The organism is Komagataeibacter xylinus, assembly GCF_009834365.1.
Classification (GTDB): Bacteria; Pseudomonadota; Alphaproteobacteria; order Acetobacterales; family Acetobacteraceae; genus Komagataeibacter; species Komagataeibacter xylinus_D.
On the sequence record NZ_CP041348.1, the window covers coordinates 3,077,181 to 3,134,851 of the forward strand.

The 57,671-nt window shown below is 61.5% G+C and carries 49 protein-coding genes and 1 tRNA gene; 31 read left to right on the forward strand and 19 right to left on the reverse strand.

The annotated features are described in order from the left end of the window. Window positions 1-457: 457 nt before the first annotated feature. Window positions 458-580 (reverse strand): hypothetical protein, encoded by a 123-nt coding sequence (locus FMA36_RS19780; protein ID WP_276612586.1) that lies wholly within the window; start codon window positions 578-580, stop codon window positions 458-460. Between the two features lie 198 nt (window positions 581-778). Then, window positions 779-2,101 (reverse strand): ATP-dependent DNA helicase, encoded by a 1,323-nt coding sequence (locus tag FMA36_RS14850; protein WP_159263078.1) that lies wholly within the window; start codon window positions 2,099-2,101, stop codon window positions 779-781. Between the two features lie 378 nt (window positions 2,102-2,479). Here FMA36_RS14850 and FMA36_RS14855 point away from each other — a divergent pair, with 378 nt between their 5' ends. From FMA36_RS14855 to FMA36_RS14865, 3 genes are all read left to right on the forward strand, one after another. Then, on the forward strand, window positions 2,480-2,632 hold the full coding sequence (locus FMA36_RS14855; RefSeq protein WP_159263079.1) for a hypothetical protein: 153 nt from the start codon (window positions 2,480-2,482) through the stop codon (window positions 2,630-2,632). Window positions 2,633-2,638: 6 nt separating this feature from the next. Continuing rightward, the gene (locus FMA36_RS14860; RefSeq protein WP_159263080.1) at window positions 2,639-3,871 is read left to right on the forward strand and encodes an MFS transporter; all 1,233 of its coding nucleotides are present in this window, start codon (window positions 2,639-2,641) and stop codon (window positions 3,869-3,871) included. Between the two features lie 119 nt (window positions 3,872-3,990). Then, complete coding sequence (locus FMA36_RS14865; RefSeq protein ID WP_159263081.1) at window positions 3,991-4,914, forward strand: DMT family transporter; 924 nt, start codon at window positions 3,991-3,993, stop codon at window positions 4,912-4,914. Between the two features lie 4 nt (window positions 4,915-4,918). Here the strand turns inward: FMA36_RS14865 and nagA are convergent, their stop codons facing one another. Both nagA and FMA36_RS14875 read right to left on the reverse strand, forming a co-directional pair. Beyond that, window positions 4,919-6,022 (reverse strand): N-acetylglucosamine-6-phosphate deacetylase, encoded by a 1,104-nt coding sequence (nagA, locus tag FMA36_RS14870; protein WP_159263082.1) that lies wholly within the window; start codon window positions 6,020-6,022, stop codon window positions 4,919-4,921. A 460-nt stretch (window positions 6,023-6,482) separates the two neighbouring features. Beyond that, the gene (locus tag FMA36_RS14875; protein ID WP_159263083.1) at window positions 6,483-9,038 is read right to left on the reverse strand and encodes an EAL domain-containing protein; all 2,556 of its coding nucleotides are present in this window, start codon (window positions 9,036-9,038) and stop codon (window positions 6,483-6,485) included. A 506-nt stretch (window positions 9,039-9,544) separates the two neighbouring features. On the opposite strand from FMA36_RS14875, the gene FMA36_RS14880 reads away from it, so the two are divergent. The 3 genes from FMA36_RS14880 (at window position 9,545) to FMA36_RS14890 (ending at window position 13,936) form a co-directional block, all read left to right on the forward strand. Further along, window positions 9,545-12,058, forward strand: coding sequence for an HWE histidine kinase domain-containing protein (locus FMA36_RS14880; RefSeq protein WP_159263084.1), 2,514 nt, complete (start codon window positions 9,545-9,547; stop codon window positions 12,056-12,058). Window positions 12,059-12,142: 84 nt separating this feature from the next. After that, window positions 12,143-13,240 carry a PQQ-dependent sugar dehydrogenase gene (locus FMA36_RS14885; protein WP_167518063.1) on the forward strand — a complete coding sequence of 366 codons (1,098 nt, stop codon included), beginning with the start codon at window positions 12,143-12,145 and terminating at the stop codon, window positions 13,238-13,240. Between the two features lie 123 nt (window positions 13,241-13,363). Beyond that, window positions 13,364-13,936, forward strand: a complete 573-nt coding sequence (locus FMA36_RS14890) for a cupin domain-containing protein (protein WP_159263086.1) — start codon at window positions 13,364-13,366, stop codon at window positions 13,934-13,936. A gap of 184 nt (window positions 13,937-14,120) precedes the next feature. On the opposite strand, the gene FMA36_RS14895 is transcribed toward FMA36_RS14890, so the two are convergent. Continuing rightward, window positions 14,121-15,470 (reverse strand): amidohydrolase family protein, encoded by a 1,350-nt coding sequence (locus tag FMA36_RS14895; protein WP_159263087.1) that lies wholly within the window; start codon window positions 15,468-15,470, stop codon window positions 14,121-14,123. Between the two features lie 895 nt (window positions 15,471-16,365). Here FMA36_RS14895 and FMA36_RS14900 point away from each other — a divergent pair. From FMA36_RS14900 to FMA36_RS14925, 6 genes are all read left to right on the forward strand, one after another. Next, on the forward strand, window positions 16,366-17,067 hold the full coding sequence (locus tag FMA36_RS14900) for a YoaK family protein (protein WP_159263088.1): 702 nt from the start codon (window positions 16,366-16,368) through the stop codon (window positions 17,065-17,067). Between the two features lie 99 nt (window positions 17,068-17,166). Beyond that, a complete protein-coding gene (locus tag FMA36_RS14905; RefSeq protein ID WP_159263089.1) occupies window positions 17,167-17,664 on the forward strand; it encodes a YbaK/EbsC family protein in 498 nt (165 codons plus the stop codon). A 68-nt stretch (window positions 17,665-17,732) separates the two neighbouring features. After that, window positions 17,733-18,635 (forward strand): DMT family transporter, encoded by a 903-nt coding sequence (locus FMA36_RS14910; RefSeq protein WP_159263090.1) that lies wholly within the window; start codon window positions 17,733-17,735, stop codon window positions 18,633-18,635. Between the two features lie 102 nt (window positions 18,636-18,737). Continuing rightward, window positions 18,738-21,692: a glycosyltransferase gene (locus FMA36_RS14915; protein WP_159263091.1), complete on the forward strand. Its 2,955-nt coding sequence runs from the start codon at window positions 18,738-18,740 to the stop codon at window positions 21,690-21,692. 130 nt (window positions 21,693-21,822) lie between these two features. Further along, window positions 21,823-22,500, forward strand: coding sequence for an NUDIX domain-containing protein (locus tag FMA36_RS14920; protein ID WP_159263092.1), 678 nt, complete (start codon window positions 21,823-21,825; stop codon window positions 22,498-22,500). Between the two features lie 215 nt (window positions 22,501-22,715). Beyond that, complete coding sequence (locus FMA36_RS14925; protein ID WP_159263093.1) at window positions 22,716-23,081, forward strand: YidB family protein; 366 nt, start codon at window positions 22,716-22,718, stop codon at window positions 23,079-23,081. Between the two features lie 363 nt (window positions 23,082-23,444). Here FMA36_RS14925 and FMA36_RS14930 read toward each other — a convergent pair. Next, window positions 23,445-23,519 (reverse strand) — tRNA-Val (locus tag FMA36_RS14930). Between the two features lie 175 nt (window positions 23,520-23,694). Between FMA36_RS14930 and FMA36_RS14935 the strand changes: the two genes are divergently transcribed. The 3 genes from FMA36_RS14935 (at window position 23,695) to FMA36_RS14945 (ending at window position 25,895) form a co-directional block, all read left to right on the forward strand. Beyond that, window positions 23,695-24,555 carry an N-formylglutamate amidohydrolase gene (locus FMA36_RS14935; protein WP_159263094.1) on the forward strand — a complete coding sequence of 287 codons (861 nt, stop codon included), beginning with the start codon at window positions 23,695-23,697 and terminating at the stop codon, window positions 24,553-24,555. A gap of 458 nt (window positions 24,556-25,013) precedes the next feature. Further along, window positions 25,014-25,373, forward strand: a complete 360-nt coding sequence (locus FMA36_RS14940; protein ID WP_159263095.1) for a con-10 family general stress protein — start codon at window positions 25,014-25,016, stop codon at window positions 25,371-25,373. A 144-nt stretch (window positions 25,374-25,517) separates the two neighbouring features. Then, a complete protein-coding gene (locus FMA36_RS14945; protein WP_206065119.1) occupies window positions 25,518-25,895 on the forward strand; it encodes a PRC-barrel domain-containing protein in 378 nt (125 codons plus the stop codon). A gap of 143 nt (window positions 25,896-26,038) precedes the next feature. Here the strand turns inward: FMA36_RS14945 and FMA36_RS14950 are convergent, their stop codons facing one another. The 3 genes from FMA36_RS14950 to FMA36_RS14960 form a co-directional block, all read right to left on the reverse strand. Continuing rightward, window positions 26,039-26,575, reverse strand: a complete 537-nt coding sequence (locus FMA36_RS14950) for a methylated-DNA--[protein]-cysteine S-methyltransferase (protein WP_159263096.1) — start codon at window positions 26,573-26,575, stop codon at window positions 26,039-26,041. 152 nt (window positions 26,576-26,727) lie between these two features. After that, on the reverse strand, window positions 26,728-27,882 hold the full coding sequence (locus tag FMA36_RS14955; RefSeq protein WP_159263097.1) for a YncE family protein: 1,155 nt from the start codon (window positions 27,880-27,882) through the stop codon (window positions 26,728-26,730). Between the two features lie 52 nt (window positions 27,883-27,934). After that, window positions 27,935-28,756, reverse strand: a complete 822-nt coding sequence (locus FMA36_RS14960) for a creatininase family protein (RefSeq protein ID WP_159263098.1) — start codon at window positions 28,754-28,756, stop codon at window positions 27,935-27,937. A gap of 158 nt (window positions 28,757-28,914) precedes the next feature. On the opposite strand from FMA36_RS14960, the gene FMA36_RS14965 reads away from it, so the two are divergent. Beyond that, window positions 28,915-31,017 carry a catalase gene (locus tag FMA36_RS14965; RefSeq protein WP_159263099.1) on the forward strand — a complete coding sequence of 701 codons (2,103 nt, stop codon included), beginning with the start codon at window positions 28,915-28,917 and terminating at the stop codon, window positions 31,015-31,017. Here the strand turns inward: FMA36_RS14965 and FMA36_RS14970 are convergent. Further along, window positions 30,956-31,411 (reverse strand): hypothetical protein, encoded by a 456-nt coding sequence (locus tag FMA36_RS14970; RefSeq protein ID WP_159263100.1) that lies wholly within the window; start codon window positions 31,409-31,411, stop codon window positions 30,956-30,958. The two genes, FMA36_RS14965 and FMA36_RS14970, sit on opposite strands and share 62 nt — an antisense overlap. 153 nt (window positions 31,412-31,564) lie before the next feature. Between FMA36_RS14970 and FMA36_RS14975 the strand changes: the two genes are divergently transcribed. From FMA36_RS14975 to FMA36_RS14985, 3 genes are all read left to right on the forward strand, one after another. Then, complete coding sequence (locus FMA36_RS14975) at window positions 31,565-31,885, forward strand: Rdx family protein (protein ID WP_159263101.1); 321 nt, start codon at window positions 31,565-31,567, stop codon at window positions 31,883-31,885. Between the two features lie 120 nt (window positions 31,886-32,005). Further along, the gene (locus FMA36_RS14980) at window positions 32,006-32,389 is read left to right on the forward strand and encodes a DUF4112 domain-containing protein (RefSeq protein WP_159263102.1); all 384 of its coding nucleotides are present in this window, start codon (window positions 32,006-32,008) and stop codon (window positions 32,387-32,389) included. A gap of 149 nt (window positions 32,390-32,538) precedes the next feature. After that, window positions 32,539-34,155 (forward strand): glycosyltransferase family 9 protein, encoded by a 1,617-nt coding sequence (locus FMA36_RS14985; RefSeq protein ID WP_240906393.1) that lies wholly within the window; start codon window positions 32,539-32,541, stop codon window positions 34,153-34,155. Window positions 34,156-34,287: 132 nt separating this feature from the next. Here FMA36_RS14985 and FMA36_RS14990 read toward each other — a convergent pair whose 3' ends face one another. After that, on the reverse strand, window positions 34,288-34,896 hold the full coding sequence (locus FMA36_RS14990; RefSeq protein WP_159263103.1) for a nitroreductase family protein: 609 nt from the start codon (window positions 34,894-34,896) through the stop codon (window positions 34,288-34,290). Window positions 34,897-34,976: 80 nt separating this feature from the next. Beyond that, window positions 34,977-36,398, reverse strand: coding sequence for an FAD-binding oxidoreductase (locus FMA36_RS14995; protein WP_159263104.1), 1,422 nt, complete (start codon window positions 36,396-36,398; stop codon window positions 34,977-34,979). A 192-nt stretch (window positions 36,399-36,590) separates the two neighbouring features. On the opposite strand from FMA36_RS14995, the gene FMA36_RS15000 reads away from it, so the two are divergent. Beyond that, window positions 36,591-37,526 carry a DMT family transporter gene (locus FMA36_RS15000; RefSeq protein WP_159263105.1) on the forward strand — a complete coding sequence of 312 codons (936 nt, stop codon included), beginning with the start codon at window positions 36,591-36,593 and terminating at the stop codon, window positions 37,524-37,526. 25 nt (window positions 37,527-37,551) lie between these two features. On the opposite strand, the gene FMA36_RS15005 is transcribed toward FMA36_RS15000, so the two are convergent. Beyond that, the gene (locus tag FMA36_RS15005) at window positions 37,552-38,493 is read right to left on the reverse strand and encodes an AEC family transporter (protein ID WP_159263106.1); all 942 of its coding nucleotides are present in this window, start codon (window positions 38,491-38,493) and stop codon (window positions 37,552-37,554) included. A gap of 332 nt (window positions 38,494-38,825) precedes the next feature. Between FMA36_RS15005 and FMA36_RS15010 the strand changes: the two genes are divergently transcribed. Beyond that, complete coding sequence (locus tag FMA36_RS15010; RefSeq protein ID WP_159263107.1) at window positions 38,826-40,409, forward strand: phosphoethanolamine transferase; 1,584 nt, start codon at window positions 38,826-38,828, stop codon at window positions 40,407-40,409. A 340-nt stretch (window positions 40,410-40,749) separates the two neighbouring features. Then, a complete protein-coding gene (locus tag FMA36_RS15015; protein ID WP_159263108.1) occupies window positions 40,750-42,771 on the forward strand; it encodes an acyltransferase family protein in 2,022 nt (673 codons plus the stop codon). A 179-nt stretch (window positions 42,772-42,950) separates the two neighbouring features. Here the strand turns inward: FMA36_RS15015 and FMA36_RS15020 are convergent, their stop codons facing one another. After that, a complete protein-coding gene (locus tag FMA36_RS15020; RefSeq protein WP_159263109.1) occupies window positions 42,951-43,319 on the reverse strand; it encodes a hypothetical protein in 369 nt (122 codons plus the stop codon). Between FMA36_RS15020 and FMA36_RS15025 the strand changes: the two genes are divergently transcribed. Both FMA36_RS15025 and FMA36_RS15030 read left to right on the forward strand, forming a co-directional pair. Beyond that, entirely contained in the window at window positions 43,303-44,814 is a 1,512-nt protein-coding gene (locus FMA36_RS15025; RefSeq protein ID WP_159263110.1) for an aldehyde dehydrogenase family protein, read from the forward strand. The genes FMA36_RS15020 and FMA36_RS15025 overlap by 17 nt on opposite strands. Window positions 44,815-45,019: 205 nt before the next feature. Next, the gene (locus tag FMA36_RS15030; RefSeq protein WP_159263111.1) at window positions 45,020-46,300 is read left to right on the forward strand and encodes an NAD(P)/FAD-dependent oxidoreductase; all 1,281 of its coding nucleotides are present in this window, start codon (window positions 45,020-45,022) and stop codon (window positions 46,298-46,300) included. A 138-nt stretch (window positions 46,301-46,438) separates the two neighbouring features. Here FMA36_RS15030 and FMA36_RS15035 read toward each other — a convergent pair whose 3' ends face one another. Both FMA36_RS15035 and FMA36_RS15040 read right to left on the reverse strand, forming a co-directional pair. Next, on the reverse strand, window positions 46,439-47,074 hold the full coding sequence (locus FMA36_RS15035) for a TetR/AcrR family transcriptional regulator (protein ID WP_159263112.1): 636 nt from the start codon (window positions 47,072-47,074) through the stop codon (window positions 46,439-46,441). A gap of 82 nt (window positions 47,075-47,156) precedes the next feature. Then, complete coding sequence (locus FMA36_RS15040) at window positions 47,157-47,831, reverse strand: DUF1868 domain-containing protein (RefSeq protein WP_159263113.1); 675 nt, start codon at window positions 47,829-47,831, stop codon at window positions 47,157-47,159. Between the two features lie 104 nt (window positions 47,832-47,935). On the opposite strand from FMA36_RS15040, the gene FMA36_RS19785 reads away from it, so the two are divergent. Beyond that, entirely contained in the window at window positions 47,936-48,070 is a 135-nt protein-coding gene (locus tag FMA36_RS19785; RefSeq protein ID WP_276612587.1) for a hypothetical protein, read from the forward strand. Continuing rightward, window positions 48,067-49,248 carry a lipase family protein gene (locus FMA36_RS15045; RefSeq protein WP_159263114.1) on the forward strand — a complete coding sequence of 394 codons (1,182 nt, stop codon included), beginning with the start codon at window positions 48,067-48,069 and terminating at the stop codon, window positions 49,246-49,248. The genes FMA36_RS19785 and FMA36_RS15045 overlap by 4 nt, the downstream gene beginning before the upstream one ends. 8 nt (window positions 49,249-49,256) lie before the next feature. On the opposite strand, the gene FMA36_RS15050 is transcribed toward FMA36_RS15045, so the two are convergent. After that, entirely contained in the window at window positions 49,257-50,045 is a 789-nt protein-coding gene (locus FMA36_RS15050; RefSeq protein ID WP_159264027.1) for an alpha/beta fold hydrolase, read from the reverse strand. Window positions 50,046-50,252: 207 nt separating this feature from the next. Here FMA36_RS15050 and FMA36_RS15055 point away from each other — a divergent pair, with 207 nt between their 5' ends. Continuing rightward, window positions 50,253-50,504, forward strand: a complete 252-nt coding sequence (locus FMA36_RS15055) for a hypothetical protein (protein WP_130732888.1) — start codon at window positions 50,253-50,255, stop codon at window positions 50,502-50,504. 39 nt (window positions 50,505-50,543) lie between these two features. Here the strand turns inward: FMA36_RS15055 and FMA36_RS15060 are convergent, their stop codons facing one another. Next, entirely contained in the window at window positions 50,544-52,235 is a 1,692-nt protein-coding gene (locus FMA36_RS15060) for an alginate export family protein (protein WP_159264028.1), read from the reverse strand. Window positions 52,236-52,733: 498 nt separating this feature from the next. On the opposite strand from FMA36_RS15060, the gene FMA36_RS15065 reads away from it, so the two are divergent. From FMA36_RS15065 to FMA36_RS15075, 3 genes are read left to right on the forward strand one after another with little or no spacing between them, the layout of a single operon-like run. Then, window positions 52,734-53,555 (forward strand): MetQ/NlpA family ABC transporter substrate-binding protein, encoded by an 822-nt coding sequence (locus tag FMA36_RS15065; protein WP_159263115.1) that lies wholly within the window; start codon window positions 52,734-52,736, stop codon window positions 53,553-53,555. Beyond that, window positions 53,546-54,580, forward strand: a complete 1,035-nt coding sequence (locus tag FMA36_RS15070) for a methionine ABC transporter ATP-binding protein (protein WP_159263116.1) — start codon at window positions 53,546-53,548, stop codon at window positions 54,578-54,580. The genes FMA36_RS15065 and FMA36_RS15070 overlap by 10 nt, the downstream gene beginning before the upstream one ends. After that, complete coding sequence (locus FMA36_RS15075) at window positions 54,561-55,214, forward strand: methionine ABC transporter permease (RefSeq protein ID WP_159263117.1); 654 nt, start codon at window positions 54,561-54,563, stop codon at window positions 55,212-55,214. Before FMA36_RS15070 ends, FMA36_RS15075 begins: the two co-directional genes overlap by 20 nt. Before the next feature lie 57 nt (window positions 55,215-55,271). Here the strand turns inward: FMA36_RS15075 and FMA36_RS15080 are convergent, their stop codons facing one another. Next, window positions 55,272-56,558 carry an NAD(P)/FAD-dependent oxidoreductase gene (locus FMA36_RS15080; RefSeq protein ID WP_159263118.1) on the reverse strand — a complete coding sequence of 429 codons (1,287 nt, stop codon included), beginning with the start codon at window positions 56,556-56,558 and terminating at the stop codon, window positions 55,272-55,274. Between the two features lie 337 nt (window positions 56,559-56,895). Here FMA36_RS15080 and FMA36_RS15085 point away from each other — a divergent pair, with 337 nt between their 5' ends. Beyond that, window positions 56,896-57,657 carry an SDR family NAD(P)-dependent oxidoreductase gene (locus FMA36_RS15085; RefSeq protein WP_159263119.1) on the forward strand — a complete coding sequence of 254 codons (762 nt, stop codon included), beginning with the start codon at window positions 56,896-56,898 and terminating at the stop codon, window positions 57,655-57,657. Window positions 57,658-57,671 lie beyond the last annotated feature (14 nt).

A 57,671-nucleotide genomic window follows, 5' to 3' on the forward strand; every position in this document is an offset into this window, starting at 1 on the left:
ACGGTCAACAGGATACCAGACCGTATAATGTAAGTGTCCACAATGGATCGGGACTTCGCTTACCCTGTCGCAATACCCCTTGGGGCATGACACGGCGCCTCCTGCCCAGATCGTGAACAGACACACCTGTCCGTGCCTCTGTCACCCGATCCGTATCGCGCACGCCATGCCATGAGCATGGCTGCGTTATCACTGATTCCGATCATCGCGGTTGGACTGCTACCCTCTGTCAGGAGGATATAGTCTCATCCGCCTGAAGCAACCGGAGGTTGCTTTTGCCTTCTCCTGTCAGGCCCGGGCGGGAAATCACCCGTTATCCGGCACCTGGTGGGTTGCCTCGCCTGTATGCCGCAGGGCGTGTGGGCCCCGTGGCGTTCTGTCGTCCCCTGGCCTGTCTGGCCGGGAGCGTGGCCGTGCACACCCGCGTGGTCAGCGTGCAACGGACCGGACACGCCTGTCAGCGCGCCGTCATGCCCTGCTGGCGGGAAGCAAACAGCCATGATGTCGGGCCACGTGGCCCATGACCGGCAGGCAGTTCATTCCCCTCCATCATGGCGTAACCATGAGCCTTCAATCTCATGGTGATAATTTAAGATTTTATGAAAGTTTTCAGGAATTCCCAAAATATAAAATATAGGACATATAATATGCATCTTATTGAAAAGTCCGGGAATTTTTTATGAAATTCGCGAAAAACCGCCATAATTTTAAAATCGTATCGCAGCGGTCTTTTTTTTAAACAACAGGACGTGAACGGTCTCCTATCCGCCCCTGCCGCTCACTTCCGGCCAGATGCGCCGGTGGGCAGGCCCGTGAGAATCATGGCCGTGGTGGGGCGGGTGGCTGCAACATAAAGCAGTTGCTGCGCTTCAAGCACATTGGTGGCGGCGCGGCGGCTGATATCGCCCACATCCACGAACACACGGCCAAACGTACTGCCCTGCGCGGTATGCACGGTCATGGCGTAAACCGCCTGGAGCCGCCCGATGTTGCGGCGGAACACAAAGCGATGCTGCCAACGCGCGCGCTCAAGGGCGGCCTCGCGCTTCAGGCGCTGCTCGATCGCCCCCATATCCGCGCCGGGGCGCAGGATGGCTACCGGCGTTTCATCGCCCGCGAGGGTGCGCAGCACCACATCATACACCGGCAGTTCCGTGGTCCAGCCAGGCACCTTTGAGGTGGCGGGAAAGGCATGACGCAGCACGCCGGGGCGGATATCCGCAATTTCCGCCTCCTCGTTGGTGGCCACCATCACGCGCCGGCCTTCCACATCCATGACCGGAACGCGGGCAATCACGCGCTCGCCCACCACAAAGGGCATGGGCGTCTCGCCCCCGTGCACCCATCGGCGCACGGTGCGGTTGACGGCATCGACCCGCGCATTGGTCCAGCACAGGTAGCGGAACGCATCGCTATCGGCCTTAAAGGCATCGGATGTAAAAGCGCGCTGCATCCATGCCTCGGGCGTGCGTGGCACGAACAGGCCCGCGCCCTCATGGTGGCTGGCGCGGCACCATGACCAGTCAAGCGGGCCACCCTGACTTTCGCGGATGGCCGTGGCAGCCGCGACCAGCGGGTTATCCGCCGCCTGTCGCACCACGGTTTCGAGATGCGAGGCCGAACGGATGGCGAAGGACGGGCTGATCGCCTCGCCCACCGGTGGCAGCTGCGCAGGGTCGCCCACAAACAGCACGAAGCGGTCGGGCACGAGGTCGCGCACCCAGCGCATGAGTTCGGAACCGACCATGGAGCATTCATCAATGATGATGACATCAGCCGTAATCGGCTCGGGCCGATCGGCACGCTGCAGCACTTCGCGGCCATCCTGCGCGCCGGGCTGGAGCGAGAGCACATTATGAATGGTGCGACACGGCGCAAGCTTGCCCACCCGCGCCTTGAGCACGGCGGTGGCCTTGTGGGTGGCGGCGGTAAACACCACATTCGCCCCCTGCCTGTGCAGCGCGCGGGCCACCTGCTGCATGAGCGTGGTCTTGCCCGTGCCCGCGTAGCCGGTCAGCAGATGCGTGGCCGAGACCCCACGCGCGGCCAGAATTTCAGCCAGCGCACGCTCCTGGCACGCGGTCAGGACCGTGCGGGACATGAAATGCTGGAGCCTTGAGAGGTGCGGGACGGGCGCATCGGAGGTGAAGCGTTCCTTCTGGGCAGGGCATGGGTCGGCGCAAGTATTAGGCCGCCCCTTTCAAACGGGCCAGCACAAATGCATGGCTGATGGATGAAATGCCCAGACACCTCAAGGGAAAATGGACATGACCTGACACGCCGCGATCCCTCCGTTACGCTGAACCACGCCTGACAAAAGGCGTTACACCGCATGATGCCCCGCACGCCCTCGCCCCCTATTAAAACCGGCACGGCCATCTGTTGCGCAGGTCACGTCCACCGCGATTTCAGGCCGCAGCCCCTCCGCCACACTGACGGCCCCTTCCCGCTTCCCGGTCATTTTTCATGAAGGTGCCTCATGCCCATCATCACCCCTACTCCCCGCACTACCCATGCCGCCCTGACTGACCGCGATACCGGTATGCATGCCAAATCCACAACCCGCCTCTTCCCCCAGAGCGGGAAAACCGGCACGACGGTGGAACCCATCGCCCTTCAGCAAAGAGTGTAAGCTGCCTTGCCGCTTTCCTTCGCCTTTGGCGCCCGCGCCCTGCGCTCACTGCGCCATCGTCATTATGCCATCTGGGCCAGCGGAGCCGTTGTGTCGAACATTGGCACCTGGATGCAGCGCACGGCGCAGGACTGGCTTGTGCTGACCCAACTGACCGCGCACGACGCGACGGCGGTGGGAATGACCATGGCCTTCCAGATGGCGCCGCAACTGCTGTTCCTGCCCTGGACGGGCTATGCCGCCGACCGTTTCGACCGCCGCGCCCTGCTCATGCTGACACAGGGGTTGATGGGCGCCCTGTCGCTGGGGCTGGGCATCCTGACGGTCAGCGGCGCGGCCCGGCTGTGGGAGATGTATGTCTTTGCGTTCCTGTTCGGCAGCGTGGCCGCCTTTGATGGCCCGGCACGCCAGACCTTCGTATCGGAACTCGTCGGGCGCGAAGACCTGCCCAATGCGGTAGCGCTCAATTCGGTCTCCTTCAATGCCGGGCGCATGCTGGGACCGGTCGCGGCGGGGGCATGCATTGCCGCCGTGGGCACGGGGTGGGCGTTCGTGCTGAATGGCATTTCGTTCATTGCCGTGCTCATGTCGTTGCTGGCACTAAACGGGCGGGCCATTACCCCACCCGCAAAGCGGGGCGCGCGGGGCCTGCTGGAAGGGTTCCGCTATGTGTGGCGGCAGCCCGACCTGCGCACCATCGTACTGATGCTTCTGCTCATTGGCATGTTTGGCCTGAACTTTCCGCTGTTCATCTCCACCATGGCGGTCAGCGTGTTTCATGTCGGCGCGGGGCAGTATGGATTGCTCAGCGCCTGCATGGCGGTAGGCACCATGATGGGCGCGGTTGTGGCGGCGGGGCGTGAAAAGGTCTCGATGGCAACGCTACGCACGGGCGCGCTACTGTTTGGCGTGGGGTGCCTGCTGGCCGCCATAGCGCCCGGCTACGGGCTGTTTGCGGCGTCCCTCGGGCTGGTGGGGCTGGCGACCCTGACCTTTACCACCACGACCAACAGCCTGATGCAGCTTTCAGCCGCACCCGAGATGCGGGGGCGCGTCATGGCCATCCGCCTGGCCGTGGCCCTTGGCGGCACGCCCGTTGGCGCGCCGGTTGTGGGGTGGGTTGCCAATCATTTCGGCCCACGCTGGGGGCTGGGGCTGGCAGCAGCCTCCGGCTTTGCCGCGGTGCTGGTGAGCCTGCGGACACGCGGCCTGAAGCATATTGAAAAAACGGCCTCATGATGACACGGATGCCGCCGGGAGATCCATAGACACCGCCCGGTTGCCATGCGCCGTGTAGCACCTCCTCTGGTCATCATGTTTTTTTCAGGGTTTTATGGCCGTTATGCCGGAATTTTCACATGCCATTCCCTGACCCCGTTCTGCCCACCCGGCGCGCCGCATCCGTTCTGGGCAGCCCGATGGTGCTGGCGCTGGCCTGCATCGTGGCCTGGAGCCTGATTGCGCCCATATCCAAGCTGGTACTGGCATCGGTCAGTTTCTATAACATGCTGTTCATTTCCAACCTGTTTTCCTGCCTTGCCGTGGGGGCCGCATTTGCCGTGCTGTGCGGCGGCGATTGGGGGCGGCTTTCCGCCCGCCTGCGCTCCAACCGGGTTGCCATGCTGTGCGGTGGGCTGGATGGGCTGTTCTATCTGTGCCTGTACCACGGCTACCATATCAGCAACGGCGTGGCGGTGCTGATCGCGCAATATAGCTGGCCGGTGATGATTGTGGCCATTTCGGCCATATTCTTCGGTGTGCAGCCCAGCCTGTGGCAGTTCCTGGGGCTGGCCTGTGGTGTTGCCGCCATGACGGTGACACTCAGCCGGGGCGATATTGCCCATATCGGTCTGGGCCATCCGGCCGCACTCGGGCTGGTACTGCTGGGAGCATTGTGCTTTGCCGTGCTGTCCGTGCTGTCGCGGCATTATGTCAAGGATGCGCTGGCAGGCACGGTATGGCTGTTCGTGGCGTCGACCGGAATATCCGCGCTGGCGGGCTGGCAGGCGGGCGCGCTGGGCATGCCGCCGCGTGCCGCACTCCCCGGTCTGGTGCTGAACGGAGTGGCGATCAACGGCCTGTCTTATGTATTATGGATTGTGGCGCTGGCGCGGGGCAATGCGGTACGGATCTCTGCGCTGGTGTTCCTCACCCCCGTGCTGTCAACGCTCTGGCTGGCGCTGTTTTTTCATGAACCCTTTTTGCCCGCTTATGCGCTGGGGCTGGCTCTGGCGCTGGTGGCCGGGCTGTTATGCCTGCGGGGCCGACGCGGGGCACCATAAGCCATCAGGCACAACGGCGGCCATTCACCCACACTTCCTGCACGCTCAGGTCTGCCCCCATCACCACAATATCGGCACGGCGGCCGGGCATGAGCACGCCACGGTCATGCAGGCCCAGCCAGTTGGCGGCATGCGTGCTGACCAGCGCTGCCGCCTGTGGCAGCGAGGCCCCGGCCTGCATGGCGTTACGCAGCGCCTGGTCCAGTGTCAGCACGCTGCCCGCCAGCGTGCCATCGGGCAGCCGCGCCACGCCATCGGCCACCATAACGTTCTGCCCACCAAGTTCACTCGGGCCATCACCTGCGCCAGCAGCACGCATGGCATCTGTCACGAACACCAACCGGTTCCCCATGACCCGATGCGCCAGCCGGAACAGCGCGGGATGGACATGGTGGGTATCAAACACCATCTCGGCATAGGCCATGTCACTGCACAGCAGGGCCGCAGCCGCCCCCGGCGCGCGCGCCATGACCGGCGGCATGGCGTTGAACAGATGCGTGCCCCCTGCCGTGCCCCCCATGCCGCAGATACGGCATATGGCCCGCTCAGCCTGCTCGTAACCCGCCAGCGTATGACCGATATTGACCCTTATGCCCGCATTGACGAATTTCTGGATGGCGGCATCGACCTGTTCAAGTTCCGGGGCCAGTGTCACGACCTTGATGGCGCCGGTCTCGATCACGGCACTCACCCGCGCGGACGTGGGCAGCACGGTAAAAGGCGGCTGCGCGCCGCGCTTGTGCGGGTTGATGAACGGCCCTTCCAGATGCGCGCCGGGAATGCTGGGGCCGCCATAAATGCCAAGATGCATGACATCGGCCACCGCATGCAGCGCCGCCATCACATCAATCCACGGGGCGGTAATGGTGGTGGGTAGCAGGGTGGTCACGCCATGCGCCAGATGGAACATGGCCAGATGGCGGATGGCATCCACCCCATCCATCATGTCAGCCCCGCCGCCGCCATGCACATGGCCATCGATAAAGCCGGGCAGAATGTAGCGATCAGGCACGAGCGAGAGCGGTCGCACATCGGTAATGGCCGTATCGAACACGACACGCCCCGGCATGACCCGGTCTGGCAGTACGATGTGGCCATCAATATTCACGGTGCGGCATTCCCTATCGTGCAAGGGGTGAAGACATTATGGCCCTGTTAACCCACTACACCCTGAAATGCCATATGTTGTGTGATATGCCCGCAATTAAGATCAGAATAAGATACGTATCAGATACAATAAATATACTGCGTGTAAAAATATTGACCATTACATGACAGATTGATATTTTCCACAACAAAAAAGCAATGCTTCCCTGCGCGAAAGGCTACCTTATATGTACAATGCATGGACAAAAGCGCAAGTCATGCGCCCGGAGCAGCCGGGCCTGTTTCATATCCACGTAAAATCAGACCATCTTCCACACTGCATTCACATATCCACCTGTTCCAGTTCCCTGTGATCCAGCCTGTGCTTACGCTCCCCACCCTCAGCGTCCTTATGTCCTGCGAATGGCGGCTTGTGCCCATTGCAGTACAAGCCGGGCCAGCACGGCCCGGCCCTGCTACCCTCAGTTGACCACGCCGCCTGACTGATAGGCGGAGAGCCAGGCCGCCAGTTCCTCCGCTGGCAGCGGCTTGGAGAACATGTAGCCCTGCAGCACATCACAATCCATGTTAGCCAGCAGGCGGCGCTGTTCTTCGTGTTCCACGCCTTCGGCCACCACGGTCATGCCCAGGCTCTGGCCAATGCGCACCACGGCCATCACCACCGCGCGCACTTTCTCGATACTTTCCAGCCCGGTCATGAAACTGCGGTCGATTTTCACCTCGTTGACCGGCAGGCCCGCAAGGTTGGACAGGCTGGAGAAGCCGGTGCCAAAATCATCCATCGACATGCCAACCCCCATTTCACGCAGCTTCTGGGCCACGCGGATGGTGCGTTCGTAATTGTCGATCATGGTGCTTTCGGTAATTTCTATGGTCAGGCTCTCGGGCGGGATGGCCGTCTCGGCCAGCAGTTCGGTCACGAACTGCGGCAGTGTTTCATCACGGAAATGGAGCGGCGAAAGGTTGACCGAGACCACCGGCACCTCCACCCCATCGCGAATCCACTGCGCCATCTGGTGGCATGCCGCGCGTAGCGACCATTTGCCGATGGCCTCGATCTGCCCGGTTTCCTCCGCCACTGTAATGAAGCGCGCGGGCGAGACAAAACCCAGCGACGGGTCGATCCAGCGCGAGAGTGCCTCCACGCCATAAAGCTTGCCACTGCTGGCATGAACCTGCGGCTGGTAGAACAGGCGCAGCCGGTCATGGGCAATGGCATCGCGCAGGGCAGCTGCCAGAATCAGGCGGTCACTGGCCTGCTGGTTCATGCGCGGGCTGAAGAAGCAGCAATGCCCGCCCCCGTTCGCCTTGGCCTGGAACATGGCGGTCTCGGCATTCTTGAGCAGGGTGTCGCCATCCTCGCCATTTTCGGGGTGAACAGCCACGCCAAGACTGGCCGAGAGGCTGACCGGCACATCGCCAATATGCGATGGCACGGCCAGCACACGCAGGATATGGGCGCTGAGCGTGGAGGCATGCTGCTGCTCGCCATTGGTCACGATGGTGAACTGATCGCCACCGCTGCGCACCAGCGTGTCGTCGATGCTCAGCACCTCACGCAACTGGGCGGCAATGCGGGCGATCAGGTCATCGCCTGCCGTATGGCCGAACACGTCGTTGATATGCTTGAAATTGTCTATGCCCACGGTCACGAGCATGAGATTGCCCCGCACGGCGCGGCGCAGCATGCGCGGCATGTTCTGGCGCAGCCAGCGGCGGTTGGGCAGGCTGGTCAGCAGGTCAAAGTCGGACAGGCGGTTGATATGTTCCTTCGCCTCGTGCCGCTCTATGGCCAGGGTGCACAGGTGCAGGCTGGTGGCCACGGCCTTCTGGCAGGCGGCATCGGGCAGCGAACTGGTGCGGGAGTAGCAGGTGAACACGCCCGCCACCCGGTTGTTGCGCAGGATGATGGGCGTGGCGCGCGCGGCCTTGATGCCGTTATGCAGCGTCTGCTCGCGCATGTGCTGCCAGCGCGGGTCATGTGCAATGTCCGGGCTTTCGGCCACCACGCCAGTGCTGGCGGCAACACCCGAGCAGGCGGCATCGAGCCCGATGGGCAGCGTGTCATACAGCTTGACGAGCGAGAGCGGCAGGCTGGCGCGGCCCTTGCACTTCAGCCGGTCGTCCTTTTCCACGAGGTAGATGGCGGGCATGACATCGGGGATGTAATGCTCGATGCGGCGGCAGATGAAATCCATCACCTCATGCAGGCCAAGATCACTTGAAATCGCTTCGAGCGTGTCGCGCTGCAGGCTGTCAAGGAAATGCTGCTCGGTAATATCGGTCAGCACCACCACGATATTCTCGATCTCGCCGCTGTCATTGAACACGGGGTTCATGGCCGCCGAGACCCAGATGTCACGACCGCTGGCATGGCGGGCACGGATATCGAGCGTGAAACCTTTGGCGTTGCGCGCGCCCTCGTGCAACTGGTTGAGAATGCCGATATCAGTCGTATCGCCCGCCAGGATGACCGACAGGCCATGCCCCGTTACCCGCTCGGCGCCAAAGCCGAACATGTCGCTGAAGGCACGGTTGACATAGATGATGCGGAATTCGGGGTCGAGAATGGCCACGCCGCGATCGGTCTCGCGCACCACGAGCGAAAGCAGGCGGATCTTTTCACGGTCATCGACTTCCTGCGAAATATCGCGGATCAGCGCCATGTAGCCAATCTTGCCATCCACCGCGATGCGCGACAGCGAGAGGTTGGCCCAGAAGGTCGTGCCATCAAAGCGCTCGACGCACACCTCGCGGCTGGTGCCGACGATCTTGTTGATTCCGGTCTCGCGGTTGTGGCGGATCAGGTCATCATGGGTGGAACGGATGTTGCGCGGCACCAGCACGTTGACGTTGCGCCCGATCACATCCTGCCGCGAACAGTGCCACAGGCCTTCCGCCGCCTTGTTGAAAAAGGTGACAGTGTTATGTTCATCAATCAGGACAACGCCAAGAATGGTCTGTTCCAGCGCGGGCAGGACGGTTACCTGCATGTCATCTATCATGTCGCGGGGCATCTGGCTGTAGGTCTCCGGCTGGCTGAAAGCGAACGGGGGTAAGGCTGAAATCGTGACACCTGATTTTATGTTCCGGGTCACTGTAATAAGTGACAGCCAGCATGATGTTTCATACCCACGACTGTATTAATAAAGAGTATATGCCACATCGTATAAAATATTGTACAGATCATGCAGTAATAAACGGGACCCATGCAGCCAGGAAGGGCGGCACAGGAGCGTGAATATCCGGACGGGACCCTATTGCTGCGGATGGCAGGCCCGGCGTAGCCCCCTGAGGGAATGCGCAACGCGTTTCCCTCATTTTTTCGCCATGCTGTCACTTAATAGTGGGGCCGCGCGCATTGCTGGAAAAACCGGCATCGCAGGTATATCATAACATTCCGCGCCGCATGCAGGAGCCTGTATGGCACAATCGAGGTTTCGTTACCCCACCAGGCAGGGCACCCTGTCCGGTCCTGTCCCCCACCGCATGACCCGTCGGGGCAAAAGGGAAATGACGCAGCATGACTGAACAGGCAACCCACCAGGCGGGAGAGGAAGGCATCCAGCCTTATGGCTGGCTGCTGGCATGCGATGCGCGGCTGGGGCATATCGTGCGCTGGTCGGCCAACGCTCCGGCGCATCTGGGGCGTGACGGGCTGGAGGTGGGCCTGCCGCTGCGCGATGTGATCGGCCGCGACGCCACGCACAACATCCGCAACGCGCTGGCCATGCATGGCGAGGCCCATCGCAGACCGGCCCTGGTCTTTGGGCAGGCCCTGCCCGGTGGCGGGCGGTATGACGTGGCCATCCATACCGCAGGCCCCGACATCATGCTGGAGTGGGAGCCGGCCCTGAGCGAACGCGACGGTGCGCACCTGTCGCTGCTGCGTACCATGATCGACCGCATACGCGAGATTACCGATTTCGACCGGCTGTTCCGCACCGTCGTGCGGCTGCTCTCGGGCGTGCTGCGCTATGACCGCGTCATGCTCTACCGCTTTGCGGAGGACGGGTCGGGCAAGGTCGAGGCCGAGCATCACGGCCCCAACCTTGAAAGCTTCCTGGGCCAGCACTTTCCCGCCTCCGACATGCCCGCCCCCTCGCGCAGGCTGTACAGCACCAACCTCATCCGTGTGATCAGCGACGTGGCAGCCGTGCCCGTGCCCGTGATCTCGCCGGGCCACCCCCTGCCGCCCGACCTGTCGCACACCCATCTGCGCGCGGGCACGCCAAGCCATTACAGCTACATGCGCGGCATGGGCGTTGCGGCCTGCGTATCGGTCTCGCTTATGGTGGATGGCCGCCTGTGGGGCATGATCGTGTGCCATCACTACAGTGCCCATGTGCTCAACATGAGCGAGCGCATCGTGGCGCGCATGTTTGGCGAGTTTGTCTCGCTCCAGATCACCAACCTGCTGCGTACCAAGCGACTGGACATGACGCGCCAGACCCATCGACTGATCGAGACCTTCCTCAAGGGCGCCGCCCCCGTGGCGGACATGCCCGCCTACCTCATGGCGCACCTGACCGACATGCTCACCTTCGTGCAGTGCGATGGCGCGGCATTGTGGGTGGGGGGACAGTGGACCTATACCGGCCGGCACCCGCCGCCTGCGGCCATGCAGGCCGTGCTGGAACTCGCCCGCACGCGCGCCGGTACCCAGATCTGGCACACAAGCTGCCTTGCCGCCTATATCCCCGAGGCCGGGCAGTATGTGCATGACGCGGCGGGGATGATGATCGTGCCGATTTCCTCGCAGCCGGGCGATTACCTGCTGGTATTCCGTGGCGAGGAAATACGCAGCATGAAATGGGCCGCCGACCCTGCCGCCCCGCCCCGGAGCGATGGAGAAGACGGCTATTTCGGCCCGCGCAGCAGTTTTGCGGTCTGGACCCAGCAGGTCACCGGCACCTGCCTGCCATGGTCAGGCGATGACATGGAGGCGGCAACGCTGGTCCGTTCCGCGCTGATCGAGGTCATGGGCGCCTACCACCAGTTACAGTTGCGTGAACGCGCGAACGCCGACCTGCGCCAGCGCATGCTCAACGAGGAACTGAACCACCGGGTCAAGAACATTCTGGCCGTGGTGCAGTCGCTGGTCAGCCAGCCGGTGGAACCCGACACGACCCCCGCCCAGCACGTGGCACGCCTGCGCGGGCGCATCCGCGCGCTGGGGCTGGCGCATGATCAAGCCGTGCGCAGCGATGGCGGCGGCCTGCTACGCGCCCTGCTTGATGCGGAACTTGCACCCTACCGCGAGCGTTGCGTCATCACCTGCGCCGGCCCGCGCATCTGGCTGACAGGCCAGGCGCTGTCGGTACTGGCGCTGGTGGTGCATGAACTGGCCACCAATGCCGTGAAATACGGGGCGCTGGGTCAGGCACACGGGCGGCTTGATGTGGCGTGGTCGCATGATGCTGCGCATGATGAATGGCGCATTACATGGCGTGAAAGTGGCGGTCCGGCCATCAGCCCGCCCCAGCGCCGGGGTTTTGGCTCGGTGCTGATGGAGCGCGGTTTTCCGCATGAACTTGGCGGGGCCGCACATGCACATTTTCACCCCGGCGGGCTGGAGGTGATCATGCACCTGCCCTGCCGCCATGTCAGGCCCGCCCCGGAGATGGAAACCCCGGACGCCCCTTCCGCTGCGTCCCACGTTGTGGCCCCAAAGGAGAATCCTGTGCTTGATGCTGACATCCTTCTGGTGGAAGACCAGTTCCTCATCGCCATGGAAGCCGAAAGCGCAATCGAGGAAATCAACATCGGGCAGGTCCGCACCGTCGCCTCCGTCTATGAAGCCATGAACGCCATCACCACACGCGTGCCGGATGTGGCGATACTCGACGTGAACCTCGGCGGCGAAAACTCGCTTGAGGTCGCGCGCATCCTCCAGGCGCGGGGCGTGCCGTTCATTTTCGCCACCGGCTATGCCGACCGCACCATGATCCCGCCCGAACTGCGCGACGTGCCGGTGGAGCGCAAGCCCTATTCAGCGCGCGCGCTGGCGGAAAGAATACGCCAGATCGTATCCTGATCCGGGCCGGAGCACTTTTCGCCGCAAGGAGATTTTCCATTTATGAAACGCCTTTCCGGTCTCTTTCGTGCTTCTTTCTCCGGTATGGCCTGCATGACGGCCCTCAGCGTAAGCCTCCCCGCCCAGGCGGCCCCCCGACCCGATGCGCTGCTTGTGCCATCGGGGTTTCATGTCAGCGTGGTATCGGATCACGTGCCGGGCGCGCGCGAACTCGCCCGTGGTGCGCGCGGCACCATCTTCGTGGGCAGCATGGGGCCGGGTCGGGTCTATGCCATTACGGGCGTGGATGGTGGCGGCCCGGTGGTGGTGCGCACCATTGCCCAGGGGCTGAACCTGCCAGTAGGCGTGGCCTATCATGATGGCGACCTGTATGTGTCCGACACGCAACGCATTGTCGTGCTGCGCGATATTGAAAACCACCTCGACAAGCCACCCGGACCCCAGACCGTGGCAGACAACCTGCCCTACCGCATGGGCGACCATTCATGGAAATTCATTGCCTTCGGGCCGGATAACCGGCTGTACGTGCCTATCGGCGCGCCGTGCAACATATGCGATGTGGGCCATGATTTTGGCCGGATCATCAGCATGGCGCCCGATGGTACCGACCGACGCGACGTGGCGTTCGGCATCCGCAATACGGTGGGGTTCACGTGGCAGCCCGGCAGCGATGTCATGTGGTTCACCGATAACGGGCGCGACAATATGGGCGATAACGTGCCATCGGATGAACTCAACCGGCTCGATACGCCCGGCCAGTCCTTTGGCTACCCCTACTGCCATCAGGGCAACGTGCCGGACCCGGAATTTGGCAGGCAGCATGCCTGCTCGGAATTCACGCCGCCTGCCCTGCTGCTCGGCGCGCATGTGGCGGCACTCGGCCTGCGGTTTTATGAAGGTACCCAGTTTCCTGCCGCCTATCATGGCAACCTGATCATTGCCGAGCACGGATCATGGAACCGCAGCCAGCTTGCGGGTTATCAGGTGGTGAACGTGGCGTTTGACGCGGATGGCAAGCCCAAAGCGCCACAGGTGCTTGTGGGCGGCTTCCGCCAGGGGCAGCATGCGTGGGGGCGGCCTGCGGATGTGCTGCCCCTGCCCGATGGCAGCGTGCTGATCAGCGATGATCTGTCCGGCGCGCTCTATCGTCTGAGCTATGGCGAAGCTGCACCCACGCCGTAGGCCGTGCAACCAGCCTGTTCCCCTCAGCCGGCACAACCGCGCGCCCGCGCCTTGCACAACGGTGCGCCACAACCGGGCGAAGGGGCGACGCAGGCCCATTCATTCCAGCCAAGGAGGCATGTCATGTCCATTCGCAAAACGCTCATGCTCGCCGCCCTGTTCGCTCTGCCCGGCATGGCAGCACGGGCTGCGAGCCCCCCCGCAACGCCAGCCCCCGGCATTGTGCCCGATACGACCCAGCCCGCCCCACCCCAGCGGTTGTACCGGCATTTATGGGCTGATGACAAAGGCGTGAGCCATATCACCACCTGCCCGGTGCATGCTTTCTTTCTCAAGAGCATGTCGCCCCCAGCCGGGCCGCAATGGCAGGACCCCATGGCCCCGCAGATGGCAACCATCATGATGACGGTCCAGCCCGCGCACTGGAATGGCACCTGGCACCCCGACCCCAAGCCCCAGTGGATCATTCCGCTACAGGGGCGGTGGTATGTGCGGGCAATGGATGGCACGCGGGTGGAAATGGGCCCCGGCGACATCCTGTTTGGCGAGGACCAGGCCGTGCGCCCCATGGCCAATGGTCCCTTTCGCGGCAAAAAAGGCCATGACGCGGGCAATATAGGCGATGGCCCGGTCACGCTTATGGTGATCCAGTCCGATGCGGCACCGGTTGCCAACCAGCCCTGCCGGTATAATTAGGGGCACGGCCTTATCCACAGATTCCGGGGATAGTCAGAAAGATAACTCTGTGGAAAAAACATGAAGATTTTCATTCATGCCGTAAAATAAACGATCTTTCGAAGGGGCATATGGTTTCGTGGCCCGTTCTGCGCCGGGGTGCGCGGCTGTGGGGCCACGCATGGAGGATCGGGCCGCAGCCTTCTCAGTCGAGTTGCTGGATGCGGCGCGCCTGTCGGGCATGATCACGCAGGATATCGCCAAGCCCCTGCAGGCAGGGTTCGCAGTCCTCCACCAGCACCCGGCCGTTGACGATCGTGGTGCCCGCCACGGCGGGGCCACAGCGCAGCCAGGCCTCGACCGGATCGGTCAGCGCGCCCGCCAGCGCCACATCGGAGATATGCCAGATAACAAGATCCGCGCAGGCGCCGGGGCGCAGATGGCCGATTTCGTCTTCCCACCCCAGGCAGGCGGCTCCGCCGCGCGTGGCCATGTCCAGCGCCTCACGCGCACCCATGGATTCCGGTCCGCCCCGCATGCGACCAAGCAGCATGGCGTTGCGGGTTTCCATCCACATCGAGGCATGGTCGGTCGTGGCCGAACCGTTGCAGCCCAGCCCAACGCGCATGCCGCGCTCCTGCAAATTCTGCACGTCGGCGCTGCCACCGCCAATCATCATGTTCGAGCCGGGACACTGCACCACGCTCACCCCGGCCTGGGCAAGGCGGTCGATCTCGGACGAAGAAGGATAGATGTAATGGGCCACCCATGAGCGCGGGCTGGCCCAGCCCAACTGCTCGAAATGCTCGGTTGGCGTGCAGCCATAAACGCTCAGGCTGTAATCATCTTCCTCCATGTCCTCGGCCAGATGGGTGTGCAGGCGCAGGTCATGGCGATCGGCCAGTGTGACGGAATCCCGCATGATCCGTTCGGAGGCCGAGAACAGTGATGCCGGGCCAAGAGCCACCCGTCCCATGGCACCGGGCGCGCGGTCATGGAACAGGCCGACCAGCCGCTCGCAATCGGCCATGATGGTCTCTTCATCCTGCACGAGGGCGGCGGGGGGCAGGCCGCCCTCTTCCACCGAGCGGGTCATGCTGCCGCGTATCGCGTAGAAACGGAACCCGATATCATGCGCCGCGCGGAACTGCGCATCGATCAGGCGGGGCCGGGGATGGATGTACATATGGTCCATTGAGGTGGTACACCCGCCCATGAGCAGCTCCACCATGGCCACGTAGGTGGCAAGATAGGTTGCCTCCTCATCGAGCGCGGTCCACAGGGGATAGAGCGTCTGCAGCCATGTGAAGAGCTTGCTGCGCGTGACCGGCGCATACGAGCGCGTCAGGTTCTGGACCATGTGGTGATGGGCATTGACCAGCCCGGGCGTGACCAGCCGCCCGCGTGCGCTTATGACGCGGCGGGCCTCAGGCCGGGGATCGCCCGCGGAGCCAACGGCGTGGATGCGGTTTTCCCGGATCGCAATCCAGCCATCGGGAATTTCCCATTCACGGTCAACATAAAGGTGGGCATCACAAATCAGGATATCGATCATTACTTACCCATGCTGCTCCAGTACCGGCACGGGCAGGCTGAAGGCAGGCCCGCTGCATCCCGGTTTGCTGGAGACGTAAACACTTCATCATCACTTAAGTAAATTCATTAGGTATTTTTTCGGAACATGCCACCATCATGCGTGGCTGTCCATATGTATAGATCGGAATATTTGAGGTGAAAAAATGAGAACAACAACCCTCGATTGTAAAAAATAGATCCAAAAGAGCGGCCTCTTGCGCTTTCGGGTTGCATGCAGGGATAGAATTAATGTGGAAATCGTATTTTCTTGCAAAAAGTTGAAACAAAATATTAAGTTAATATCTCTTAACCTTATGGTTTATGTTTTTATTTACATCAGTCCATAAAAAATCACTTAAAATACACCTGTTCACTTCTAGAACATTCTTTCCCTGGTTGAAAAATTAGTATTTAGGTATATTTTCCTATAACCGTGATGATGCTGGTATATTTACGGATCATGCCAAGGAGTATCTGTATTCATGACCTTGGAAAGGCATCGTATTATGAACATATATTCATATGTACGATATCAATATTTATGAAAGCGTCAGTGCTCAAGCTTACCATAATCGTATAATGAAATGGTTCGATTAAAATCATTTCAGGAATTATGGCAAAAATCAGGCAGGCCGCGCGCGCGGCGCCAGATCTTGCAACCGGGTGCAAGCGTGTGGCTGCGCACAATGTCTCAATAAGAAATATTCATAACGTTATTAGAAAATTACTACCTGAGGTTGCGTCATTCCCCTTTGCGGCCTCGCGCCTATATGATCCAGCCAGCGGTTTATGGTATTGCAGGTTGCATTTGCCGCCTCCCTTGGCCGATACCACCATCATGGCGCAGACTGTCCCGCGTCAGGCGGAAAACGGATATGCTGGTTCACGAAGGCCCATCACGCAGTATCAGAACCGACTTCAGGCTGGGCTGCACGCTCGCCGCTGTGGCAGGCGGCGTGAATGTGAGTGGTTTCCTGGCGGTCGGTTCCTATGCAGCGAACATGACAGGCAACCTTTCGGGCATGGCTACAGGGCTGGTGCAGGGCGGCCGCATGGCCGTGCTGTGTGGCCTGGGGCTGGTCATTTCCTTCGTGGCAGGGGCCGTGGTAGCGACACTTCGCCTCAGGGCCGGGTGCAGGCGAGGCGTAGCCTGCATGCATGCCCGCATCATCTTGCTGGAAGGCATGGCACTCGTGGCGCTGGGGCTGATGGCGGCCTGCCTGCCTGCGGGGTCAGGTGCCGGAGTGCTGGGCTATAGCCTGAGTTTTCTTATGGGGATGCAAAACGCCACGGTTACCCATATTTCGGGTGCGCGGGTACGCACCACGCACATGACCGGCATGCTGACCGATCTCGGACTGGAACTGGCCCAGTGGATGGAAAACCGGGCCTCTCCCTCACCTGACGTAACAACGCGGCTGCGCCTTCATGGCGCGATCATCGCCTCCTTCCTGCTGGGAGGCACCGCGGGCGCGCTGGGCTACGGGCTTTGGGGCGCACGATCGCTTGCAGGAATGGGGGGAGCGCTGATCCTGCTCGCGCTGCCAGCTGTTATGCGGGGCACGGAGCGGGCATAAAGCACGGGCCACCTGCCCTTGCATGCCACCGGGTGCCATTTTATTCTTGGCGTTGCAGCAGCCAGCATGGGCCGCACCAGAGGGGTGAAAACACACAGCATGACACAACAGACAAAGGCTACCGAATTTCTCGCTGCCAGTGGCGTGCCGTTTTCGGTGCATCATTACGAATATGCGCCCGGTGGCGGGCTGATCGGCATGCAGGCCGCATCCTCCATCGGAGCGGACCCCGCCTGCGTGCTCAAGACGCTGGTGGTGGAAGTGGACCGCACGACACCCGTCTGCCTTGTGGTGCCAGCCGACCACAGGGTCAACTTCAAGGCGGTGGCGGCCCTGTTCGGGGGGCGCAATGCCCGCATGATGCCGCCCGAGAAATCCGCGGCACTGACCGGCTTCCGCTCCGGTGGCACCAGCCCGTTCGGGCAGGCCACCCCCATGCCTGTCGTGCTGTCGGCTGCGGCGATCGCGCAACCCACGGTCTATATCAACGCTGGCGACCAGGGGCTTGTCGTCGCCCTTGCCCCGGCTGATGCGCAGAAAGCTGCCAGCGCCCAGGTGGCCGATATTTCGGCCCAGCCGCCTGCCAGCAAGGACTGATCTGCCCTGGCGCAGGGCGGAACGACGCGCGGGGTTTAAATCCGTCAAAACCCTGCTATGCAGGAAGCATGAGCAACAAGAGCCTGACAGCCCGCATGCTGCCGCTTGCCGTGGCTGTGGCCATCCTGTCATGGGCCAGCGCCTACCCGGTGGTGCGCATTGCATTGCGCGACATGCCGCCGGTACCGCTGGCCGCCATCCGTTACGCGGTGGCGGCGGTGCTCGCGGCCCTGTGGCTGGCCTGCAGGCGCGTGCCGCCGCCTGCCTGGCGGGATGTGCCGCGCATACTGGCCTGCGCGGGCATTGGCATTGCCCTTTATAATGTACTCTTCAACATGGGTGAGGTCACGGTCTCGGCCGGGGCGGCAAGCCTGCTCATCAGTTCGTGTCCGCTCATGACCGCGCTGATCGCCATGCCCGTTCTGGGCGAGCGGCTGACCGGTTGGGGCTGGGCGGGGTCGGTGATCAGTTTCTCAGGCGTGATCCTGATCGCGGGGGGGCAGGCAGGCGGCATTGCGTTTGGCTCCGGGGCAACCATGGTGCTGGCCGCCGCCCTGTGCTCCGCAATCTATACCATCATGCTGCGCCAGCTCACGCCGCGCTATGGGGCGCTGCCCACCATTGCCTATATTCTCATTGCGGGGGGACTGCTGCTGCTACCGTGGCTGCCCCGTGCCTGCATGGTTATCGTCCATGCGCCGTGGTCGTGCACGGCAGCCGTGGTTGAACTGGCCGTCTTTCCCGCAGCACTGGGCTACGGCGCATGGACCTTCGTCATCAGTCACATGGGGGCTGCGCGTGGCTCCGCCCTGCTCTATACCCTGCCCCCCGTCACCATGCTGCTGGCCTTTGCCCTGACGGGGGAAGTACCCGCAGCCCGCACGCTGCTTGGCGGTGGCGTGGTCATGCTGGGGGTCGTGATCATGAACACATGGGGCCACCCGGCATGGCGGCAGTCCGCACGGAGCTGATGCGGCATGATGGGCAGCGTGTTTCAAAAACGGGCGTTTCAAACCGTCTCTTAACCTTTTGCGGGCATAACGCCGTGAACAGGAACGAGACAGGGATTGAGAATGGCTGTTTCCCCCGATCATGCGGAAATGGCTGCCCGCTGGGCCAGTTTCGATGCCGCATGGTACCATGCCCGCTATACGGCGGTGCTGGACCTTATGGACGTAACACCCGCGCAGGCATTTGATTTCTACCACGAGCATGGCGCGGCCCTGCGCCACGCCCCCAACCCGTTCTTTGATGAGGAATGGTACTGCACCACCTACCCTGACGTGGCCGCCCTTGTGGCGCAGGGCATATGGCGCAGCGGGTTCGACCATTACCTGAACGCGGGCCTGCATGACCACAACCCGCACTGGCTGTTTGACGAGCACGCCTACCGCGCCGCCTACCCCGACATGACGCAGGCCGGCCTCGAGCAGGCCGGCTACCGCAATGGCTACGACCATTACCTGCGCACGGGCGATGCGGAGATGCGCACCGGGTCATGCTTTTTTGACCCGGCCACCTATCTCGCCTTGGCTCCTGAGGGAGAAGGCAGCACCCTCACCCATCCTTTTGCCGATTACCTGCTGCGCGGGGCCACGGCCCTGCCCTGTCGCACGCTCTCGCCCTATTTCGATGCCGAATGGTACGCACGCACCTACCCCGACGTGCAGGCCGAAATTACGCAAGGGTTGTGGCAATCCGCCCTGCACCATTATCTGTGCAATGCCACGCCGCTGGCCTTTGACCCTGGCCCCCTGTTTTCTGAATCGTTCTACTGCGCCGTCAACCCCGACGTGCTCGAGGCGGTAGAACGGGGCGAGCTACGCAACGGCTATGCCCACTTCCTGCGCGACGGCGTGCATGAGCAGCGCAAGCCATGCTCGATGCTGGACCTAGCGCAATACATGCGTGATCCCGCCATTCAGGCCGATGTGGCGGCAGGCCGCGCGCGGGATGGTTTTGGCCACTACCTCACCGCCCGCCCCGATTTGCGCCCTGCAGCCCCGCCGCCTGTAACCGAGGCGCAGGCCCGCGCCCTGTTCCGCCACATGTGCGCCGTGCGCCTGCCGCTGCTGCTGGCAACGGGCATCGATTTCAGTGCCAGCGAACCGCCCGCGCTCAGTGTCATCATCATCGCCCATGACCAGTTTGAAATGACCATGTCCACGCTGGCCTCGCTGCGGGCCAACTACGCGGGCGCGCTGCAGGTGATCGTGGTGGATTCCGGCTCGCGCGATGGCGTGGCCCATATCGAGCAGCATGTAAAAGGCATCGAGGTGCTGCGCTTTGCAGGCAATATCGGCTTCGTGCGCGGGTGCAATGCGGGCCTCGCCAGAGTGGCGGCGCCTGCCGTGCTGTTCCTCAACAACGATGTGGACCTGCAATACGGCGCGATTGCCAACGCGCTGGCCCGCCTCATGGCTGACGGGGCGACAGGGGCTGTGGGCGGACGCATCATCCGCACCCATGGCGTGTTGCAGGAGGCAGGCAGCATTGTATGGCGCGATGGCTCGGTGCAGGGCTACATGCGCGATGCCCACCCCGCCGTGCCCGAAGCCGGATTTGTGCGCGCGGTCGATTTCTGCTCGGGCGTGTTCCTTATGGTCCGCACCGATGTGGCGCAGGCGCTTGGCGGGTTTGATGAAGCCTATGCCCCCGCCTATTTTGAGGAGACGGATCTGTGCCTGCGCATCCGTGCGCAGGGTTACCGCATCCTGTACGATCCCACCGTATGCCTTGTGCATTATGAATGTGGCACATCGGACGCCACCAGCGCCTCGCGTCTGATCGCACGCAACAGCGCCCTGTTCACGCGCCGCCATGGGCCGGAACTGCGGCGCAGGCCCCTGCGGCACGACCCGCTGCAGGCCCGCGCCCGACATGCCGATGCCGGGCGCGGCCATGTGCTGTTCATCGAAGACAGGCTGCCATTACGGTATCTGGGCTCGGGCTTCACGCGATCGAACGACATCATCACGGCGCTGGCGGCCCTGGGCTACCGTGTTACGGTCTACCCCATTTTCCGCCCGATTGAAGATCTGGCTACGATCCGCGCGGCCTTCCCCGATCAGGTCGAGGTCATTCACGACCGCGAACTGCCCGACCTGAGTGCTTTCTTGCAGGAACGCCGCAGCTGCTTCGATGCAATCTGGATCGCCCGCACCCATAATGCCGCCCGCATCGCCTCCATCTTCAACGAGGCCGCTTCCAGTATTCCGACCGACCGCATCGTGGTCGATACCGAGGCTCTGGCAACCTGCCGCGACGTGGCCTATGAGCGTCTGCACGGCCTTGACAGCCCCCAGCCCTTTGCCGCGCGGCTGGCGGCGGAACTGGCCCCGCTCTTCCTTGCCCGCCGGGTCGTGGCGGTGAACGGGGCCGAGGCGGACCTGCTGCGTGAGGCAGGCTTTGATAATGTCTCCGTTCTGGGCCATGCGCAGGTGCCCCGCGCCATGGGGCCGGGCTGGGAAGCACGGCGGGACATCCTGTTCCTTGGCGCGGTGCATGACCAGCAGGCCCCCAACCTCGACTCACTTGCCTGGTTCAGCGCCGAAGTGCTGCCCCGGCTCGTGGCCGAACTCGGGCCGGACATCCGCTTTGGCGTGTGCGGTCATGTCAACCCGCGCGTTGATCTTGGTCCTTTGCGCCAGCACCCCAATGTATGCATGCTGGGTCAGGTAGCCGATACAGCTCCCATCTATGACCGGTATCGCGTGTTTGTAGCACCCACCCGGTTTGCCGCGGGCATTGCCTATAAACTGCACGAGGCGGCGGCCAATGGCCTGCCCGTAGTCGGTTCGCCGCTGCTGTGCCAGCAGGCGGGCTGGCAGGACGGCCATGAAATGCTCTGTGCTGACATAACCGACCCTGCCGCCTTTGCCGCGCAGGTCATCCGGCTGTATCGTGACCAGACGTTATGGGATACGGTGCGCGCCAATGCACTGCGCCGCATCGCCACCGAACAGGCGCCGGATGCCTATCAGGAACGGATCGGTGAAATCATGAACAGCCTGTTTGCGCCAGACTGAGAGCATGTGAAAACAATGCTTTGATATCGGGCATCGCCTTTGTGCACGTTGAGGTGATGGTATCCTGAGCTGGCTTTTCAACAGTCCCTGAGGCCGGTTGCGCCGCTGGCCCGTATCATGGAGAAGCCAGATGACCGATATTTCCTTTGCCACAGGCATTGATGCAGCCCTGCAGGCCCGTGTGCTGGCCGCGCCGCATTTCCGCCGATGGCATGAGGCCATGCGCACCCGCTTCACGCTGCGCCATGTGCTGGTGCGCGATGCGGTGGCCTTTGGCCCGGAACGCATGGGCTTCATACTTGTGGAAGCTGATGCCCTGCATGATGGCAAAGCCGTGCCCGGCCTGGCCCTGCTGCGGGGTGATTCCGTATCGGTCATGGTCGTGCTGCAATGCCCCGGCTACCCAGACCGCACCATTCTCACGCGTGAGGCCCGCGTGCCGGTCGCCCAAGCTGACCTGCTGGCCCTGCCTGCGGGCATGCTTGATGGCGGCGCGTTTGTCAGCACCGCCCTGCGCGAACTGGCGGAGGAAGTTGGAGCCGACCTGCATGTGCGCGCCGAGGATCTGGTGGAACTGACGCATGTCTGGCTCTCACCGGGCGGGTGTGACGAGGCGATTGGCCTGTACTATACCGAACTGCAAATAGATGAGCCCCTGGCCCGGAGCCTGACGGACCGGCAGACCGGCCTTGCCTGCGAGCACGAACATATCCGCCTGCATGTGATCAACATGGCCGATCTGCCCCATATCGGCATGACGGACGCCAAAACGTTGCTTTCATGGCACATGTATCAGGCACGAAAATGAACATACGTTTTTTTGTTGACACAACAATGTGAGGGTTGTCATAACCGCTGGAAGCAGACCTGCCTTGTGCAACTGCTTCTTGGACGTTTCCTCCCTAAACTCAGCGGTGCATATGCACCGCTTTTTTTTGTCCTGTTTTATATAAATTTCCTATAACTCTATGTCGTGTAGTATAATGCGGCACAGACCAAATTACATGACGGGAACAAAGCAGAATGAGCGGTATCTTCAATGATGTTATGGGCAAGCTGAGCGACCTGGCTGGTGCGGCAGGCCTGTCGGAGCAGGTGCATTCCTACCTGGCCGAGCTTCTTACCCCCGCCACCATCACCACCCTGCTGACCCAGGCGGAACAGGCCGGGCTGGGTGACAAGGTACGCTCATGGATTGGCGATGGCCACAACCTGCCCATCTCGACCGATGAACTGCGCACGCTGCTGAGCAACCAGCAGGTTCAGGCCATGGTGGACAAGACCGGCCTGCCTGCCGCGACCATCCTGCCTGTTCTGGCCCATCTGCTGCCCCAGGCTGTCAATACCCAGACCCCGGCTGCTGCCGGGACAGATCCCAAAACTGCCTGAACGCAGAACGGGGCCGGTTACATGTAACCGGCCCCGCCTCCACGTGGCTTGGCCACGTTTTATGATGCGAATTGCGGCATTAACTGCCTTTGGGAAAAAAGGCGACATTGCCTGAATGACTTCGGAACAGGCGATAATTCCCTGCTGCGGAAGGCATCACATATTATTTTAATTTTTGGGAGCGCTACCGGAGGCAATGGTAGGCGCATGACCCAGACATTCTGCTCTAGATGACAAAAATGACTATACGGATTTTGCACGGATCCGGGCAATAACCCACGAATAAATACGAAGGATAGTGGACTTTCCCCGTAGGGGATTATCACACATCACTTCAATATTCGGGAGTTTTGCGGGACGCCGTGGTGGGCGCAACAGGGATTGAACCTGTGACCCCTACCATGTCAAGATAGTGCTCTACCGCTGAGCTATGCGCCCGCGGCGTCCGCTGAAATGGCTTTTACTGGCCCTTTCAGACAGATGCAACCCCCCTTTTCAAAAAAAACGCATTGACCCCCAAGCTGCCGCCTGCCCCTATGGCGGCCATGCGCTGTCCTGCCTTTCCGTTCCCGCCATCTTTTCCTATGCGGCTGTTCCCTATGGGAAAACCCGCATGACGGAACGCGCCGTGCCGCCCTTCCATATCATTGAACCACAAGGCATCCACCGGCCGGTTATCGTGGCGTCTCCCCATTCGGGGCGCAACTACATGCCAGAGTTCCTGCGCCTGTCCCGGCTGGGCGCCCTTGCGCTGCGGCGTAGCGAAGACTGTTATGTGGAGCAGTTGTTTGAAGCAGCACCCAGGCAGGGGGCCACCCTGCTGCACGCTACCTTTCCACGAGCCTATTGCGATGTGAACCGCGAGGCATGGGAACTCGACCCCACCATGTTTCGCGAGCCCCTGCCCGCCTGGTGCAATACCACCAGCCGCAAGGTCAAGGCGGGATTTGGCACCATTGCCCGCATTGCCTCGCGTGATGGGCCGATCTATGCGCGCCCGCTCCCCTTTGCGGAGGCGGAAAAGCGGGTACGCACCTGCTGGCAACCCTATCATGATGCCCTCGCCGGGCTGGTGCATGACTGCGTGGCGCGACATGGCTTCTGCCTCCTGCTTGATGCCCATTCCATGCCTGTGGTGAAGGGACGCGGGGAGCAGCCGGATTTTGTTCTGGGCAATGCCTGGGGCACGGCCTGCACCCAGCAGATGACAGCGCTGGTGGAACATGTGCTGACAGGCCACGGCTACAGCGTTGCGCGCAACGTGCCTTTTGCAGGGGGATATGTGACCCGTCATTACGGGCGGCCACGGCGTGGCGTGCAGGCCCTGCAACTGGAAATGGGCCGGGCGCTGTATATGGATCAGGACACCCTGCAGCCGCATGAAGGCTTTGTGCGCCTGCAATCCGTACTGATGGAAGTGGTAGCCATGCTGGCGCAATATGGCGACATGCTGACGCAGATGGCAGCCGAGTAGACCACAAGGCCGCAAAAACGCAGATGAAGCGGCTTTCGCCGCCTGTATTTCCGGTTTGTCGCCTTGATCGGGGCCTTATAGCCAGCACCCACATGAACCGGACCACGACAAGGCCCGCTGCGTGTCGCCACGCAACACAAAGTGCCGGGTGCATTGACGCGCTGCACCAAATCCTCGTGCAATAGCTTTTCCCTTACTTCACCCCTCCCCGCCCGAGATTGGCATGAATTATAAGGTATATGGTCTTAATTTTATTGTGGACGGACTCATTCCGGCATGCCCGCTTATTGTAATGGCCTATTTTTTTATTTTATGCAGCCCGACCGCAACCGGGTAAGGGATGCATCGTTGATCTCCTCACAGCGGGCGTTCCCGGGATCGCTTCCTCAGTAAACCCCATGATGAAACGAGGAAAAACAAGGGTCCCCTGTAGCCGCTGCCAGCGAAAGGTGAAGATCATGAATTCTCATATCTCCCTGCATAACCGTATCGCCCTGGCCCCTGCCGATAGCCGCGGGGGTGGCGGTGCCGCACACAATCCCGGCAACTTTGCCAATGACCGCGCAAAAGCGGCCGAGGCAGGGCATAAAGGGGGCCAGAACAGTTCTGGCAACTTTGCCCGCGACCCGGAACGCGCCGCCGAGGCCGGGCGCAAGGGTGGCCAGCACAGCCACGGCGGCACCGGCCATGAGGCGGGAAAAACCACCCAGGCCAGCCACAAGGGCACAGAACACCCTTCCGGCAATTTTGCCGATGACCCCGAGCGGGCGGCGCAGGCCGGGCGCAAGGGCGGCCAGCACAGCCACACCAAAACCTGAACGCACCGGCTCAGGGCAGGAGAAGGCCATGGCTGTGCCGTACCGCCTTCCCCCCCTTTGTAACAGGACCCGCGCCACAGCCACACGAGAAGGCAGGCATGCCCCTGCGTGGCGCGGCACGAAGAACCGGCAAGGAGAAGTTTCATGTCTGCTACGGCAAGCAACACAATGACCAACAAGCATGACCTCATTTCGTCCGACCAGGTTGAAGGCACGGCCGTGTATTCACCGGCGGGCGAAAAACTGGGCACGGTCAAGTATTTCATGGTCGACAAGATTTCAGGCGATGTCGCCTATGTTGTCATGAGCTTTGGCGGCTTCATGGGCATGGGGAACAGCTACCACCCCCTGCCCTGGAAAGCCCTGCATTACGACCCCAGCCAGGGCGGCTACATCGTGTCCCTCACGCGCGAGCAGCTTGAAGGCGCGCCGGCCTATGCGCAGGACATGTCGCCTGACTGGAGCAACGACACCTATGGCCAGCAGGTCGATACCTATTACGGTGGATTGCCCCACGCATAAAGCGGGCTGCAATCCGTAAACTGGAACCGCAGGGAACAGCCTTGGGCCGTCACCTGCGGTTTTTTTAAATTTCTCAAAAAACAGCAATAAAGAAGTTTTTGGCGAAGCCTTTTGAAAAAAAAGGCATTACCAAAAAACCGTTATCATTTTTCCCCCATGCGCCACGCTCGCTCCCGCGCCAGAAGTACCTGCTTGCGGACCACGCCCCAGCGATAGCCTGACAGGCTGCCATCATGGCGGATGACGCGATGGCAAGGTACCACCACGGCCAGCCGGTTAGCCGCACAGGCCCCGGCCACCGCCCGCACGGCACCCGGCCGACCAATACGGGCCGCAAGTTCGCCATAGGTGATGGTGTGCCCGCAGGGTATATCGCGCAAGGCCTGCCATACCTGCTTCTGGAAAGGCGTGCCCTGCACCGCAAGCGGCATGTCGGGCATGGCCCACGGGGCCTCGATGCAGGCGGTCACGACCTCCAGCCAATGTGCCAGCGCCGCATCATCCGCGCCCCCGGCCTGTGCTGCGGGAAAAGACGCCACAACGGCTTCTTGCAGCGCGTGCTCATCCGCATCCAGCATGATCGCCACCAGACCCTCCGGCCCAAGTGCGACCATGACCATACCAAGGCTTGAGGGCCCGGTGATGAAGCGGATGGCGGTGTTCTGTTTTAACGGTGTCATGACCGGACGGCCCCCATTGCGTATGGCAGATATTGCCAGCAAAGAGCGGGGGCATCATGCAAAAGTTTTTGTTTCAGGCTCAAAAAAAAGATGCCGCCCTTTTTTTCAAAACGGCGACATCCCACAAACTTTTATTTTTTAATGATAATATTTTAACGCAGGATACCGGTATGCCCGATCGAGTAGCGGCCCGGCTGCGGCCATACGGTCAGGCCATGGGGTTCCAGCCCCACAGGGATCTTGCGCATGGCCCCGGTGGTGGTGTCGATGGCATAGACGACATCATCAAACCGGCCCGAAAGCCATAGCGTTTTGCCATCATTGCTGACATTGCCCATGTCAGGGCTGCCGCCACCGGGAATGGGCCAGTTGGCCACCACCTTATCTGTTGCAAAGTCGATCACGCTCACGCCACCGGCCTTGCTGTGCGGCGGCCCGTGAATCTTGTGCGAGCCACGGTTGGCAACGTACATTTTCGTGCCATCACGGCTGGGATACAGACCATGGGTGCCAACGCCGGTGGGGATGAAGCCCGTCTCGCGGAAACTGTCGCCATCAATCACGAACACGCCATCGGCATGCATGTCGGCCACGTAGAATTTGTGCCCGTCGGGCGCGGTCAGGATATCCTGCGGCATGCCCCCGCCCGAAAGCTTGAGGTAGCCCACGACCGTGCGGTTGACCGTATCGACCTTGGCCAGATAACCACCGAACTCACAGGTGAAGATGGCGTAACGCCCGTCGATGGAGAAATCGGCGTGGTTGACGCCCTTGCACTGCGGCACCGAGACCGAACCCTGCAATGCCATGGTGTGCGGATCGCGGAAATCGAGCCGTTGCCGCGCCTCAGCCACCGTGATGGCAGATTTGCCATCGGGGGTGAAATACATGTTGTACGGATCATCCACCGACACTTCAGGCAGCGGCAGGGTCGTGCGCGGGTCGATGGGCGTGAGCGTGCCGTTGGTCGTACCCTCGGCATTGTTGGTCACCCACAGGGTGCGCAGGTCCCACGCGGGCACGACGTGCTGCGGGCTCTTGCCCACCTTGAAGCGCGAGATGACCGTATAGGTCTGCGGATCGATCACGTACACATTGTTCGAGCGCAGGTTGGGCACGTAAATGCGTGGCGGATCCTTGGCGACCTCAGGGTTGAGGTTATCGGCCCGGGTCTCGCTATAGATGTTGTGGGGGTCGAGCACGGGCGGCATGCCGGGAATGGTGTCAACAGCCTGCGCCATGGCCACCCCACCTTGCAGCAGCAGCATGCCCAGACCCAGAACCGGTAGTTTTTTCTTGTGTGTCATAGTGTGATCCTGTTCGTCGCGGCCCCTATAGCACGCCGTGGCTGCGGCGCAATCAGGGCGAATTCCGTCCTGTTGCGTCGTGTTGCATGGCCGCAACCGTGGCATTGACCTGCATGTCTGCTCCTACCTGCCCCAGGGCTGCATCGGCGCGGCGCGGGTCACCGCCATACACGCCCTGTGCTGCCGTGGGCAGCGGGGCCGCGCGCAGCGCCTGCGTTCGCACAAGAGCCGGGTCAAGGGCCAGCATCAGTGCCGTGTCCGACAGGTCGGCATGCATGCCCACCTCCGCTGCATGGCCATGCTGGCGCAGCCAGGTGGCATAGGCGCCCGGCACCACATCGTAATAGGCGGGCACGTACAGCACATGCGCCCCCTTGCCCTGCCAACGGTGGTTGAGCGTATCGGCCACCGTGCGCAGGTCTTTCTGGTAGCCGCCATGGTCGCCAATCAGCACCACGCGCGTAAAGCCCTGCACGCGAAAGCTCTCGGCCGCATCGCTGAGCAATGCGCGGAAGGTGGCAGGGGTAATGCTGATGGTGCCGGGAAAACGCATGTGCGACGTGCGCGGCGACGTGCCGCCTTCGGGCACGTAGGCCACCACCGGCGCCACGAGAGCATGACCCGCAGCCCGCGCAATACGGCGGGCAAGCAGCAGGGCGCGCACGTCGTGCTTGCCCACCGCAATGTAAGGCCCGCTCTGTTCCGTGCCGCCAACCGGCACGATGATGGTGGTATCGCCTCCCTGCACCGCGTTGCGGATTTCGGTCCAGGTCAGGTCCGTAAAATCAACCGTTTCGGGACTGGCCACAGCCGGGGCACACCACAGGGCGGCAAGCACGCTGGCTGCGGCCAGAAAAGCTGGACGGTTACGCATGGATGGCAAGGCTCTCTGGCTGCAGGCAATTCATGCGCTCCTGTGCCCTGTAGCTGCACGATTGGCAACAGTCATACGACACCTGCATGAAACCCTGCTCACCCATACCCGTTGGAAAAGCCACATCTCCCGCTCTCCAGCCCGGACACATCCCCATTATGACAAAAACACCCAAAGCCCCAAAAGCCGTGGCGACCCATACTGGCGCCGGTGGCGAAACCCACCAGACTGCCGGTAATGATACGCCAGTCATGACCACCCAGCAGGGCGTGGCGGTGTCAGATGACCAGAATACCCTGCGTGTGGGGGCACGTGGTCCGGCCCTGATGGAGGACTTCCATTTCCGTGAAAAGATCTTCCATTTCGACCATGAACGCATCCCCGAACGCGTGGTCCATGCCCGTGGCTACGGCGCACATGGCTATTTTGAACTGACTGACAGCCTCGCCGATGTGTGCAAGGCTGATATCTTCAACAAGGTAGGCGAGCGCACCCCCGCTTTCGTGCGTTTTTCCACCGTTGCGGGCAACAAGGGCTCGGCCGATGTGGTGCGCGACGTGCGCGGCTTTGCCGTCAAGCTCTATACCAGCCAGGGCAACTGGGATCTGGTAGGCAACAATATCCCGGTCTTTTTCATTCAGGATGCCATCAAGTTTCCCGATTTCGTGCATGCCGCCAAGCAGGAGCCGGACCGCGACTTTCCGCAGGCGCAGACAGCGCACGACAATTTCTGGGATTTCGTTTCACTCTCGCCCGAGGCCACGCATATGGTCTGCTGGGCCATGTCGGACCGCGCCATCCCCCGCTCCTTCCGCTTCATGGAAGGATTCGGGGTGCATACCTTCCGCCTGATCGATACGGAGGGCAAATCCACCTACGTCAAATTCCACTGGAAGCCCAAGCTGGGCCTGCAATCGGTGGTGTGGAACGAGGCGCTCAAGATAAACGGCGCTGACCCCGATTTCCACCGTCGTGACCTGTGGCAGGCCATCAACTCCGGCAATTTCCCCGAATGGGAACTGGGCGTGCAGTTGTTTGATGATGCGTTCGCCGACAGCTTCGACTTCGACATTCTCGACCCCACCAAGCTGATCCCCGAGGAACTGGTGCCCGTGCGCCGTGTGGGCCGCCTCGTGCTCGACCGCATGCCCGACAATTTTTTTGCCGAGACCGAGCAGGTGGCGTTCTGCACCCAGAACATCATCCCCGGCATCGACTTCACCAACGACCCGCTGCTGCAGGGGCGCAATTTTTCCTACCTCGACACCCAGACCAAGCGGCTCGGCGGCCCCAACTTCACGCATATCCCCATAAACGCACCCAAATGCCCGTTCGCCAACTTCCAGCAGGATGGACATATGGCCATGCACAACCCCAAGGGGCGGGCCAATTACGAGCCCAACTCCTGGTCGCAGCCCACCGGTGGCCCGCGTGAGACGCCTGCGGGCTACACCTCCTACCCCGCGGAAGAATCCGGCCCCAAGGTGCGCCAGCGTTCGGAAACCTTCGCTGATCATTACAGCCAGGCCCGGCAGTTCTACATCAGCCAGACGCCGGTGGAACAGACCCACATGCGCGATGCCTTTGTGTTCGAACTGAGCAAGGTCGAAACCCCCGCCATCCGCGCGCGCATGGTCAGCCACCTGCTGCATGTGGATGCCGGACTGGCCGAAGGTGTTGCCAGCGGGCTTGGCCTGTCCCCCCTGCCCGAACCTGCCCGCGCCGCCCGCCCGGTGGTGGAAGGGCTCGAGCCCTCGCCCGCGCTGAGCATCCTCAAAAACGGGCCGGACAGCTTTGCGGGCCGCAAGCTGGGCATCGTGGTGAGCAACGGCGTCAATGCCGACCTGCTTTCTGCCCTGATTGCCGCGACCGAGGCCGTGGATGGCACGGTTGAGCTGATCGCCCCCACGGTAGCGGGCATTACCGACAGTGCCGGTAATGAAATCGTAGCGCAGCAGAAGATCAATGGTGGCCCGTCGGTGCTGTATGATGCCGTCGCCCTGCTGCCCACGGTGGAAGGAGCCAACCTGCTGCGCCATGAAGCCACCATGCGTGACTTCATTGCCGATGCCTTCGCCCACGCCAAATTCATCGCGCATAATGATGCCGCCGAGATTTTGCTGGCGGCAGCGGGCCTGCACCCCCGTGCGCGCGATGCCGGGGTAATTGCGCTGGAAAGCGCGGATGATGCCACCGCCTTCATCCAGACCTGTGCAGCACTGCGCCTGTGGTCGCGTGAAGGTCTGGTTCACGCAGTCTGAAAATGCCCTGCGCCTTCCCCTTCGCCGCGATGGCGGAGGGGTGGGTCAGTCCAGACTCGACCCGATGAGGATCGTAACGGATGTCTCGCCGGTAAAAACAAAGGTAAAATCCCAGAAAACGGGATAGGCGGGATGTCCTTCCCTGAACCGGAAGGACTCCACTTTTATCGTTGCGCGCAAAAGGGTATCGACCTGGCCGCGCAATCTGAAAATCAGGCGCTGAAATTCCGGTGATGACAGCGTCTTGCCCAAACGCTTTCTTTATTGTCTCGCCTGAATCAATATTCTCATAAGGTTCAATTAAAACGGATTTCAGAAATATATCATAATTACAGGCATCTTCAGCCATTATTTGCATTAACACATCAAGAAATGCCTGATCGACTGTTTTCATATCTATGTTTTTATTGATATGTGGGGCGCACATGGCCCGCAAGCTTTCCGGTGCTTCATGACCTGAAAGCCGCTATATCCGTTCACGGTGCACGATACCCATCAGGGCAGCCGGGCGGCTCCGTCCGGCTGGATGAGACAGGATTAACGCCCCATGACAGACCCGATCCCCACGACCGACCGCCCCGACATTTCCATCCTGTACTGCACGCGCTGCAACTGGCTGCTGCGTGCTGCTTGGATGGCGCAGGAACTGCTCTCCACCTTTGGGGAGGAACTGGGCAGTGTCAGCCTCATCCCCGCAAGCGGCGGCCGGTTCGAGGTTACGGTCAACAGCCAGCTTGTATGGGAGCGCAAGCGCGATGGCGGCTTTCCCGGTCCGAAGGAACTCAAGCAGCGCGTGCGCGACGTGATCGCGCCGGGGCGCGACATGGGCCATATCGATCGCGACGGCGGCGCGTCCGGTCAAGGGTGAGGCCGGGCTTTGGGGAGCGTTTTGAAAAAAGCCTTACCAAAAACTTTTCTCCATTTTTAAAGCGTGCGGCCTGATGCCAGCCGCATTGTAACGCCTCATGGCACACCCCATAATATCGCTATGAACGCTTTTGCTTCTTCGGCCGCCAGCGCGCGGCCCGCCGATATCCGTGCTGAAGTTGCACGGCTGCGGAAACTGGCGACCCTGCTCGATGCCGCCTTCCGTATTCCCGGCACGAAGGCTCGCTGGGGGCTTGATACGGTGATCGGGCTGCTGCCCGTAGGCGGCACGGCGATCATGGTCATCCCCTCCCTCTACATCATCTGGAAAAGCTGGACGCTCGGTGCCAGCCAGCCGGTGCTGGCCCGCATGCTGGTCAATGTGCTGATCGAGGCGGCGGCTGATCTCGTGCCCGTGCTGGGCGATATATTTGATACCGCCTTCAAGGCCGACCTGCGCAACGTGGCCCTGCTGGAAGCACATCTGGGCCTGACCACGCCCTAGACGTGCGTGGCAGGAGCGCTAGACTATGCGCCCTGCATCCCTGACTTCAAAGAAATCCGCCCCATGCCTTTCTCCTTTCTCCGTGCCGCACAGGCGGGCCAGCTCAGGGCCCGCGCCTGCCCTGTCGCATGGCGTGGCCATGGCGCGGCATGAACAAGAAAGCCCCCCGCATGGTCACCGCAACCAACGCCATGCTTGCCGATGCGCTCGGCCTGCTGCGCCAGGGCCAGTTCGCCCGGGCCCGTGCCGTGCTGGAAAGCTGCACCCCCTCCCCCAATGTCGAGCTGCTGCTGGCCCATGCCCATGCAGGGTGCAACCGGGTGCAGGAGGCGGCCCGCCTGCTGTGCCGGCAGGCCGTGGCCAATCCCGGCGCCCGCCACCCGGCACGCGACATGCTCGACCTGCTGCTGCCCCATGAGCGCGTGGATGAGGCCGAAGCCGTGCTGCGCGCCGTGCGCCAGCGCGCGGGGCAGGATATCCGCACGCACGACATGCTGGGCGAACTGCTGCTGCAACGCGGCCGCACGGCGGAAGCACAGGCCGTGCTGACCGATGGGCTGAGCCTGTCACCCGCCCAGCTTACCACCGGCAACCTCATGGCCGTCTGCCTGATGGAACAGGGCGAATACGCCTCCGGGCGCGACCTGCTGCTTTACATTCTGGAGCATCACCCCCGCAGCGCCATGACGCATGCCAACCTCGCCCACCTGCTGGCGGGCTGGAACCATACCGATGAGTCGCTCAGGGTTCACGCCCGCGCCCTCGCTCTCCGCCCCGATGACGCCAATCTGCGCCTGAACCATGCCCTGACCCTGCTCAAGAGCGGGCAGATGACCAGAGGCTGGGCCGAATATGAATGGCGGCGCAAACTTCCCGGTCGCGCGCGCCTGCCTGCAGCACAGACCCTGCCCGTGCTGGAGCCGGATGCCGACCTGCGGGGCAAGACCATCCTCATCACGCGCGAAGGGGGCTTGGGCGACATGCTGATGATGCTGCGCTTCGTGCCGGTGCTGGCGGCCCTGGGCGCACGGGTGAGCGTGCAGGCCCCCGACACGCTGCACGGCCTGATCCGCCGCATGGATGGCGTGCGCCGCGTGTTCAATGACCGCCAGTCCGTGCCATTTTATGACTGGCACTGCCCTTTCCTCAGCCTGCCGCATGTGCTGCACCGCATCGCGGGCCATGCAGGTGTTGCGGTGCCCTACCTGCGTGCCGATGCGGGGCGCGTGCAGGCCTGGGCGCCCTTCCTGCCCGCACGCCCCACCTTGCGGGTGGGGCTGGTATGGGGCGGGGCCAGCAGGCCCGACGTGCCCGCAGCCCACGCCATGGATCGCAGGCGCTCCATCCCGCTGCGCAGCCTGGCGCCACTGGCGGGCGTGCCCGGCATCTCGCTGGTCAGCCTGCAGATGGGCACCTACGCCACGCAGATGATGGACATGCCCGCCGGCATGCGCCTGCATGACCCCATGGAAACCGTACGGGACATGGATGATACGGCAGCCCTCATCGCAGGGCTCGACGTGGTGGTGTCGGTCGATACGTCGGTCGCCCACCTTGCCGGTGCGCTGGGCTGCCCGGTCATATTGCTGGACCGGTTTGACAATTGCTGGCGCTGGCTTTCGGGTCGCACCGACAGCCCGTGGTACCCCACCCTGCGCATCATCCGCCAGATCCGCACCGGGCAGTGGGATGATGTCGTCCGCCGCCTGTGCAGCATGCTGGCCAAGCGCGACCTGCCGCCCTCGCGCCAGCAACCGGCCTCCTGAACGCGACCCGCACCCATATGACCGGCAAGGTGCATGATTGTTTCAAAATAACCCGCGCCGTCGGGCGTGCGCCTTAAAGCCTGCCCAAAAAAAACATCGCTATGATTTGCGCGATGTAGTGCAGGCAGCCCGTCAGCCATCTGCCCCTGTTACGGGAAAGCGACCGGCAAAAGCAATTTCACCCAATGGTTTACGGCCCGAGGGCGCCTCACGCCCGCGCAACGATTCAGGCAGGGCCTGTGCATCGCCCTGCCGCCCGATCACGAGAGCGGCGTTCAGGGCATAGTCATCGGGCAGCTCAAGGCCGGAGCGGGCGACTTCGTGGTCAAATCCGCTGACGGGATGCGTGGCCCAGCCCGCCTTGCTGGCCTGAAGCTGGATCAGCACCGAAGCGGCGCCCGCATCAAATGCATGGGTCGGGGCGGGCACAGGCTCGGCCTGCCCACCCCCCATAACGGTGTGGGATGCGATATAGACCAGGGCGGATGCATGCTGCGCCCAGCCATGGTTGAACGGGATCAGCCATGACAGGAACCGCTCCCATTCCGGCGTATCGCGCCGGGCATAAATGAAGCGCCAGGGCTGCGAATTATAGGCTGATGGCGCCCAGCGCCCGGCATCGAGAAAGGCCAGCAGTTCCGCCTCGGCGATCGGGGCGGGCGTAAAGGCGCGGGGCGACCAGCGGTCCAGGATCAGGCGCTCGACCGAGGTATCGGACTGGCGTTCGGGTGCTTTGGTCATGAGAATCCTGTTTTCAATACCATCGAAAATACACGTTCAGCCCAGAAATGCGAGATACGGGCAGACATGCTGCCCGGCCCCTATCCCTGATAAACCGGCCCCGGCGGCAGCAGCTTGCCGGGGTTGAGAATGTTGAGCGGGTCCATGGTGTGCTTGAGCGCGCGCATGACCGCGAGCGTGCCAGCACCATGCTCGGTCTCGAGAAATTCCAGCTTGCCCATGCCCACGCCGTGCTCGCCGCTGCATGAGCCACCGAGCGCCAGCGCCCGGTGCACGATCCTGCGGTCAAGGTCGAGCGCGCGGGCATGGCCCTCGGGCGTATCTTCGGTGATGATGAGGGAGTGGAAATTGCCATCGCCCACATGCCCCAGCAGCGGCACCCGCAGGCCGGAGGCGGCGATCTCTTCCCGCACCCCTGCAATCAGGTCGCCAAGCTTCGAGATGGGCACGATGCAGTCGGTTGAAATGACGCGGGCGGTGGGCTCGATGGCCTTGGCGGCCCAGAAGGCATCGTGCCGGGCCTTCCACAACCGCGTGCGCTCCTCCGCCGTGTCAGCCCAGGCAAAGGCCAGCCCGTTATTGGACAGGGCAATGGCCTCGGTTGCCGCCACCTGCTCCTGCACGCTTGCGGGAGCCCCCCCGAACTCAAAAAACAGCGTGGTGAGATCCTGATAGCCATCAAGCTTCGAGTAACGGATCGAGGCCGCCATCTGCACGTCATCAAGCAGTTCCACCCGGCTGATGGGAATGCCGCACTGGATGATCTCGATGGCGGTCTGCACCGCGTCATTGAGGTCGGCAAACTGGCACACGGCAGCGGAAAGGGTTTCGGGCCGGCCATGCAGGCGCAACTGCACCTCGGTAATGATGCCCAGCGTGCCTTCCGAGCCGATGAACAGCGATGTCAGGTCATAACCGGTGGACGACTTGCGCACTCGCCCGCCGGTGCGGATCACCTCGCCCGTGGCCAGCACCACGGTCAGGCCGAGCACGTTCTCCTTCATGGTGCCATAGCGCACGGCGGCCGTGCCCGAGGCCCGCGTGGCGCACATGCCGCCCAGCGTGGCCTCGCCACCCGGATCAACCGGAAAGAACAGCCCCGTATCGCGGATCCGGGCATTGAGCGCCTGCCGCGTCAGCCCGGCCTGCACGCGGCAGTCCAGATCCTCGGCGTTCATCTCGACGATGGCGGTCATCTCGGAAAGATCGAGGCTGATGGCGTGTTCGGCAGGTGTGACGTGCCCTTCAACTGACGTGCCGGCCCCAAAGGCCACCAGTGGCACCGCATTGGCATGGCAGGCACGCAGCACGGTAGCCACATCTTCCGTCTTGCGCGCGAAGACCACGGCGCCGGGCAAGCAGGCAGCCTCCATGGCCTCGCCATGGCTGTGGGCCTCAAGCACGGAGGGCGACGTGCTGACCTGTGCCGCAAGCCCGCCTGCGCGGATGGTGGTCAGGGCGGCCTGAAGCCGGGCTGCGGGCGAGACGGGCGTGTCAGTCATGCAGAATGTCCAGGTAGAAAATCAAACAGGTCGCCTTAGTGTAACAGCATATCGCAGCACACGGCCAGATGGGGCGGCTGGTGGGCCAGCATGCCCATCATGCCTGTTTTTTCAGGCATCTGCAGGCAACCAGCTCTTGCGCCTGCCCCCCTATGATGCCCAAATGCACGCCGCAAAAACGGGGGGAAACAGATGAACATGGCCTTTCTTACCTCGGGCATGATGCTGGCCTTTGCCGCATTTTCCTCGTTCTCGATCAGTGATGCCTATTCCAAGCTGCTCGCAGGCCAGCTTGACCCGTTCGAAGTTGCCTTCTCCGGTGGTGTGTTCGGCTTTCTCATCATTCCGTTCATCCGCAACAAAAACGAATCCTACAAGGACATCTTTGCCCCCACCCATCCGCTGATGTGGATAGTGCGCGCGGTCGCTACCTTTGCCGCGACGGCCGCCAGCGTTGAGGCCTTCATGCTGCTGCCCATGCCTGAGGCGCTCTCGCTCATGTTCCTCATGCCACTTTTTGTCACCATCCTGTCCGTGACGCTGCTGCATGAGAAAGTATCGGGCTGGGCGTGGCTTTCGGTCATACTGGGTTTTCTGGGCGTGCTGATCGTGCTGCGGCCGGGCGTGCGGGCGCTGCATCTTGGGCATCTGTGCGCGCTGGTGGCCGCCATTGCCAACGCCGTGGGGGTGATCGCCTACCGGCTGGCGGGCAATGACACGCCCCGGCTCTCGCTGTTCGGCTCCAGCCTGTTCGGCCCGCTGGTGGGCGATGGCGCGCTGATGCTGGCCCATGCGCACTGGCCGCACGGGCTGAAAACATGGATGTTTCTGTTCGGCTACGGCTTTCTGGCAGCCCTTGGCCAGTTGTTCATGATGATGGCTACTGCGCGCGCGCCTGCAAACCGCGTGGCCCTGCCCCAGTACAGCCAGATGCTGTGGGCGGTGGCATTCAGCTACTTCCTGTTTCATCAGCCGCTTGATGGATGGACCTTCGCGGGCATTGTCGTGGTCACGCTATCGGGCATGATCAACTGGATCCGCCAGCATGTCCTTTATGAAGAACTGGTGCTGAAGGCACGCCGCGCCGCCCGGCGGCGGGCCGAGGCCTATACGCCTGATCCGGGCTGAAGGCGGCCCGCCTCATACGGGCGGATCAATGTTGCGTGGTGAGCAGGATAAACAGCACCATGGTCAGCACGGAGGTCACCGCGCTGAGAAACAGGGTTGAGGCCGCCTCCTGCTCATCGGTCCTGAAACGGACCGCGAGAATGACCACGACCGTGCCCACGGGGATGGATAGCGTCAGCACGGTGGCGCGGATGACATCATGCGGCAGGCCCAGCACCGTCAGCACCAGCCACGCCCCGGCGGGCACGACAATGTTGCGCGCGAGCACCGTCATCACCACCGGCAGCGTAATATGCACGCGCTGCAAAAACAGCACCACGCCCGACGCAAACAGCGCAACACCCGTAGCGGTATTGCCCAGCAGGCCCATGGCGCCGAGCAGCGACGGGGGCAGATGTACGTTCAGCACCACCAGAGCCGTAGCCAGAAGCGGCGCCCACACGATCGGCTCTTTCAGCGCGGCACCCACCTGCCCCGTGAAACGGATCGGTGCGCCATCCGCAACCGTTGCATCATGGCCCAGCATCATCATGCATACCGGCGTCTGGACCAGCACCATGGCGAAGACCGCGGCCGATATGGCAACCGCCGTGCTGTCATGCCCGATCAGGACCGGCAGCATGGCGGAACCGATAAAGGGCACCGAGGGCGCGCCAATGGCCAGCCCCTGCAGCGCCGCCGCCGCCCCGCCACGACGCGCCACATACCGCGACACCCCGTACGCCACGGCAAAACTGGCGCACATGAGCCCGAAAACCGAGGCCGCCAGAGGCATCTGGCCTGCAAGGATGGTGCGCGGCATGTGGGCGATACCCACGAACAGGTTGAGCGGAAACGCATAAAGCATGACCAGCCGGTTGAGAACGGCGACATGATTACCATCAAAATCATGGTGCCACCCGGCGCGATACCCCAGCACAAATACCACAATAAGGGGCAGCATCGCGGCAATAATGGTCGAAAACATGGAATGAAACGGCCTTATCCTACGTGCACCTCCGTCATGCCTGACTGGGGAGCTGCCAAAAACAATCCTGAGCAGACCTGTGCGGATAAGGCAATGGCATCCCCGCTCAGGGATCTTCATTGTCCGGCCTGGCAGAAGATGATGCCTGCAGTACGAACAATATTTTTCCTTATGGGAAATACGGTTCAAAACATTTAATTAATAAATAAAATGAATAAAAATATCGATAATTATTATTTTTTTCACGTTGACATGATACATTTCATAACATATGGAAACGTTTTGACACAAAATTGTGAATGGGCTGAAAAATTTACAATAATAAAAGAATAGTGCTTATTTCTATTATTAGTATTATTTACTTTGTGATAGAACTGTATATTGCACAGCATACGTATGGGCGTCATCCTCGCAACTTTACAATATTGATGATTTCATTGCCTGTTCTGTTCTTCAGCTGCGGGCGGGTTGGCAGTTTATTACTCAATACAATATTTTTGGTAATTCTACTCATTGATGGCTATGTCACGTATACCTGCAAGCTGGTCGTCGATAGCACACTTGATGCCATTATTGGCACAAACCCGCACGAAGCCGCTTCCATGCTGGGCATGGTGCATTGGCCTGCCTATATCGTAGCCTTTCTACTATTTTGCGGGGTGGCTACCCTGTCATGGCGACTGGGCCGGTGGAACGGACGCATGATCATGATTGCGCTTATACCACTCCTCCTGTCTGGATTTCATGACATATGGAAAGTCTATTCCAATATAAAACCCTTCATGACCACAACATGGAGTGATCGTGGATATCGTGAATGGATGGCATCAATCTTACGGAACAATGCACCAGGCGTGATGGGAGATATTGCCTATATTGGTGTAATCATTAGTGAACAGACTGGCATAGCAGACAGGCGATACAGGGTCATACCTCACACAATGACTGACCCTCAGGTAATTGGCAGGCATGCAGGCAGGGTGCATAACATTATCTTTGTCATGGGCGAGTCCTCACTTGCAACGCATTACAGCGTATATGGCTACAAGGAACAGGACACCACACCCAACCTGCAGAACATGACCACGACAAAGCAGCTCTGCACCCTGTCGAATGTCCATTCCAACGCCAACATGACCCGCAATTCGGTTCCCATGACCTTTTCATTCCAGACACCCGAAAACCGTGGAGCGCTGGTCGATGAAAAAAACATAATCGAAATGGCGCACGATAATGGCTACAAGACCTTCTGGATCTCGTCACAGGAAGGTACGGGTGTTTATGCCCGCCCCTTTGGTTACCTGTCGGAATATAGCGATTATACGACCCGATCAGACTATAATAACCAGACCAGTGGCGTGAACTGGACCGATGAATCCCTCATCCCGGCGCTGGCAGACAAGTTGCAGGACCCGGCAGAATACAAACTCTATGTCATCCATATCATGGGAAGCCATGGGCGATATGAGGACAAGATTATCCGCAGCGATGTCGAAGCCCTCCCCAATGCTGATGCATATGACCAGAGCATTCACCATACGGACAGCCTCCTGCAGCGCATCATGGCCATGGCAGCAGCAGACCTTGGTGATTACACGCTGCTCTATACTTCAGATCATGGAGAAGTCGTGGGCGTAGGTCACGCATTACAATATGGTGGTTATGACCAGTACATCGTCCCCATGATCATTCATGACAGCAACGGTAGGGGCACTTACTGCGACATGGCCGAGCACATGCGCAACCAGGACGGATATTATACATCCATCATGAACAAATACCTGTTGCTGAACATGCTGGGCTATGACATTGACCCTGCCGCCATAAAGTCCGTCCAAAGTACAGACCATATACTTCATTCCGATGCAAAAATATATGATTACAGCAAGCTACCTACTGCACAGCATCCCCACTGATCTGCAGATCGTAAACGCACGGTTCTGAATACGTTGTGAAAATGCAGATATCGTTCTCGCATCCATGGCAGCCCGAACAGGCGGACTGCCATGTGCGCGGCATGTCAGATGACAGCATCATGGGCATTCCTCATATCTTCATGCCCCCATACGGATCCCAAGCATCTTTGCAAGAATTCCAAATCTTCCTTCATACATCAACAAAAATCATTAAATGAACTTCACGTGATGAACGTGCAGGCCAAAACCCGCCAATAATTCTGGCGTTTGCGTGCAGCTATTCCCTTCCCTCTGAACCGTGCCTGCGCACTGTTCACATCTGCACGAAAAGAGCCAGCCCATGGCCCCTGATCCTTCCCGCCGATACCGCCGCGATATTGATGGCCTGCGCGCCATTGCCGTGACCGCCGTGGTCCTGTTCCATGCTGGCCTTTACCCGCTGAAATCGGGCTTTACCGGTGTGGACATCTTTTTCGTCATTTCCGGCTTTCTCATAGGTGGCATCGTGTACCGCGATGTGGGGTCGGGGCGCTTTCGCTTCGATGCCTTCTATGCCCGGCGCGCCGCCCGCATCCTGCCAGCACTCATGGCCGTGATCGCCTTTGTCACGATCCTTGGCATCGTGCTGGCAAGCCCGCAGGACTACAGGCAGATTGCAATCGGGGCGATGGCGGCCCTGAGCGGATGGTCCAACATCCTGTTCTGGCGGCAGGTGAACTATTTCTCGCCCGATGCCCATCTTGATCCGTTTCTCATGACATGGTCACTCGGTGTGGAAGAGCAGTTCTACCTGCTTTTTCCCTTTCTGTTACTTGCGCTGCGCCGCATGCAGCGCCCTTTCGTGCTTGGGGTTATTGGCGCGCTCTGCCTTGGCTCCCTCGCCCTGGCCGTCATCGGCATGGGCCGCTGGCCCACGGCGGTCTTCTATCTTCTGCCCACGCGGGCATGGGAACTCGGGGCCGGAACCTTCCTGGCCATCGCCCGTTCGCGGGCAACAAAACCCCTGCCCGCCCTGCCTGCCAACATACTGGGCTTTGCGGGTATCGGGCTTGTCGTGCTGTCCGTCTGTCTCTTTAACGAACATACGCCCTTCCCCGGTCTCGCTGCACTGCTGCCGGTGGGGGGCGCGCTGGCGCTCATACTGGCGGAAGGCAGTGTTTTCAACCGCTTCGTCCTGTCCGCGCGCCCATTCGTAGCGGTGGGGCTCATTTCCTATTCATGGTATCTGTGGCACTGGCCGCTCATGGCGTTGACATGGCTGTGCATGGCGCAGCCCGCCGGGCCCGCGCAGCTTGTGGTCGTGGCATTCGTATCACTCGGGCTGGCCGTGCTGTCATGGCGCTATATCGAACAGCCCTTCCGCCATGCCCGCCTGCCCAGCCGCACGGTCCTGCTGCGCTATGGCAGCGCTACCGCATTGTGCGGAGTTGGCCTGTCAGCCATTTACATCAGCCACGGCTTTCCCGCCCGCTTCAACCCCGCCCTTATGGTGACAGAAGCTAGCCTGGCGGCAGGACGGGGCGGGTCATGCCTGGCCAATTATGGCGATGCCCGGCCCAATACCAGCCTCGCCTGCATGCACGATACCGGACGCCTGCAGATAGCCCTGCTGGGCGATAGCCACGCAGCCGCCCTTGCCCCCGCCCTTGCCCGCGCCGCGCGCGAAGGCGGGTATGATTTTACGCAATTCACCAAATCCTCCTGCCCGCCGCTGATGGGGGCCACGCGCCTCATGCCGCAGCATCCGGGCCATGTTGCCACCTGCGCGCTCTATAACGAGCGCGCCATAACAATGGTGGCCAGCAACCCTGAAGTGCAGCTGGTGGTCCTGACCAGCTACTGGTCCGCCCCCTACGAGGCCGAGGCGGCAGGTGACGCCTATGTTGACCCGCAACATCCGGTAGATGATGGCGTGTTGGCTGGTATCGCCCGCATGCGTGCCGCCCTGATCCGCACCGAAACCATCCTGACTCACGCAGGCAAGAAAGTGATCGTGCTGGGCGATGCACCCCATTTCCGCCTCGACCCCGCGCGTGAGGCAGTTACGGCGTTCATGCCCGTGCGCTCATGGCTTGAACACCAGCTTGACCCCGGTCTCGCGCTTGCCGGGGGGATCGCGCCCCTGTCCTGGGTCGTAACGCCTTCCCGTTCCATTGAAGATGCCGTGCATACGGCCGCCACCACGATTGGCGGCATAACCTATGCTTCTTTATATGAGCGCTTCTGCACGCCCCAGGGGTGCCGGTTCAGCCGTGAGGCCGCCTCGCTCTATGTCGACTCCCAGCACCTGTCAGACGTGGGGGGTGAATTCGCCCTCAATGCTCTGATCAATGTCGCGCCCTCCACAATGGCGGACAAGTAAACAGAACTGTCTGTCCACGCTATTTCCTTCACGCCCACCTCTGCCAGAACAGCCACGCCCGTCGTGGCTGTTCTGGTATGGATCATATCGCATCTCGCTGTTCCGATGCAGGGAAGAGCGCATGAAAACATAAAATATTTCCTTTTTGATAATTGTTTAACATATTGATTTATATAAGTTTACACTCCGGTTCTAATGGCACTTGATGCACATATCACGGTTACGTTACCGTTCTCTCCCTTGCGTGAGGGGGTGCGTCTATATATCAATGAATACAGATGATTCTCCGGCTTTCCACCGGGGCATATCCAGAACTGTCCGGTTTGCAGGAAAGGCATAGACTTATGCTTTACACGATCATGAGAATGAATTTCCGAATATCCGGCATTCTGGAACATCATAATAAGTAAAAACAAACAAAAACGAAAAATTTTTACTGTATTTTCTTCGCGCCGGGCTTCCTGCATTGCGCGTAATGCACTTTTGCGCCCCGGCTTGATGAATACACCATTACCCTGAAGGAAAATCACCGTGTCAGCAGACAGCATCACGGCGGCCCCGCCGTTCAAGTCCCGTTATGGTAACTATATTGGTGGCAAATGGGTTGCCCCCGTCGATGGTCATTACCTGACCAACACCTCCCCCGTTGATGGCCGCGTGCTGTGCGAAGTCCCCGCTTCCACCGCAGCCGACGTGGAGCTGGCACTCGATGCAGCCCACAAGGCAAAAAAAGCCTGGGGCGAGATGGCGCCTGCCGACCGCGCGCTGATCCTGCTCAAGGCAGCCGATGTCATGGAGAAGAACCTCGACCTGCTCGCCCGGGCCGAGACATGGGACAACGGCAAGCCCATCCGTGAAACCCTGACCGCCGACATCCCGCTGGCAATCGACCATTTCCGCTACTTCGCTGGCTGCATCCGCGCCCAGGAAGGTACGCTGAGCGAGATCGACGCGACCACCATCGCCTACCACTTCCATGAGCCGCTTGGCGTCGTGGCGCAGATCATTCCGTGGAACTTCCCGCTGCTCATGGGTTCGTGGAAGCTGGCACCTGCGCTGGTTGCCGGTAACTGCGTGGTCATGAAGCCTGCCGAGAGCACGCCTGCTTCCATGCTGGTGCTGATGGAACTGATCGGTGACCTGTTCCCGCCCGGCACGCTGAACATTGTCAACGGCCTGGGCAAGGATGTAGGCGCGGCGCTTTCCAACAGCGACCGCATTGCCAAGATCGCCTTCACCGGTTCCACCCCCACCGGCAAGATGATCGCGCACGCTGCTGCCGAGCACCTGATCCCGGCAACGCTGGAGCTGGGCGGCAAGTCGCCGAACATCTTCTTCGCCGACATCATGGACAAGGACGACGATTACCTCGACAAGGCGATCGAAGGCTTCACCATGTTTGCCCTCAACCAGGGCCAGATCTGCTCCTGCCCCAGCCGCGCGCTGGTGCATGAATCGATCTATGAGAAGTTCATGGAACTTGCCCTGCCCCGCATCAAGGCGATCCGCCAGGGCAACCCGCTTGATCCCAACACCATGATGGGCGCGCAGAACTCGCACGGCCATCAGGAAAAGATCCTGTCCTACATCGACATCGGCAAGGGTGAAGGCGCCCAGCTGCTGACCGGTGGCGGCCGCCCCGACCTTGGTGGCGACCTGAACAACGGGTGCTACGTGCAGCCGACCGTGTTCAAGGGCAACAACAAGATGCGCATCTTCCAGGAAGAGATCTTTGGCCCCGTTCTGGCCGTGACCACTTTCAAGACGGAAGAAGAAGCGCTGGCCATCGCCAACGACACCCCCTTCGGCCTCGGCTCGGGTGTGTGGAGCCGCGATGCCAACACATGCTACCGCATGGGCCGCGGCCTTGAAGCCGGTCGCGTGTGGGTCAACTGCTACCACGTCTACCCGGCGCATGCCGCCTTTGGTGGCTACAAGAAGTCCGGCATCGGGCGCGAGACCCACAAGATGGTGCTCGAGCACTACCAGCAGACCAAGAACATGCTGGTCAGCTACAGCGAAAAGAAGCGCGGCTTCTTTTGATCCGCTGAGGGGGTGAAAAACCCCCTGGCCCCCAGGGCAGGGCGCGGCGGTCGGGCTGGTTTACCGGGCCGGCCGCCGTGTTCCATTGTCCGGGCCATTCGCGTCGGGCCCGCGGCAGGACAGTTTTCGATATTTCAGGATATGCGACAGGGTTTTTCCCACGGGACCGGGACACTGTGCGGCAGAAGTAAAAAAGAGGCATAGGATGGCACAAAAGTTTCGGGTCGTAATCGTAGGCGGTGGCGTGGCCGGTCTGGCGCTGGCAACCCGGCTGGGTGACAGTATCGGCAAATCGGGCCGCGCGGAAATTACGCTGGTCGATAAAAGCTTCGCGCATGTGTGGAAGCCCATGCTGCACTGCTTTGCCGCTGGCACCGCCGCCAACGAGAATGACCGCATCAGCTTCCTGTCGCAGGCAAGCCGCCATCATTTTGAATTCTGGCCCGGTGAGATCGCGGGCATGGACCGCAAGGCCAAGACCATTACGCTTGCCCCGGTTGTCGAGCCCACGGGCGAGGTGATCCTTGATGAACGCAAGCTGGAATATGACGCGCTGGTGCTGTCGATCGGCAGCCGCGCCAATGATTTCGGCACCCCCGGCGTTGCCGAGCACTGCCTGTTCATTGACAACCTGGTCGATGCCAACGGCTTTAACGACCGCTTCCGCATGGAACTGCTCAAGGCGTTCGGCAACAACGAGCAGCTTGACATTGCCATTGTAGGCGGTGGCGCCACCGGCACGCAGCTTGCCGCCGAACTGCACAAGGCGCTTGACCTCGCCTCGCTCTACAGCTTTGGCAAGAAGCCGCCCAAGCTGAACATTACCCTGCTTGAGGCAGGCCCCCGCATCCTGCCCGCCTTCCCCGAGGCGGTATCGGCTGCGGCCCAGAAGGAGCTTGAGGCGATTGGCGTCAAGGTCCAGACCTCGGCCATGGTCAGTGGTGCTGATGAAAAGGGCTTCATGCTCAAGGATGGCACCCGCATTCCCGCCACCCTGCGCGTCTGGGCCGCGGGCGTGAAGGCCCCGGACGTGACGCGCAAGTTTGGTGAACTCAAGCTGTCGCGCTCGGGCCAGCTTGAAGTGCGGCCTACGCTTCAGCTGGTGGAAGATGACAGCATCTTCGCCATGGGTGACTGCGCCTTCATTGCCGAAAAGCCCGTGGCCCCCACAGCCCAGGCCGCCCGCCAGCAGGCACACCACCTTGCGCGTTACATGCCTGCCTGGATTGGCGGCAAGGCGCTGCCGCCGTTTGCCTTCCACAACAAGGGCGCGGTTGTTGCGCTCGGCGATTATAACGGCTGGGGCACCTTCCCCGGTGGGCGCGTGTTTGGCGGTGGCTGGCTGCGTGGCATTACCGCGCGCATGGTGCATCTCATGCTGTATCGCCAGCATCAGTTTGAACTCTACGGCGTGTTCCGCGGCACCATGTCGTGCCTGGCAGACTGGCTGGACGTGTTCGTGCGCCCCTCCGTGCGGCTTGACTGAATCATACAGGTTTCAGGGAATACCGTCTTTTTTCAAAAAGGTGGCATTCCCCGAAGCTGTTTTGAAAACAGCTTTACCGAAAACGTTCTTGATGATTACTGAACCAGCAGGGCGGGCGCCATCAGGCCCCGCCCTTTTTTATGGTTCAGCCGGAGCGGGTGCGACCCATAACGAGGATTGCAGCGCGTAGGTGTTCTGTAGCAGTGGCACCAGCGCCGGTCGGCCCTTGAGCCGGATCCACTCATCAAGTGCCGTGCGAAAAATGGCAATGCCGCAGCGTGCCATGAGGCGGGCAGCGGTCTTGCGGTTCTTGCGCTCGGTAATGCGTTTGGCCAGCCCATCGGCCAGGCAGTCTTCCCACTTGCCGTATTTCTGCAGGCTCACGGTCTGGAGCGAGGGGGTTTTTTCAATCAGGAACACGAAGGCATAGGTGTCCTGCCGGTTGGCCGCGATACGCGGCACGAGCGAGGTGAAGGCGTGCATCATCGCATCGGCGGGGTGCATGTCGGCCGGGCAGGCCGCGAGTGCCTCGGTCAGGGTCTGGGTCATGCCACGCGTCCAGGCCAGCACGATGTCGCCCTTGGTCTCGAACATGCGGAACAGGGTGCGGCGCGAGACTTCAGCCGCATCGGCAATCTCGTCCACCGTTGTCTCGTCATATCCCTTGGCGGAGAACAGCCGCATTGCCTCGGCAATCAGCGTATTGCGCGCACGCGCCTGCTTGCGTTCGCGCAGGCCGGGCTTTGGCTGATCGTCAGGGGCGTCGGGCTTCATGCAATCTCCTTGTGGGCATTCCCATCATGCCGCAGGGTATTACGCATATTCAAGATGCGAGGAAGGGCAAAACGGTTTCCGGTTACGCCACAAGGAACTGGCGATGATAGGCATGCATGTCATCAAACAGGCAGAATTCCGGCGGCCCAAGATCGATTTCGGGCAGGCGCGCGGCCATCCGCCCCTGAAACTGCACCATCACATCCGCATAGTCACGGGCTTCACGCGCACTAAAACCCTGGATCCTGTAGCCGATGGTGGTGTGAAAAACATACCGGTCCAGCCAGGAATCATGCATGCCCAGATGGGCGGCAAGACCGTGGCGGAAGCGGCGCAGCGCAGTGGCGCCCTCCCGGTCCAATGCCTCAAGCCGTATGCGGCAGCCCTGCCTGTCGCGCAGCGGATCGGGGCGCGCGGGGCGCATGCGCAGGGGATGGGGCAGCCTGCCGGTAAAGGTTCGGAGCCTTTCTCCCACCCACGCGTCGCATTGCGGCATGGGGGTATCGCAGGCCAGGTCGCGCGGCCATGTGCGTTTGCCCCGGCGGGTATTGTTCAGCCCGTCAAAAACCGTCATGTGATAGCTGGAAGGCGGCAGGAGCGCGATTTTGGCGGCAAAATCGAACTGGCTCATCTGGCTGTGCAGATCAAGCATGGCGTGGAAAAACGCGCCGTCATGGGGCAGGTGGCAGATAACCGTATTGCCGGGAAAGTATCGGGGCCTGCCATCGGGATGGAATTTATTCTGATTGAACCGCACTGTTTTCTTCTCCTCCGGCTGGGCGCCATCCTTTCCCCGCCCCAGATCTGGGTTTTTACCGGCATTTTGCCGGGCAACCGCATGCTTTTACCGCAGGGGCAGGCATGCCCCGCACCGGACAGGCCAGCCTTTATTGCCGCCCGCCGCTTTACAGCGCCGTGATGGGCTGGGAATATGAACCTGACAGGGCAAATACCGCAACAGCCCCGCAGCCCCATGAAGGACTGATCTCGACATGACCCTGCCTGCCCGAATCCTTGGCACGCTCGTAGCCAGCGTGTGTCTGGCCGCCCCTGCCCTGCATGCCCGCGCGGCTGAAACCCCTGCCCGCCCCGGCACGCCTGTGGGCACGACCCTGCTGGCCCCGGCCCTGAGCCTGCCCGATGCGGGCCGCGCCGTGCGCCTGACCTATCTTTCAACCGATGGCGTAACCGGAAAGGGCACGGTGCCCGTTACGGCGGAAGTCATCCTGCCGCCGGGCAGGCCGCCAGCGGGCGGATGGCCCATCGTGGCCTGGGCACATGGCACCGTGGGCATCGGGCAGGCCTGCACGCCCTCGCTCCATCCCTATAGTGCGCGCAACAGCACATACCTGGCCGCGTGGATGAAGCGGGGCTTTGCCATCGTTGCCACCGATTATCAGGGGCTGGGCACGCCGGGGGTGCATCCTTACCTCAATACGCGCGTCGAGGCCTATAACGTGCTCGATGGCGTGCGCGCCGCTGTCAGCGCCGTGCCGGGGCTGAGCAACACGGTCATGATCGTGGGCCAATCGCAGGGTGGCGGGGCAGCCTTTGCTGCGGCGGCCTTTGCTGCCACCTATGCGCCGGATGTAAATATCCGTGGCACGGTGGCAACTGGCGTGCCCTACTTCACGCCCGAACTCGGCGCGCAACTGACCGCTGCCGCCCAGGCGGCAGGGCCCGTGAAGTATGACCCGCTTGTTGTCTACATGCTCTATCTCGGTGCCTCGCTGGCCGCGCGTGACCCTGCCTTCCACCCTGAAGAGGCCTTCACCCCCCGCGCCATGGCTGCCTATCATGCCGCATCAACCACCTGCGTGGGCGATATGGAGCAGAAGATCAGGGACGAAGGACTGACCGTGCCCAACGCCCTGCAACCGGGCTTCCCCAAGGCGCTGGCCCCGGCCTTTGCGGCCATGGCGTACCCTACCCTGAAGCTGGCCCAGCCGCTGTTCGTGGGCACGGGCACCGATGACCATGACGTGCCGCCCATGCTGCAGCTTTCACTGGTCAGGGCGGCCTGTGCCGCAGGCAGCACGGTTCAGGCACATCTGTACAAGGGGCTGGATCATTCACAGACCGTGAACGCCTCGCTGCCGGATTCCGCTGCCTTTACGCAGGCTGTCATGGCGGGCCAGCCGGTTACGCCCCAATGCGCGCCGGTGCCGCAGTAAGGCTGGCCTTACCCTGTCACGCTCAGGAATTCCTCGACCACACGCAGGAATTCCCATGGCTGCTCGGCATGCAGCCAGTGCCCGGCCCCCTTCAGCCGCACCAGCCGGTAATGGGGAAAAAGCTGGCGCATGAGCGGGTAATCACGGGGCTGGACATAGGGTGAAGCACCCCCCGCCACAAACAGCACCGGGCCACCATACTGCGTGCCCGGTGGCAGGGCGGGCCAGCCCACCACCTGTGTCATGCCCGCCACGATCTGCTTCAGCCCGATCTGCCAGTGCGGGCTGGTGCCGAGCACGATGTTCTGCTTCATCATGTCGCGCACGGGCTTTTCGGCAATGGCGGGGGCAAGCCAGGCATCGGCCTCACTTAAGGTAAGCGTGGGCGGAAAATGCAGTCCGGCCAGCGCCTGGGCAATTGCACCGGAATGCGCATGGCCGCCCGGCGCTGGCGCAATATCGGCCACAAGCAGGGCATGCACGCAGGCGGGCGCCTGCAAGGCCAGCATCATCGCCACCTTGCCCCCCATGGAATGCCCGATCACCGTTGCGGGCAGCGCGTCATGCGCGGCCAGCGTTTCATGCACGTCGGCGGCCATGGTGGGGTAATCCATCGGGCCATGCGGGCTGCTGCCGTGATTGCGCAGGTCAAGGGCAAGGATACGACGGGTTGTAGCAAGGCGGCGCTGAAAAAACCCGAAATTGCGCGCCCGCCCAAACAACCCATGCAGAAAGACGACCGGCGGCAGGGTGTTATTGCCGTCCTCCGGGCCGCGTTCAATCACATCAAGCAGCACTCTGTCCTGCTCCCTTTTTTCATGCATCAGGGCTACGAGCATAGCGTGCGGGCAAAAACCGCGTGCTCATAATTCCGTGCCCCACCGCCCCGCCCTGCCGTGGGCCGCCCTTGAAAACCCTAATGCCCGGACCGACATGTAAACTGTTACGCCCGACGAAGAGGATCGGAGCGATGTTCTTAATAAAAAACAGGACTGGAACAGACCATGAGCGCTGCTGAAACCCTCCGCAAACTCAGCCCCGAAGATGTGCAGGAAATTGCCAAGCACCTTGAGGGCACGCTGCACCAGCACAAGGCCGATCTGCACAAGCAGATTGCCGAACATCTTGCCAGCCTGAAGGGCGAGGTTACGCTGCATGAGAACAAGATCCCGACCTCATGCAAGGTTTACGGGATGATGTTCCTGCTTGCCGCCTCGCTCGCCAGCTTCATCTTTGGCCGCAAATCGGCTGAATAAGCCCTGAGGGCACGGGCGGCCCGGCGCGGCTGCCCGTATTCAGAAGCGGAAGACGAAATTCGACTGGTAATAGGTACCGCTCGATCCACCCGCCTCATTAAGCGCGCGTGATGTCATGAACCGCGAGACATACTGCGTCCATGACAGATGGGTATTGATCTGCCACGCTACCGACACCTGCGGTGCCATGCCCACGAACCGCCCCCGGAAATTGCCCGCGAATTTGTAGTAGCCCGATGATTTGTAAACCGGGTCATTTACGCTGTCGCGCCAGAACAGCGGGTATTTGAACTGGATGCTGACGGACTTGAACGGCGTTATGCGCACCAGTGGCGCAAAGCTGATCAGGTTCGAACCTGTCATGTAGGTTGTGGTATCGAGGTAGTTGGTCTGTGGATTGAAGGGCGAGAGATAGGTGCCCACCGTGCCCTGATTTTTCGACGCATTGCCGCCGGAATATACATCCGTCTGGATCCCGGCAAAGGTATGCAGCGACTGCTCGGGCAGCCGATAGCCCACCGTGCTGTTGATGGCATAGGCGCTGACCCCGCGCGGGGCGTTGTTGCTGGCGTTACGGAACACGCCGCCCTGCCATATGCCACCCACCGAGAATTCGATCGGGCCTGCAATACCATGCCAGCGCATACCGAAATTGTTGCGGGTATCCGATCCGTTGACCGCCCCCTTCGGCCCCACGATGGCTCCTGCTGAACCATTGAGCTTGTAGCCAATATAGAACGCATCGACGAAGGAATACCCCTTCTGCCCCATGAAGGTGAAATCCGGCGGCGCCCATGTGGCGTTAAAGCCGTACAGGCGGCTGGCATAGTTCTCCACATCATGGAACATGCGCCGGTCACTATCGTCGGTCTGCACAAAATCCCATGCATCGATGCGGATGCGCTGCCATACCATATAGGCGCGGAACCCATCCCATGACAGCGGCACGTTAGGCGTCTCGCGTGCATAAAGCATGTACGATGGCGCATCGAGAAACTGCTGACGGCCGAACATGAAGCCGCTTTTGGCCCCCAGCATGTTCCACCGCACCTCAACAAAAGCCTGCTGGGCATCAAGCCGCTTGCGATAGGTCGAGCCATAGCCATAACCGCCCCATCCGCCCGCATCGGCATTGACCAACTGACCAAAAAAACGCAGGTGCTCGCCAATATGCAGGTCCGCGCCATACAGGTTGCGCACGCCAAAACGGCCGGAATCATTGGGTTTCTGCGTGCCCAGGCCAGGACGCGTTTCAAACCAGTTGCGCAGCCGCGTCTCGCCCGAGAAGCTGATCCACACATTGCCGCTGCGGGTGAGTGGAATGTATTTCAGCGCATCGAACAGGTCGTCATGCTTTTTGGGGTCGCGCAGGTTGCTCCAGTCCTCGGCCCAGGGGGTTACGCCATACCGCCCCACCGGCCCGAAGCCTGCGGCCTCGCCATTGCCACGGTTGAACACGCCCCAGTCATACTGATGGCCGCTGCGGCGGTTTTCCTGCCCGCCAATGCGGATGGGCTGGCCCACCGGGTTGGCATGTGGAAACGTGAGGATCGGCGGGCGCTGGGTCATGTGCACCACCATGCGTTCCGGCTGCCCCGGCGCGGTACTGTCTGCCGGTACGACCGGATCAGGCGCAGCCTGGGCCGCATGCGCTGCCAGCATGGACACGCACAGGGCGCCTCCGCGCATGTAGCGATACCCCAGTTGTGTTGCTGATCGGAGGGGGAACATCATGTTCATGCACCACATGGCATGCCGGGAGGCCGCGGCATCAGGTTAAATACTAAAAAATATCGTATTATTTTAAAATATTCCGGTCAATATCGTATTTTATGATCCACTCCAGTGCGCGACCATATGAAGCAATGTGGCAGCAAAAGGCTGACACAAAATCATCCCATTGAAAAACCTCTGTTAATCTGTAAAAAAGCCTTCGCCCTATTGCACAAACCCGATTGTATGATGCGAAAACAGCCCGAAAAAAAATCCCTTAATCCGTGCACACAAAGGCCATGGCCCGTGCAGGGTGCCAGGCCTGTCCGCTCCTTCTGCATGGCGTTAATAAACATTATATATCGTATTTAATATTGACGCACGCTGCCTCTTGTCTCTTTATGCCCTGCCTCTCCTGCACGCCATGCGGGCCATCAGGGGCGTTGTCAAAAAGACCGTCACGCCATAGTGGTGCTGCATCGTTGCTCTTCCCACGATGTACCGATCAGGAATGCCATGAAACAGATTGCCCCCCTCACCCGCCGCACCCTGCTAAGCCTGACTGGCGGCCTCGCCTGCCTGCCCATGGCAACACGGGCAAAGGCGGCAGATGGCAAGCTGATCCGCGTTGGTATCATGGCGGGCGAGGACGAGGATCTGTGGCGCGTGATTACGGCCAATGCCGCGAAGGAAGGCCTCAATCTCGGCATCGTGACATTCTCCGATTACAACACGCCCAACGAGGCGCTGGCCGAGCATGAGATTGATGCCAACGCCTTCCAGCATGCTCCGTTCCTCGAGGCGCAGAAAGCAGCCCGTGGTTATGACATCGTGAGCGTATGCACCACTTATTTCTCCCCCATCGGGCTGTATTCAGCACGGTGGAAAGCCCTGGCCGATCTGCCGGACAAAGCAGTCATCGCCGTGCCGAACGACCCGAGCAATGAAGGCCGCGCCCTGCGCCTGCTTGAGGCGCTGGGGCTGATCAAACTTGATTCCGCAGCCGGGCTGCTGCCCACCCCGCTCGACGTGACCGACAACCCCCATCACTTCTCTTTTCGCGAACTTGATGCGGGCATTGTCGGCCGCACGCTGCCTGACGTGGCTGCCGCCGTAATCAATACCAACTGGGCGCTCAAGGCGGGCGTGGACATACAAAAGCAGCGGATCGGGGTGGAATCGCTGCAAAACAACCCCTACGTCAACTTCGTGGCCGTCAACGCCGCTGACGCGCATGCCCCGTGGGTCGAGGCACTGGTCCGCGCCGTGCACCAGCCCGCCACGCGTGAGGCGATTGCCTCCATTTTCCACGGTGCGGTTGAACCGGCATGGACGTGAATGTTGTTGACGTGCGCCATGTGAGCCGCCGCTTTGGCGGGCATGTGGCGCTTGATGATGTTTCCTTCTCGGTCGCGCGGGGCGAGATTCTGGGCGTGATCGGGCGCTCGGGCGCGGGCAAGAGCTCGCTGCTGCGCTGCCTTGGCGCGCTCGACCGGCCTGATGCAGGGCAGATCCTGATCGAAGGCCAGGACATCACCACCCTGCCACAGGCGCAGCTTGTGCCGTTGCGGCGGCGCATCGGCTTCGTGTTCCAGCATTTCAATCTGCTCAGTTCGCGCACGGTGGCGGGCAATATCAGCCTGGCGCTTGAAATCGCGGGCGTGCCGCGCGCACAGCGCGCGGAGCGTATTGCAGCCCTGCTGGAACTGGTGGGGCTGTCGGCGCATGGCGATAAATGGCCTGCCCAGCTTTCTGGCGGGCAGAAGCAGCGCGTGGGCATTGCACGCGCGCTGGCCAATGACCCCGCCCTGCTGCTGTGCGATGAAGCCACCTCCGCCCTCGACCCTGAAACCACTACCGCTATCCTCGACCTGCTGGCGGAAATCAACCGTGAACTGGGGCTGACCATCATCCTCATCACGCATGAGATGGATGTGATCCGCCGCATTGCCACCCATCTTGTGGTGCTGGACCAGGGCCGCATTGTTGAAAACGCGCCCACGCTGGCCATCATGGGGGCAGCCACGCAATCGACCGTGACCCAGGCCCTGCTGTCGGAAACGCAGCCACAGGTGCCCCCTGCCCTGCGTGCGCGGCTGGTGGCCGAGCCTGGGCCTGACGGGTGGGCGATCGTTCGCCTCAGGCTGGCGGGCGAAGCGGCATGGCAGCCCCTGCTGTCGCTGCTTGGACAGCAATACGGCGTGGAGGCCACCGTGCTGCAAGGGGGCACCACCGAGATTGCGGGCCAGCCCTTTGCCGACCAGATCATCTCGATAACCGGCTATTGCGCCGAGATCCATGATTTCCTGACGCAGTTCGACCCCTCACTGAAGGTTCTTGGCCATGTCCCGGCTGATCATTGACCTGATCGCACGCGCAACGTGGGAGACGACCATCATGGTCGCCTGCTCGGGGCTGATTGCGGTGCTCGGCGGCCTGCCGCTGGCCCTGCTCATGGTGGCGATGCGGCGCGGTGGCCTGATGCCCTGCCCGCCCGCCGCCCGCCTGCTGGGGCTGGTGGTGGACATTCTGCGTGCCATCCCGTTCATCATCCTGCTGGTCATCCTCATTCCCGTAACGCGGATGATCGTGGGCACCTCACTGGGCACGGCGGCGGCGATCGTGCCGCTCTCGCTGGCGGCCATTCCCTATTTTGCCCGCATTGCCGAGGTCTCGCTGCGCGCGGTGGACCCCAATCTGGTGGACGCCGTGCATGCCATGGGCGGCACGCGGTGGATGATCGTGCGCCATGTGCTCATACCCGAAGCTCTGCCCGGCCTTGTGGCAGGCCTCACGGTCACCCTCATCACCCTGACCGGGGCCTCGGCCATGGCTGGCGCCGTGGGCGCAGGTGGTCTGGGTGACCTGGCTATCCGCTACGGCTACCAGCGCTTCAATACACAGGTCATGTCGCTTGTGGTGGTGGTGCTGATCGTGTTCGTGGCCATTATCCAGGCGGCGGGCAATGCCCTGTCGAACCACCTGCGCCACGATTAAGAGGCTGCTTGAAAAGCCACCCCGGCGGAGCAGCCGTAGGGACCAGCCTCCCTGCCCTCAGTCCAGCCGGACCGAGGGGCGCACGAACACGTCAAGCCAGTCGACAAGGCACGAGATCGTGCCGCGCACCGGCCCATACAGTTCGAACTGGTGCTGACGGTAGAGCATGAGGTGCACCATCCGCGCCGACAGGCCATGCAGCCAGCCGCCACCGAACACCGTGCCACCGGGGAAGGTGCCCCAGCCATTGTAATCACCCAATGCCACGACCGCCCCCTTGTTATGGAAGGTAAAGGCAGGCATGGGCTGGCCACTCATCATCCAGCGGGGCAGATGGCGGGCCAGATGATGGGCCTGCTGGCGGGCAGCCTGCGCTGTGGGGGCCACGGGCTTTTCGGCAATGAAGGCGCAGTCACCCATGGCGAAGATGTTGTCATCATCGATCACCTGCAACGAGGGCCGCACTTCAAGCTGCCCTGAGCGCGACAGCTTGAGGCCACCGAATTTGCTGGTCACGTCCGGTGCCTTCACGCCCGCCGCCCACACCCGCAGCGTTGCAGGCACGCGCGAGCCGTCCTTGAGCAGGAAGCCGTTTTCATCAGCACCGCTGACCATCGCACCCGCGCGCACGCTTACGCCAATCGCCTCAAGCTGCTTGACCGCCGCAGCCGATACCGCCTCGGGGAAGGCTGGCAGGATGCGGGGGCCTGCCTCAAGCAGGGTAATGCGCAGCTTGGGTGGCTTCTGGCCAAAGCTGTAGAGCGAGGCGAGATCGAGCGCCTTGTGCAGCTCGGCGGCGAGTTGCGTGCCGGTGGCCCCACCGCCTACGATGGCGATATCGAGTTCGTTGTTATTGGCAAAGGAGCGCAGCAGTTCCATGCGGAAACGGTCGTTGAAGCCATTGGCATCGACCAGGTTGTCAATGAACAGGCAGTGTTCGGCCACGCCGGGCGTGCCGAAATCATTGGCGCGGCTGCCGATTGACAGCACCACCGCGTCATAATCGAGCGTGCGGGCCTCAACCACCACCTCCCCGCTGAGCGGGTCCTTGATGGGGGCAAGCGAAATGGTCCTGGCTGCACGGTCGAGCGCCGTGATCTCACCGGGCCAGAACTCGAAATGATGCCGGCTGGCCTGTGACATGAAGCTGATGCGGTCATTCTCGTTGGCGGCGGTGCCGGCTGCAAAACAGTGCAGCATCGGCTTCCACACATGGGCGAAGCTCTTGTCCACCAGCGTGATTTCCGCACGGCCCGATTTGCCGACCGAATTGCCCAGCCGCGTGGCAAGCGCAAGGCCCGCAACACCACCGCCTACAATAACGATCCGAAACTTTTGTGCCATATCGATAATGCTCCACACCCGCTCGCACGGCGTGGCGGTTTTCGCATGGAAAACACCGCCCCGCCACATTCACAACAAACCATGTTTGTGGCGAGTATAGGTGATCCCCCCCGTGCCTGAAACATGCGCAGGCCCGAATTATGGTACGATCGCGCAACACAGACCCCTCTGCCCTGCCGCCTGACCGCGCCAGAGCGGGGAAAACGGGCCGATCACTTCCGCCTGATCAAAAGAACCCGATCAGCCTGGCTCAGGCGCCCTGAGCCCTGCAGGCCGGGCAACATATTGACACGGCCTGCGTTAACCCGCCTGATGCCAGCGACAAGCAGGAGACCCCATGACAGCCACACCCACCGGACGCATTGCAGGCAAGATTGCCATCATTACAGGTGCTGCAAGCGGCATTGGCCGCGCCACGGCGGAGCGTTTTGCCGCCGAAGGTGCCCAGCTTGCCCTGACCGACCTCAACACCGATGCACTCGATGAACTGACCAGCCAGTTTGAAAAAAACGGCGTGGACGTGATCTCGGTGCCAGCCGACGTGACCAGCGAGGCCGACATTGCCCGCGTGGTGCATGAAACCATGAAGCATTTTGGCCGCATCGATATTCTCGTAGCCAATGCAGGGGTCATCCCCGAGGCCGATCTCGCCTCCGCCACGGCCGATCTGTGGGATCACACCATGGCGGTGGATGCACGCGGCATGTTCCTGTGCTGCAAACATGCCGCAGCCGAGATGGTCCATGCCGGACAGGGCGCGATCGTGTGCCTGTCCTCCATCTCCGCCTTTGCCGGGCAGAAAGGTCAGGCCGTGTATGGACCGGCCAAGTTCGTGGCCTCGGGCATTACCAAGCACCTTGCCATCGACCTTGCCGACAAGGGCGTGCGGGTCAATGCCGTGGCACCGGGCACCATCGACACGCCTGCAGTGGCGGGCATGGATGCCGAGGGCATTCGCAAGGTGGTCGAGATGCACCCTATGGGCCGCATGGGCAAGCCTGCGGAGATTGCCAGCGCCATCCTGTTCCTGGCCTCGGATGATGCATCCTTCATCACCGGCGCGGTGCTGCCGGTTGATGGCGGTTATCTGGCACAGTAAATTAAAGCTTCAGA

Bases quoted from the DNA above. Each gene is read 5' to 3' on its own strand.
- FMA36_RS19780 (WP_276612586.1), bottom strand. From the start codon at position 580: ATGAGATTGAAGGCTCATGGTTACGCCATGATGGAGGGGAATGAACTG.
- FMA36_RS14850 (WP_159263078.1), bottom strand. From the start codon at position 2,101: ATGTCCCGCACGGTCCTGACCGCGTGCCAGGAGCGTGCGCTGGCTGAA.
- FMA36_RS14855 (WP_159263079.1), top strand. From the start codon at position 2,480: ATGCCCATCATCACCCCTACTCCCCGCACTACCCATGCCGCCCTGACT.
- FMA36_RS14865 (WP_159263081.1), top strand. From the start codon at position 3,991: ATGCCATTCCCTGACCCCGTTCTGCCCACCCGGCGCGCCGCATCCGTT.
- FMA36_RS14875 (WP_159263083.1), bottom strand. From the start codon at position 9,038: ATGCCCCGCGACATGATAGATGACATGCAGGTAACCGTCCTGCCCGCG.
- FMA36_RS14880 (WP_159263084.1), top strand. From the start codon at position 9,545: ATGACTGAACAGGCAACCCACCAGGCGGGAGAGGAAGGCATCCAGCCT.
- FMA36_RS14885 (WP_167518063.1), top strand. From the start codon at position 12,143: ATGGCCTGCATGACGGCCCTCAGCGTAAGCCTCCCCGCCCAGGCGGCC.
- FMA36_RS14890 (WP_159263086.1), top strand. From the start codon at position 13,364: ATGTCCATTCGCAAAACGCTCATGCTCGCCGCCCTGTTCGCTCTGCCC.
- FMA36_RS14895 (WP_159263087.1), bottom strand. From the start codon at position 15,470: ATGATCGATATCCTGATTTGTGATGCCCACCTTTATGTTGACCGTGAA.
- FMA36_RS14900 (WP_159263088.1), top strand. From the start codon at position 16,366: ATGCTGGTTCACGAAGGCCCATCACGCAGTATCAGAACCGACTTCAGG.
- FMA36_RS14905 (WP_159263089.1), top strand. From the start codon at position 17,167: ATGACACAACAGACAAAGGCTACCGAATTTCTCGCTGCCAGTGGCGTG.
- FMA36_RS14910 (WP_159263090.1), top strand. From the start codon at position 17,733: ATGAGCAACAAGAGCCTGACAGCCCGCATGCTGCCGCTTGCCGTGGCT.
- FMA36_RS14915 (WP_159263091.1), top strand. From the start codon at position 18,738: ATGGCTGTTTCCCCCGATCATGCGGAAATGGCTGCCCGCTGGGCCAGT.
- FMA36_RS14920 (WP_159263092.1), top strand. From the start codon at position 21,823: ATGACCGATATTTCCTTTGCCACAGGCATTGATGCAGCCCTGCAGGCC.
- FMA36_RS14925 (WP_159263093.1), top strand. From the start codon at position 22,716: ATGAGCGGTATCTTCAATGATGTTATGGGCAAGCTGAGCGACCTGGCT.
- FMA36_RS14935 (WP_159263094.1), top strand. From the start codon at position 23,695: ATGACGGAACGCGCCGTGCCGCCCTTCCATATCATTGAACCACAAGGC.
- FMA36_RS14940 (WP_159263095.1), top strand. From the start codon at position 25,014: ATGAATTCTCATATCTCCCTGCATAACCGTATCGCCCTGGCCCCTGCC.
- FMA36_RS14945 (WP_206065119.1), top strand. From the start codon at position 25,518: ATGTCTGCTACGGCAAGCAACACAATGACCAACAAGCATGACCTCATT.
- FMA36_RS14950 (WP_159263096.1), bottom strand. From the start codon at position 26,575: ATGACACCGTTAAAACAGAACACCGCCATCCGCTTCATCACCGGGCCC.
- FMA36_RS14955 (WP_159263097.1), bottom strand. From the start codon at position 27,882: ATGACACACAAGAAAAAACTACCGGTTCTGGGTCTGGGCATGCTGCTG.
- FMA36_RS14960 (WP_159263098.1), bottom strand. From the start codon at position 28,756: ATGCGTAACCGTCCAGCTTTTCTGGCCGCAGCCAGCGTGCTTGCCGCC.
- FMA36_RS14965 (WP_159263099.1), top strand. From the start codon at position 28,915: ATGACAAAAACACCCAAAGCCCCAAAAGCCGTGGCGACCCATACTGGC.
- FMA36_RS14970 (WP_159263100.1), bottom strand. From the start codon at position 31,411: ATGAAAACAGTCGATCAGGCATTTCTTGATGTGTTAATGCAAATAATG.
- FMA36_RS14975 (WP_159263101.1), top strand. From the start codon at position 31,565: ATGACAGACCCGATCCCCACGACCGACCGCCCCGACATTTCCATCCTG.
- FMA36_RS14980 (WP_159263102.1), top strand. From the start codon at position 32,006: ATGAACGCTTTTGCTTCTTCGGCCGCCAGCGCGCGGCCCGCCGATATC.
- FMA36_RS14985 (WP_240906393.1), top strand. From the start codon at position 32,539: ATGAACAAGAAAGCCCCCCGCATGGTCACCGCAACCAACGCCATGCTT.
- FMA36_RS14990 (WP_159263103.1), bottom strand. From the start codon at position 34,896: ATGACCAAAGCACCCGAACGCCAGTCCGATACCTCGGTCGAGCGCCTG.
- FMA36_RS14995 (WP_159263104.1), bottom strand. From the start codon at position 36,398: ATGACTGACACGCCCGTCTCGCCCGCAGCCCGGCTTCAGGCCGCCCTG.
- FMA36_RS15000 (WP_159263105.1), top strand. From the start codon at position 36,591: ATGAACATGGCCTTTCTTACCTCGGGCATGATGCTGGCCTTTGCCGCA.
- FMA36_RS15005 (WP_159263106.1), bottom strand. From the start codon at position 38,493: ATGTTTTCGACCATTATTGCCGCGATGCTGCCCCTTATTGTGGTATTT.
- FMA36_RS15015 (WP_159263108.1), top strand. From the start codon at position 40,750: ATGGCCCCTGATCCTTCCCGCCGATACCGCCGCGATATTGATGGCCTG.
- FMA36_RS15020 (WP_159263109.1), bottom strand. From the start codon at position 43,319: ATGCTGTCTGCTGACACGGTGATTTTCCTTCAGGGTAATGGTGTATTC.
- FMA36_RS15030 (WP_159263111.1), top strand. From the start codon at position 45,020: ATGGCACAAAAGTTTCGGGTCGTAATCGTAGGCGGTGGCGTGGCCGGT.
- FMA36_RS15035 (WP_159263112.1), bottom strand. From the start codon at position 47,074: ATGAAGCCCGACGCCCCTGACGATCAGCCAAAGCCCGGCCTGCGCGAA.
- FMA36_RS19785 (WP_276612587.1), top strand. From the start codon at position 47,936: ATGCCCCGCACCGGACAGGCCAGCCTTTATTGCCGCCCGCCGCTTTAC.
- FMA36_RS15045 (WP_159263114.1), top strand. From the start codon at position 48,067: ATGACCCTGCCTGCCCGAATCCTTGGCACGCTCGTAGCCAGCGTGTGT.
- FMA36_RS15055 (WP_130732888.1), top strand. From the start codon at position 50,253: ATGAGCGCTGCTGAAACCCTCCGCAAACTCAGCCCCGAAGATGTGCAG.
- FMA36_RS15060 (WP_159264028.1), bottom strand. From the start codon at position 52,235: ATGTTCCCCCTCCGATCAGCAACACAACTGGGGTATCGCTACATGCGC.
- FMA36_RS15065 (WP_159263115.1), top strand. From the start codon at position 52,734: ATGAAACAGATTGCCCCCCTCACCCGCCGCACCCTGCTAAGCCTGACT.
- FMA36_RS15070 (WP_159263116.1), top strand. From the start codon at position 53,546: ATGGACGTGAATGTTGTTGACGTGCGCCATGTGAGCCGCCGCTTTGGC.
- FMA36_RS15075 (WP_159263117.1), top strand. From the start codon at position 54,561: ATGTCCCGGCTGATCATTGACCTGATCGCACGCGCAACGTGGGAGACG.
- FMA36_RS15080 (WP_159263118.1), bottom strand. From the start codon at position 56,558: ATGGCACAAAAGTTTCGGATCGTTATTGTAGGCGGTGGTGTTGCGGGC.
- FMA36_RS15085 (WP_159263119.1), top strand. From the start codon at position 56,896: ATGACAGCCACACCCACCGGACGCATTGCAGGCAAGATTGCCATCATT.